This is a genomic window from Aeromonas sp. A04 (assembly GCF_047780465.1).
Taxonomy (GTDB): domain Bacteria; phylum Pseudomonadota; class Gammaproteobacteria; order Enterobacterales; family Aeromonadaceae; genus Aeromonas; species Aeromonas bestiarum.
Genome location: NZ_JBLNHP010000012.1, coordinates 1 through 55,674, shown reverse-complemented (window position 1 = coordinate 55,674; position 55,674 = coordinate 1). Strand labels below are relative to the sequence as shown.

Below are 55,674 nucleotides of genomic sequence, written 5' to 3'. Positions count from 1 at the left end.
CGTGCCGGGCGGCCCGGTCGAACGCATGTTGCTGCAGGCGCAGGTGTCACAAAACGAGACCGGACGCTCCAGTGGCAGCAAGGGCGCCCAGGCGCTCTCCGATGAGCAGATCGAGGAGTTGAAAGCATTTTACGGGCTCGACAAGCCCATGCTGGTCGCCTATTGGGAGTGGCTGCAGAAGCTGGCCGTGCTGGATCTCGGCGAGTCGACCCGCTATTACGAGCCGGTGTGGGGCCTCATCAAGGAGAGGTTGCCGGTCACCGCCTTCTTCGGACTGGCCACCTTTCTGCTGAGCTACGCGGTATCCATACCACTCGGGGTAGCCAAGGCCCTCAGGCACAACAGCCGCTTCGATTCGCTCAGCTCCATGCTCATCTACATGGCCTATGCGCTGCCCGCCTACGTGGTGGGGATCTTCCTCATCACAGTCTTCGCCTTCCATCTGGAGTGGCTGCCCATGGGCGGTTTTCCCGGGGACGATTTCGATTCCATGGAGAGCAGTTGGGACCAGATCCGTACCGTCTTCGCCCACGCCCTGCTGCCGCTCATCGCCTACGCCATCGGGGATTTTGCCATCCTCACCATGACCATGAAGAACAGCCTGATGGAGAACCTGTCGGCGGATTACGTGCGTACCGCCGTGGCCAAGGGGCTGCCGTTTCGCAAGGCGGTGACCGATCACGCCATGCGCAACAGCCTGATCCCCATCGCCAGTCACCTGGGGTCCGTGCTCACCGTCTTCTTCGGCGGCTCTTTCCTCATCGAAACCATCTTCAACATCGATGGCATCGGCCTGCTCGGCTACGAGGCGATCGTCGAGCGGGATTACCCCACCGTCATGGGCATACTGGCCATCACCTCCATGTTGATGCTGGTGGGCAATATCGTCTCCGATATCTGCGTTGCCCTTGTTGATCCGCGCGTACGGTTTGGAGAGTGAGCATGAACCCTATCTCTCTTGTCATGCCGATGCTGATATCACGCCATATCGTCTCCGAGATCTGCGTTGCACCTTCTGTTGACCCCCGCGTACGGTTTGGAGAGTGAGCATGAACCCTATCTCTCTTGTCATGCCGATGCTGATATCACGCCATATCGTCTCCGATATCTGCGTTGCACCTTTCGATCCCCGCGTGCGGTTTGGAGAGTGAACATGAACCCGGTCACCTTAAAAAAACTCAAGCGTTTCAAGTCGATAAAACGCGGCTACTACTCCTTTGTCATCTTTACCACCCTGGTGCTGCTCTCCCTGCTGGCGGAGCTGCTGGTCAACAGCCGGGCGCTGATGGTGAGCTATCAGGGCCAGCTCCACTTCCCCACCTATGGTGACGTGATCCCGGGCCAGCACTTCGGGCTCGATTACGAGTACGAGACCAACTACCGCCAGCTGAAGGCCAAATTCGCAGAGGAAGGCAAGGGCGACTGGGTGCTGCTGCCCCCTGTGCCCTGGAACCCCTATGAGCAGGATTTCAAGCAGGATGCCTATCCGCCCTACGCCCCCAGCGCCGAGGAGCGCCACTTCCTCGGCACCGACACCAGCGGCCGTGACGTGCTGGCGCGGCTGGTGTATGGCTTTCGCATTGCCATCGGCTTTGCCTTTATCGCGTTGGCGGCCAGCTATGCCATCGGGGTCAGCATAGGCTGCATGATGGGTTTTCTCGGCGGGCGGTTTGACCTCATCCTGCAACGCTTTATCGAGATCTGGTCCCAGGTGCCGTTTCTCTACGTCATCATGATCCTGGTGTCGCTGGCCAAGCCGAACTTCGGCCTGTTTGTTGGCATCAACGTGCTGTTCGGCTGGATGGGGATCACCTGGTACATGCGCACCCTCACCTACAAGGAGCGGGCGCGGGACTATGTGATGGCGGCGCGGGCGCAAGGGGCGAGCACCAAACGGATCATCTTCAACCACATACTGCCCAATACCCTGATGATGATAGTCACCCTGGCGCCGTTTGCCGTGGTGGGCAATATCTCGACCCTGACGGCGCTGGACTATCTGGGCTTCGGGCTGGCACCACCGACTCCGAGCTGGGGCGAGCTGCTCTCCCAGGGCATCAACAACCTGGATGCCATCTGGATCGTCAGCTCGGTCGTCGCGGCGGTGAGTCTGGTGCTGATCATGGTCTCCTTCATCGGCGAGGCGATCCGCGAGGCGTTCGACCCGCGCAAATTTACCCGTTATCAGTGACACGCGGCATGCTTCATCGCCGTGTGTATCCAACCCTTAATTGAGAAGCCCCCAGTGCAGGGGCCAGACCTGGAAGTCAAACATGAAAAATAAAATCAAATGGATAGGTGCTCTCTTTGTGCTGGTGAACGGATCCTGGGTGTGGGCGGCCAGCCTGCCTGCGGATCTCAAATGGGAGACCAACGACACGGATCCTGTGTTCGCCTCCCCCAAGGCGCTGCCGGGCGGCAGCCTCAACATGTTTGTCGACAGCTTTCCGCTGACGTTCCGCACCGTGGGGCCCGACTCCAACGGTGCATTCCGCTCCTTTATTCAGGACAACCAGTTGCGGCTCATCAGCTTCCACCCCAATACCGGCAACCCCATACCCTCGCTGGCCACCCACTGGGCCATAGCGCCAGACAATCAGACCGTCTACTTCAAGCTGGATCCGCGGGCCAAATGGTCCGACGGCAAGCCGGTCAATGCCGACGACTACACCTTCGGCTACGAGATGATGCGCTCAAAAGAAATCCGCGCCCCTTGGTACAACAACTACTACACCACCGAAGTGGTGGCGGTAGAGAAGATCGATGACCACACCATTCTGGTCAAAACGGGCAACCGCAAGGCCAAGCTGGATCTGCTCAACACCACAGAGCTGTACCCTCAGCCCAGGCACTACTACAAGCTGACCCCCAACTGGGTGAAGCAGTACAACTGGGCTATAGCACCCACCACTGGCCCCTATGTGATCAGCGACGTCAAGAAGGGCAAGTCGGTCACCTTCAGCAAGCAGCAGGGTTGGTGGGCAAAGGACGATCGCTACAACCAGCACAGATTCAACCTCGACACCATCAAGGTGCAGGTGATCCGCGACCACAACATCGCCTTCCGTCACTTCCTGAAAGGGGAGCTGGATACCTTCGAGATGATACTGCCCAACTGGTGGCATGAAAAAGCGGTCACCCCGGAGTACAAGAAGGGGTACGTGCAGAAGGTGATGGCCATGACAGACACCAAGCAGGGCGGTCAGGGGCTGCACCTCAATGTGGCCAATCCCAAGCTGGCTGACCTCAACGTGCGGCTCGGCATCCAGCAAGCCTTCAACATCGACAAGATGATCGAAACCGTGCTGCGTGGCGACTATGACAGAGCCACCACCTTCGGCTCGGGTTTTGGCGAGTTCACCGACATCCAGCTGCCGGAGCGGGCCTATGACATCGGCAAGGCGCGGGAGTACTTTGCCAAGGGCGGCTACGCCAAGCCGGGGCCGGACGGCATTTTGCAAAATGACAAGGGCGAGCGACTGACGCTGGCGCTCACCTATACCAGTCAGGAGCACTCCAAGCGACTGACAGTGCTAAAAGAAGAGGCCAAGAAAGCGGGTCTGGATCTGGAGCTCAATCTGGTGGATGGCGCCACCGGCTTCAAGGTGATGCTGGAGAAGAAACACGAGGCGGCCTGGATGGGCTGGGCTGGCGGTGGTCTCTACCCACAGTATTGGGAGTCGTTCCACTCCGCCAACGCCAACAAGCCGCAGACCAACAACCTGTTCAACGTGGCGGACAAGGAGCTGGACGCGCTGATCGACGCCTACAACGTCGAATTCGACATGGACACGCGGGCCAAACTCTCACAACAGATCCAGCAGCGGATCTATGATCTCGCCATCTTCGTGCCCGGGGTGCAGCTCAACTATGTGCGGGCCAGCAGCTGGCGCCATGTGATGCTGCCCGAGGTGCCCGCCACCAAGAACACGCCGGATCTGCTCTACTGGCCCATGGATGGCTATCCCCACAGTAGCGGCGGTCTGCTCTGGCTCGATCCCAAGGTGAAGGAAGCGACCTTGAAAGCCAAGGACGCGGACGAGGCGCTGGCGCCCATCACCCTGCTCGACAAGACCTATGCACATCATTGATGCCATTGAGCAGGGAGCAGCAGTCATGTCCAACACACAGGCCCCCATCCTCGACGTACCGGATAACGGGGTGAAGTTCACCGCTGATAATGGCCAGAACCAGGCCCCCATTCTTGAGGTAAGCGATCTCGAGGTGGAGTTTTCCGTCGACGACGGCAAGATCAAGGTGCTCGACGGGGTCAGCTTCAAGGTGGCCCCGGGCCAGACCTTAGGTATCGTCGGTGAGTCCGGCTGTGGCAAGAGCGTCACCTCGCTCGCCATCATGGGGCTGCTGCCCAAGCCCCACGGTCAGGTGGTGGCTGGCTCCATCCGCTTTCAGGGAGAGGATCTGCTCACCCTGGCGCCGGATCAGATGTACAAGGTGCGCGGCAACCGCATCTCCATGATCTTTCAGGAGCCGATGACGGCGCTCAACCCGGTGCAGACGGTGGGCGATCAGCTGATGGAGGTGTTCGGCCTGCACAGACCCGATTACAACCGGGCCCAGCGCAAAGCCGCGGCCATCGCCATGCTGCAGAAGGTGGGGATCCCGGAGCCGGCCCAGCGCTTTGCCGTCTATCCTCACAACCTCTCCGGCGGCATGCGCCAGCGGGTGATGATCGCCATGGCGCTCTCCTGCGAGCCGGATTTGCTCATCTGCGACGAGCCGACCACGGCGCTGGATGTCACCATTCAGGCTCAGATCCTGGAGCTGATGAAGGAGCTGCAGGCCCAGACCGGCATGGCCATCATCTTCATCACCCACGATCTCGGTGTGGTGGCCGAGCTGTGCGACGAGGTGGTGGTGATGTATGCCGGTCGCGCGGTGGAGCAGGCGGATGTCTATGAGCTGTTTGACCACCCGCGCCATCCCTATACTCATGGCTTGATGAGCTCGATCCCGCGACTGGAAGATGTCCCCAAGAGCCTGCTCAAGACCATCAAGGGTCAGGTGCCCGCTCTGCATGAGATGCCAGCGGGTTGCCGCTTCTCCAATCGCTGCCCCCACGCCACCGACCTCTGCATAAGAGTCATTCCGGCGACCGAGCAGCTCGGTGCCCGGCATGGGGTGGCCTGCCATCACTGGAAGGAGTTGACGATATGACGGCGTTGTTGTCCGTGCGGGATTTGAAACAGCACTTCCAGCTTGGCGGTGGTTTCCTGCGCAAGAAGTATCGTGTCTATGCGGTGGATGGCATCACTTTCGACCTCAAACAGGGGGAGACGCTGGGGCTGGTGGGGGAGTCAGGTTGTGGCAAGTCCACCCTGGGCCGTACCCTGCTCAAGCTGTTCGAGCCGACCGCAGGCCAGATAAGCTTCGAGGGGCGGGACATCACCCATCTCTCGCCACGGGAGATGCGCTCTCTGCGCCAGGAGATGCAGATAGTGTTTCAGGATCCTGCAGAATCCCTCAACAGCCGCCACACGGTCGGCCAGATCCTGGAGGAGCCCTTCATCATCCACGGCAAGGGCAACACTGAGCAGCGGCGAGCCTGGGTGCTGGAGCTGCTGGACAAGGTGGGCCTGCCGAAGAGTGCGGTGGATCGCTACCCCCACGAATTTTCCGGCGGTCAGCGTCAGCGCATCGGCATCGCCCGGGCCATCGCCCTCAAGCCCAAGCTGCTGATATGCGACGAGGCTGTGTCGGCCCTCGATGTCTCGGTGCAGTCCCAGATTATCAACCTGCTGCTCAGCCTGCAGCGGGAGATGAACCTGGCCATCATCTTCATCGCCCACGACCTGTCGGTGGTGAAACACATCTCGGATCGCATTGCTGTGATGTATCTGGGACGGATCGTCGAGCTGGCGGAGGCTCAATCGCTCTATCTGGCGCCACGCCACCCCTATACCCAGGCACTCATCTCGGCCATTCCGGTGCCGGATCCGCGCCGTCGCAACCAGCGCATACTGCTGACCGGCGATGTGCCGTCCCCCATCTCGCCGCCGAGCGGCTGCCACTTTCACCAGCGTTGCCCCTATGCTACGGATCTGTGCCGTCATACGGCGCCGAGCCTGCATATCTGTGACGGGGCGGCTCATCAGGTGGCCTGCCACTTCCCCCTGGCGGAGGCGGAGGCTGTGCCCCTGGGAAAGGCGATATGATGCCGGTGCCCGCATCGCAACAGAGTGGCACGGGAGACAAGCAATAAAAAAATGGGGCCTGTGGGCCCCATCTTCATGGTTGGAGTTCAGGTTTGGCCGTGGAACATCTGGCCAGGGCAGGACAGCGGCCCCGAGAGGGGATGGCTGTTGCAATGATTATGATGTGTGTAATTTTACTACGTTAGATCTCTTTCTCCGATGCATCAGGCACCGTAACGGAAGTAATACTCACGGGTTGACGGGGCGTAGGTGTCTTTCTCTACGGCGCCTTTCTTGCTGGTTGCACCCTTAAGGTGGAACAGTACTGCCAGGTTCTCAAACATATATTCACCTCATCGCTCTGTTATCTAGTTGTAGTATGTGACCTGGGTCACAATTTGATCCTATGGCCTTATGTGAGCTGGATCAACTTTTTGTGTGGTAAATTTACATAAATCATGGAAAGGGTTTTCAAACCCAGTTCTGTTCATGGAGACGGTTTCAGAGCCACTCATGGCACAATGGCGGGCCGGAAGTGGCAGATGAAGGGCCAGGGTATTGAAAGGAAGGCGACCCTCAGGAGCCAGGTGTGCCTGGCGGTGGCGGCCACATGCGTGCAAAAAAATACCCCGCACTTGGCGGGGTATGCATCAGGTCGACTGCAAGTACAGAGGAACCGGCGCCTTATTTGGCCGGGATCTGCTCCAGCACATGCACCAGCAGTTGCCAGAAGCGCTCGACCGCCGGGATGTGTACCTTCTCGTCTGGCGAGTGGGCACCGCGTATGGTCGGGCCGAAGGAGACCATGTCCCAGTCCGGATAGGCGCTCTTGAACAGGCCGCACTCCAGGCCTGCGTGGATCACCATGACGTTGGGCATCTCGCCGAACAGGGTCTGGTAGCTGTTGCGTACCAGCGCCATCACGGGGGAGTCCACATCCGGCGCCCAGCCAGGATAGGCCCCGGTAAATTCGCAGCTGGCACCGGCCAGATTGAACAGGGAGCGGGTCATCTGCTCGACGCTCTCGCGACCGGAGTCGATGAGGGAGCGGATCAGGCACTGCACATACACCTCGCCGTCGAGCGTCTTGATGACGCCCAGGTTGGTGGAGGTCTCGGTGACGCCCGGAATGGCATCGCTCATGCGCATCACGCCGTTCGGGCAGGCCATCAGGGAGTCCAGCAGGCGTGTCTGCAGGGTTTCGCTCATCAGCTTGGCCGGTTTCTCCTGAGCAGTGAGCAGCACTGTCAGGTTGGCTTCGGTGGCTGCCAGCTCGCTCTGGTAGATGCCGGCATAGCGGTCGACCAGGGCCTTGAATTCATTGACGTGGGCAGCGGGCACCAGCAGCTTGGCGCGGGCTTCGCGCGGGATGGCGTTGCGCAGGGTGCCGCCGTGGATTTCGGCCAGACGCAGGCCCAGCGGCTCGGCCGCTTTCAGCAGGTGCACCAGCAGCTTGTTGGCGTTGCCACGACCGCGATGGATATCGACCCCGGAGTGACCGCCACGCAGCCCCTTCACCTGCAGCTCGAACCCTTCGCCCTCGGTGGCGGCGACCAGCTCCAGTGGGAAGCGGATATTGGCATCCACCCCGCCGGCGCAGCCCATGTAGACCTCGCCATCCTCTTCGGAGTCGGTGTTGAGCAGGATCTCGCCTTCCAGCCAACCCGCTTCCAGCCCGAACGCGCCCGTCATGCCGGTCTCTTCGTCCGTGGTCAGCAGCACTTCCAGCGGACCGTGCTTGAGGTTTTTGTCGGCCAGCACGGCCAGGCAGCCGGCCATGCCCATGCCGTTGTCGGCGCCCAGGGTGGTGCCGCGGGCGGTGACCCAGTCACCGTCTATATAGGCATCGATGGGATCCTGGGTGAAGTCATGCTGGGTGTCGGCGTTGGCCTGGGGCACCATGTCGATATGGGCCTGCAGTACCACACCCTTGCGGTTTTCCATCCCCGGCGTGGCCGGTTTCTTGATGATGATGTTGCCGACGGCGTCTTGCTTGACCGCCAGGCCTTCCCCCTGGGCCCACTCGACTATCCAGGCGCTTAAACGGGCTTCGTGCTTGGAAGGGTGGGGGATGGAGCAGATCTGTTCGAAGAAATGCCAAATCAGTTGGGGAGAGAGAGAACTAAGCTGTGCCACGTCGGGACTCCTTACCAGCACGGAAATTGACCGGGCCCAGAGGGCCGAGGAAGAGGATAACGATAATACAGTCAATCACACAAAAATGTGAGCGATCAGCGCAAATTGCGCGCGGCTTGTGCTGGTAATCGGGTTGTTCGCAGCGTACAGCCGAGGTTGAGGTGACAATGCCCAGCACAAAAGAAATTGTGTGATGTACGTCACAAAAATATTGTGTTTATGGCGCCGGCTGGTAAATTGGTGGCCGTGGTTCGCCACCCGTCAGGATGACGATGAATGCCTCCAGGGAACCGAAGCAAAGCAAGTGCGCCTCCATGGAACCGAGTGTCTGTTCAAGGATCTGAGCCCGCATAAAGGTACGTAACTTGTTAAGCAATCAGGAGTTTTACTATGTCAGGCAGCAATTCAACCTATTGGTTTGCCCAATCGCTCTACACCCAGGGTTATAGCTACCCGAATCCCTTCGCTTACCGCTAAGCAGGGGCGCCCCGCCGGGGACAAGCAGCAAGATGTGAAGCAGCAGGTGAGTGAGGATGTCATCCTCCCCCTGCTATTTTTTTATCTGCAACGGGTGGGAGCGGGTGTGGTGAAGCGTGGGCGTATGCCAGACGCCGGGCGGGATGTCAGGGGGCCGGGACGCTTTTTCCTGCATTTCGCATACGTTTGCCAGTCAATTTATCCGCAAACGATGGTATCATGCCGGCCCAACAGCCTGTCTGCGGTCTTTCCTCCAAACGACATGGCCGCCAGCTATGCCCATCCTGCTTTCATTGCATCTGTTTTTGCTGCCGAGGTACCAGCCCTGAGGCCGCCAACGTGCAAGCCGAATTCGGGAAGCAGGGGCGCCAGCATTGACTCAGCCGCGCGTGAAAACGCGAGGTGATTATTTTTTAAGTACTTGTTTTATATAACTCTTCGAGATCGATAACATGCCAAAAAAATTCTACGTGTCGTGGGATAACCTGCAACGTGAAGCGCGCCGTCTGGCCCGTCGTCAACTGCCTGTCAGCCAGTGGAAAGGGATCATAGCGGTCAGCCGTGGTGGTCTGGTACCGGCCGCGCTGATGGCCCGCGAACTTGGCATCCGTAATGTCGAAACCCTGTGCATCTCCAGCTACGACCACAACAGCCAGCGCGAGCTGGTGGTTGTCAAAGCGGCGACCACGGCCGGTGATGGCGAAGGTTGGCTGGTGGTGGAAGATCTGGTGGACACAGGTACTACCGCCAAGGCGATCCGTGAGCTCTACCCCAAGGCCAAGTTCATCGCCATCTTCGCCAAGCCCATGGGTGAGCAGCTGCTGGATGACTTCGAAGTCGCCATCCCGCAGGACACCTGGATCGAACAGCCCTGGGACATGGCGCTGGAGTTTGCCCAGCCTATCTGCGACGAAGAGTAAGCACTGAATCAGCTTCACAGGGCTCCTATATGGAGCCCTGTTTTTTTGTGGTGCAACTGGCTGCCGGGCGGGAAAAGTGGTTAAGATGGAGCCATTGCCTGACCGTATGAGTAATTACTTTGGACTTGAACGACGACCTTAACCTGACCGAGAAGCTGTTTACCCGGGTCAAGAAGGTGCTGGAGACCTCCGAGATCTCCAACAGCAGCCCGGTGGAAGAGCAAGATGCCAATCTGGACGAGACCTTTATCGATGGCTCCATGTCGTCGCGCTGGTATCGTCTGCTGCGCCGGCCAACCTGGGCCTGGCAGGGGGCGGATCCGGTCGAGGTGGAACAGACGCTGGCCTGCATCGCCATGGGAAAAGGGGAACGCACCCACGAGCGTTACCTGGATACCATCAAGGGCTATGTGTCCGGCAACTGGGTCTATGAGTGGAGCCAGCTGGCCGGCCGTTACTTCAATCAGGGCCGCGCCCTGGTGGAGCAGGGTGACTCGGCGGCAGCCCTGAAGGATCTGCTCAGGGCGGTGCGTTACTACTCCATCGCCAGTTATCCCCATCTGAAGAATGACGAGTTGGCGGATCAGGCCCAGTTGCTCGGCAACATGGCCTACCGCGAGGCGGGTCGCCTGTTCAAGGTGCCCCTCAAAGAGATACAGGTGCCATTTCGTGGCAAGAGCATTCAGGGCTACCTGCATCTGCCGACCACGGACAAACCCGTGCCCCTGGTCATCGTCAGCGGCGGCATCGACTCGTTGCAGGTCGATTTCCTCAACCTCTATCTCAAATGCCTGGAACCCAACGGCATCGGCATGTTGTCGCTGGATATGCCGGGCATCGGCTATGCCGAGCACTGGCCACTGGTGCAAGACACCAGCCGGCTGCATCAGGCCGTGCTGAACCACCTGTCAGAAGTGGCCTGGGTCGATCATCAGCGCATCGCCATGGTGGGTTTTCGTCTGGCGGGCAATGTGGCGGCGCGTCTCGCCTTCATCGAGCCGTTCAAGCTCAGGACTGTGGTCTGCATAGGGGCGGGCGTCAATCAGGTGTTCACCAATCAGGAGATGTTCGCCCGCTGCCCGCGCATGATGCGCGACGGGCTGGCGAATCGTCTGGGGGCCGACGCGGCCCAGTGGGAGTCGCTGCGTACCAAGTGCCAGGTATTTTCCCTCAAGACGCAAGGATTGCTGGGGACTCGCACTCCCGTGCCGATACTAAGTATCGGACACAAGAAAGATTTTATTTGTCCCGAGCAGGATGTACGGGCATTGGCGTCCGCCAGCCGCAATGGCAAGGCGGTGGTGTTCGACAAGCAACCCTTGCTGGAGGTGTATGACGAGGCGTTGAAAGAGATGGTCGACTGGCTTAAAAAGCACCTATGTACATGATATAGCGCTAAAAAAATAACGTCATCCCAGGATGATGTGGCTTGTTCAACAGGGAGGTTAACATGTCAGAAAGAGTGACCTACAAGCGACTGCTGAGGCAGTTTGCCGCGATTGGCCCCTATTTACGTGAAGATCTGTGTGAAGAGGGGCGCTATCGTTTCGACTGTCTCTCCGTCTGCGTCAGCGCCAAGCCGGCGCCGGACAAGCGGGAGTTCTGGGGCTGGTGGCTGGTGCTGGAGCAGCAGGATCACAGCTTCAGCTATCACTATCAGGTCGGTTTCTACAATGCGGAAGGGGCCTGGATCAACAAGCCAATCCCGAAGAAGCATCAGGTGGAAGTCGATCGTACCCTCAACCGCTTCTACAAGCTCATCAGTGACAAGCTCACCTCGCTTGAGTGTCGGCTCTCCCCTGCCGAGCAGGTGACCAACGAGCTGACCGTCACCGCCGCCTGATGTACTGATGCCCTGCGAGCCGTCCACTCACTCGCAGGGCCATCTTGTCTCGCTGCCCGCCGTTATCCATTCCTCTCTTCAAGCCTGCCGCCTCTTGCCACAAGGCAAGCTTCCCTGGTCCTCGCAGCGCTTGCGGGCTTAATTGCCTTGCAGGGCAACAGGGCCGTGGGTATAAAGGGATTCCTTACTTTTCAGCCTTCTTGCTCCCATGGAAAACAGAACCATAGTCGTCAAACTGGGCACCAGCGTGCTCACCGGGGGATCTTCCCAGCTTAACCGTGCCCACATGGTGGAGCTGGTCAGACAGTGTGCGGCCCTGCACCGTCACGGCCACAGAGTCGTGGTGGTCACCTCGGGGGCCATCGCCGCCGGGCGTGAACATCTGGGTCATCCCCCGCTGGCGCCGACCCTGCCCAACAAGCAGATGCTGGCGGCGGTTGGCCAGACCCAGCTCATCCGGGTATGGCAGGATCTGTTCAACCTCTATGGGCTGCACATCGGCCAGATGTTGCTGACCCGCGCCGATCTGGAGGATCGCGAGCGTTACCTCAATGCCCGCGATACCCTGCGCACCCTGCTCGATCACCGCATCATTCCCGTCATCAACGAGAACGACGCCGTGGCGACCGCCGAGATCAAGGTGGGTGACAACGACAACCTCTCCGCCCGCGCCGCCATTCTGGCCGATGCCGACTTGCTGATCCTGCTGACCGATCAGACCGGCCTGTTCACCGCCGATCCGCGCAGCAACCCGGATGCCCAGCTGATCGAAGAGGTGCAGACCATAGACGACACCCTGCGCAAGTTGGCGGGTGGCAGCGTCGGTGGTCTTGGTACCGGTGGCATGGCGACCAAGCTGCAGGCGGCCGACGTGGCGCGCCGGGCCGGGGTCAAGGTGGTGATCGCCACCGGCCAGATGCCGGAGGTGATAGGCCGTCTCGCCAAGGGCGAGCGCATCGGCACCCTGTTCCCGGCGCTGGCCTCGCCGCTGGAAGGGCGCAAGAGCTGGATCCTGGCCGGCCCGCCCCCGCACGGTGAAGTCCAGGTGGATCAGGGCGCCGTGGCCGCCATGCAGGATAAGGGCTCCAGCCTGCTGCCCAAGGGCATAGTCTCAGTGAAGGGGGATTTCGTGCGCGGCGACGTGGTGCGCATTCTCGATCCCAAGGGCGTCGAGCTGGCCCGCGGCATCTGCCGTTACGACCATCTGGAGCTGGAGAAGCTGCGGGGTGTTCACTCGGATCAGATAGAACAGATATTGGGCTATGGCTATGGCGCCGTGGCCATTCACAGAGATGACATGGTGCTGCTGTAAGGCCGCCGGTTCAATAGCGTCTGTGGCTACTGCTACGGGATCATGGGCCATTTACCGAGATAACATGGTGCTGCTGTAAGGCGGCACCCAGAAAGGGACAAAATCATGAGTCTGGAGAAAATGGGGCAGGCGGCCCGCGAAGCCGCCTATCAGCTGGCGACCATCAGCACGGCGCAGAAAAACCGGGCACTGGCCGCCATCGCCGATGAGCTGGAGGCGCGTAGCTGCCAGATCCTGGCCGCCAACGACAAGGACATAGCGGCCGGCCGCGAGGCCGGACTGTCGGACGCCATGCTGGATCGCTTGCTGCTCAACCCGGCCCGGCTGGCGGGGATAGTGGCGGACGTGCGCAAGGTGATCACCCTGGATGATCCGGTCGGGGCCGAAATCGACAGCCGGGTGCTGGAGAACGGTCTGCGCCTCTCTCGCCGTCGGGTGCCCATCGGTGTCATAGGCGTCATCTACGAGGCGCGCCCCAACGTCACCATCGACATCGCCAGCCTCTGCCTCAAGACGGGCAACGCCAGCATCTTGCGCGGTGGACGCGAGACCTTCCACTCCAACCTGGAGCTGGTGCAGGTGATCCAGAGCGCGCTGGCCGCCTCCGGCCTGCCACGCGATGCGGTACAGTACATAGACAATCCGGATCGGGCGCTGGTGGGCGAGCTGCTGCGTCTCGATCGCTACGTGGACATGATCATCCCCCGCGGTGGTGCCGGGCTGCACAAGATGTGCAAGGAGAACAGCTCCATCCCCGTTATCATTGGCGGCTTTGGCATCAGCCATGTCTTCGTGGACGAGAGCGCAGATCTGGCGCGCTCGCTGGCGGTCATCGACAATGCCAAGGTGCAGCGCCCCTCCGCCTGCAACGCCCTCGATACCCTGCTGGTGCATGAAAAGGTGGCCGCCGCCCTGCTGCCGCAGCTGGTCAGCCTGATGAACGAGCGCAAGGTGGCCCTGGTGGCCGCCCCCAACGCCATGGCGTTGCTAGCTGGCGCCGACACGCTGCGCGAGGCGGGCCCGGAAGACTTCGATACCGAGTGGCTCTCGCTGACTCTGGGAGTCCGGCTGGTGGCGGACGTGAACGAGGCGCTGGCCCACATGCGCGAGCATAACGCCGGCCACTCGGATGCCATCCTCACCAACGATCTGAGCAATGCCGAGCGGTTCGTCAATGGCGCCGGTTCGGCCGCCGTCTACGTCAACGCCTCCACCCGCTTCACCGACGGTGGCCAGTTCGGGCTGGGTGCCGAGGTGGCGGTCTCGACCCAGATGCTGCACGCCCGCGGCCCCATGGGACTGACCGAGCTCACCAGCTACAAGTGGGTGGGATTGGCGGATTATCTGATCCGTGCCTGAGGACGTTGCCAACGCCTGCTGGAACCATGCCGACTCAGGTCGGCATTTTTATGCTCTTTTCTTGCGCCCCATCAGGGGCTTGCATATAACTATCCAGCAGGGTGTGGCGATATTTTGCACACTGCACTACCAACAAAAACGGGAGCAGATTCAAGGATGAAGCAAACAGATTGGATTGCGCGGCCAGGATGGCTCTGGTTGAGCTTGCCGCTGCTACTGGGGGCGCTCTGTTTCAGCACCAGCAGCCACGCCAGTTGGGATCAGGATCTCTATCGCCAGCTGGGGTTGGCAGGCAAGCTCGACAAACAGGTGTTTCGCCAGGCCATCAACAGTTATCAGAGCGTGCGCCACAAGCGCAAACCCATACTCACCATCATCGACTACAGCAAACCCTCGACCCAGCGCCGGCTGTTCGTGATCGACGTGAAACGCCACAAGCTGCTCTACCACACCTGGGTCAGCCACGGCCGCAACTCGGGCGAGCTGGCGGCCCGCCAGTTTTCCAATCAGCTCAACTCCATGCAGAGTTCCCTCGGCGTCTATCGTACCGCCGAGACCTATCAGGGCAAGCATGGCTACTCGCTGCGCCTCGATGGCTTGAGCCCGGGCAAGAACAGCAATGCCCGCAGGCGTGCCATAGTGGTGCACGGCGCCGACTATGCCAGCCCGCGGCACCTGCGCAAATATGACAAGCTGGGCCGCAGCTGGGGTTGCCCCGCGCTACCCAAGGAGCAGTCCAGGGCCATCATAGACATCATCAAGGGGGGAAGCGTCATCTATGCCCACGGCTGAGGTGCACGCATCCATGCATAAGGCCAGCACGAGTGCTGGCCTTATTGTTATCTGTTACGCGGTGAACGAGCCGGGCGTTAACGCACGACCAGCACGGGGCAGGGGGCGTGACGCACCACGGATTCGGCGACGCTGCCCACCAGCAGGTGGCTGAGGCCGGAGCGGCCGTGGCTGCCCATGACCACCAGGTCGACCTTCTCCTCTTTCGCCTGAATGACGATCTCGTCGGCGGCGCGGCCGAAGCGTACCTCGAAGGTAGCGGGAATGGGCAGGCTGGCGACCAGCTCTTTCAGCTGGGTCTTGGCCTGGCGTTCCATCTCGTGGGTGATCTCGATGGCGGTCATGTGCAGGATCTTGTAGCTGTCGAAACCGTGCAGTTGGTCCACCACATGGACCAGCTTGAGTTCAGCCTGATGGCTCCGGGCCATGAACACCGCATAGTCGAGCACAGACTGGGACATCTGGGAAAAATCGACGGGGCAGAGCAGGGTTTTGATGGATGACATATGAAGGCTCCCCTATGGTTGGGCTACTAATGAATCTTATTGTCAATAATACCCATTCAGAGGGTAATAACCCTCGACTCGCTCTCAAAACTGGGAAAAAGAGGTGATTCAGCGCCATATCTTCTTATGATGTGGTATGGCTTGGGTGCATTCATCGCGCTGGCTGATCCGTCGGATGAAAATATCGCCACCGAGGAAATTGTGAAACATGGTTCGTCTGCTGCTGTCGTTGCTGCTTCTTCTGTTTTCCCTGCCCGGTCGGGCCGATCCCCTGCATGTCTATTGCGATGACTGGCCTGGCTTCTGCCAGCCGGATGGGCGGGGCGTCTATCTGGATATCGTCAGGGCCATCTATCAGCCCCATGGTTATGAGGTGATCCCGCACCTAGTGCCCTACAAGCGGGCGCTGGCTGTGGTGGCGCAGAGAGGGGGAGACATGGCGATGGGGGTCTATCGGGATGAAGTCATCGGTGTGCGCCAGCCGAATTATCCCGCCTCGGCCGACGATCTGACCGTGCTGATGCTCAAGAAGTGGCAGCCTCAATGGCTCGGCGAAACCAGTTTGAAGGGAGAGGGAGTACTGTGGCTGCGAGGCTGGGCTTTTGACAAGTACATCCCGGTCACCATGCGCTGGCACGAGATCGACAGCCACGACATGGCGCTGCAGCTGCTGGCCAAGGAGCGTTACCGCTATTACCTGACCGCAGGTGTGCTCTACTCGGCCGATACCATCCCCACCAACATGAAGCGCACTTTCCTGCGCTGGATCCCGACCTACCCCATCTTTGCCGATACCGAGCGAGGGGGGCGTCTGCAACAGCTCTGGGATCAGGGCATGGTGCGGCTGATCCGGGGCGGCACCCTGGCCGAGATCTATCGCCGTTACCAACTCCATGATTACTACCGTGGTTTTATCAAGGAGCTGGAACAAAGGGTGCAGAAGTAAGGGGAGCAGTGACGCCGTTATGACAACCCGGCCCGCAGGCGTTTCGCCAGCCGGTCGTAGAGGATCACCTTGACCGAGGCGGCCAGGCTTATGCAGCCTTGCCGTGTGGTCACATAGACCAGATGTTTTTTCCCTTATCCCTTATCCCTTGGCCCTTATCCCCCGGCTCGCAGGCGCTTGGCCAAGCGGTCATACAGGATCACGTTGACCGAGGCGGCCAGGTTCATGCAGCCTTGCGTCGGTACATAGACTACGTCCTTCACGGCGCCATAACGGGCGGGATCCAGGGTGCCATCCTCGGGGCCGAAGATATAGAAGGCCCGCTCCGGGTGGACATAATCCGGCAGCGATGTGGCGCCCTCGATCAGATCCACCACCACGGGGACGCACCCGGCCGGGACTATCTCCATGAGGTTATCGACCCCGAGCAGGGGGATCTTGTCCACCATCTGCTTGGTATCCGTGGCAAAACGGCGCGCCAGCTCGAAGCGGTTGCCCGTGTAGTAGACCTCGTCAGCCCCGTAGCAACCGGCGGCGCGCATCACGGCCCCCACGTTCTCCGGTGACTTGGGATTGACCAGTCCGATGCAGCAATAGCCCGGTGCCGCCTGCGTTGGCGACTGTGGATCGGCCTGCTCTGGGCAGCCATAACCTGACTCTTTCATCTTGTTCTCCTCTGTGGCGGCCGCATTATACCCCCGGTTCGCGCTTTGCCCATGACATGCATGTCGAGGCTTGCCTGGGGGCGCCGCCGCTTGCAGGCTCCGTCTTGACCCGGCGGTGGCCTCTTTTTGCTCGGCGGGGCCCCGGAAGGGGGCAATTGCACCGTCCCGGCGCAACCACTGCCTGCCTGGTCGCAGTGGTGCAGGGGCTGACATCTTGGCGCAGGGTTTGCAGTCATCCCTGGAGAGAGTGAATGCGGCTCATCTGGACAAAGGCGTCCGTCCCCATCAGGGGCGGACGCCTTTTTTATGGGCCGTGGCAATCAGGCAACCCGTAACCGGGTCGCCGGACGACAAGGAGCGAGGGAATGAACACCACCTGTGCCTATTGTGGAGTAGGGTGCGGCATCCGGCTGAGCCGGGAGGGCGCAAGCTGGCAGCTGAAGGGGGATGAACAGCATCCGGCCAACGCGGGCGCCCTCTGCGTCAAGGGGGCCAGCCTGCTGGAGAGTCTCGACTTTCCCGACCGTCTGCTCTATCCGCGCTGGCAGGGGCAGCGCATCGGCTGGGATCAGGCGCTCGATACCCTGGCCAGCCGGTTTGCCACCATATTGGCCGAATCCGGGCCATCGGCCATCGGCATCTACCTGTCGGGTCAGCTCACCACCGAGGATTACTACGTTGCCAACAAGCTGATGAAGGGGTATCTGGGCAGCGCCAACGTGGATACCAACTCCCGGCTCTGCATGTCGTCGGCGGTGGCGGCCCATCAGCGCGCCTTCGGCGAGGATCTGGTGCCCGCCTGCTACGAGGATCTGGAACTGGCGGATCTGGTGGTGATCACCGGGGCCAACACGGCCTGGACCCACCCTGTGCTGTTTCGCCGCCTGCAGCAGGCGCGGGCGCGGCGGCCCGAGCTCAAGCTGGTGGTGCTGGACCCCCGTCGCACCATGACGGCGGAGCAGGGGGATCTGCACCTGGCCCTCAAACCCGGCAGCGACGTGGCGCTGTGGAACGGTCTGTGCCGTTATCTGCTCGATAACGACGGTTGGGACAAGGATTACGTGGCGCGCCATGTGAGCGGTTTCGAGGCGCTGGCGGCGGCGCTGGACGATCCGGCCTGGCAGCTGGAGGCGGTGGCCCAGAGCTGCGACCTGGCGCCAGGGGATCTGCTCGGCTTCTACCGGCTGTTTGCCCGCACCCCCAAAACCGTCACCCTGTTCTGCCAGGGGATCAACCAGTCCAATCAGGGGGTGGACAAGGCCAACGCCATCATCAACGCCCACCTGCTGTGCGGGCGTATCGGCAAGCCGGGGGCGGCCCCCTTCTCCATGACGGGGCAACCGAACGCCATGGGCGGGCGCGAGGTGGGCGGGCTGGCGACCCAGCTGGCGGCTCACATGGGCTTTGGCGAGGTCGAGTGCGACCGGGTGCAGCGCTTCTGGCAGAGCCCGACCATGGTGCGCGGGCCGGGCCACAAGGCGGTGGCGCTGTTCGAGGCGGTGGCGCGCGGGGAGATACGCGCGCTCTGGGTGCTCGGCACCAACCCGGCCGTCTCCCTGCCAGACGGCAACCGGGTGCGCGACGCGCTGGCCCGCTGCGAGCTGCTGGTGGTCTCCGAGGTGACGGCGGACACGGACACGGCGCGCCTCGCCCACCTGCTGCTGCCCGCCGCCGCCTGGGGCGAGAAGAGCGGCACGGTCACCAACTCGGAGCGCACCATCAGCCGCCAGCGTGCCTTTTTGCCCCTGCCGGGGGAGGCCAGGCCCGACTGGTGGGCGCTGACCCAGCTGGCCCGCCGGCTCGGCTTCGGCGAAGGCTTTGCCTATGAGCACGAGCACGACATCTTCAGCGAACACGCGGCCCTGTCGGGATTCGAGAACGAGGGGCAACGCCAGTTCGACATCTCGGGGCTGGCCCGCCTCAGTCGGGCCGAATTCGAGGCGCTGGCACCCCTGAGCTGGCCGGTCAACGCAGCCTGGCCCAGCGGCCGCGCCCGCCTGTTCGAGGATGGGGTCTTCTCCACGCCGGATGGGCGGGCCCGGCTGTTGCCGCTGGCCCAGCACTTTCCCCCCGAACCTGTCGCCGTCGCCGAGCCAAAAGCTGTGCTGCAGCCGGCGGGCCTCTCCTTGTTGCTTAACAGCGGTCGGTTGCGGGATCAGTGGCACACCATGACCCGCACCGGCCACGTGCCCCGCCTGCAGGAGGCCGAACCCTGGCCCAAGCTGCGGGTGGGCGCCGCCAGCCTGCTGGCGCTCGGGCTGGCCGAGGGGGATCTGGTGCGGTTGAGCAACGGGCTCGGTGAGGCACGGCTGCTGATCGGGGTGGACGAGGGGCTGAGGGAGGGGGAGGCCTTCCTGCCCATGCACTGGACCGACAGCCAGTGCAGCCAGGGGGCGGTCAACCGCCTCATCGCCGCCGTGGTGGATCCCCTCTCGGGCCAGCCCATGTTCAAGCAGGGGCGGGTGATGGCCGAGCCGCAGCAAACCCGCTGGCAGGGGCTCTGGCTCGGTCAGCAACCCTGGGGGGAGGCGGTGGACTGGTGGGCCAGGCGTCCCCTGCCCGAAGGCAACTGCACCCTGCTGGCCTCCTGGTCGGAGGGGCCCCAGGCGCTGTGGCAGCGGCTGGGGGGGGCGGGCCGCTGGCTGCGGCTGCCGCTCAAGCAGGGCTGGCTCGCGGTGGCGCTGGTGCAGGATCGCATCGAGGGCCTGCTGCTGGTGGGAGATCGGCGCCCAGACATCAAGGTCGACCTGCTGGCCAGCCTGCTCGGCACGCCCTTGCAGGCGGGAGCCCTGAGCCAGACCCTGAGCGCGGCCCTGGCCGGGGATAGCCGACTGGTCTGCTCCTGCCTGCGGGTCTCAGAGCTGCGCATCGTCGACGCCATCACCCGGCAGGGGGTGAGCGAGCTGGCGGGGCTGCAGGCCCTGCTCGGCTGTGGCAGCAACTGCGGCACCTGCCTGCCAGAGATAGACAAGCTATTGATTAAGCATGTTTTTATCGCCTCAGCTTAAGAACCTGTACACGATCTTACTGTGAGGCCGTGATCAAGGCTCATGTGCTGCTCGGAATCCTCACGTATATCTATACGCTCCGGTTCCTGCGCTGCGCTTCACCTTGCTGACAGCCTCTCGTGACAGGCCGTGAACAGGTTCTAGGGGGCAGAAATACAAGGAGTGTGAGATGAGCCATGTCAGTCTGGTAGGGGCCGGTCCCGGCCCGCTCGAATTGTTGACCCTGCGCGCCCTGCAACGGCTGGAGGCGGCGGAGGTGGTGATCTATGACCGCCTGGTGGGAAGCGAGATCCTGGCCCGGATTCCCCATGGCGCGGCCCGTTTCGACGTGGGCAAGCGCTGCGGCGAGCCGAGCCCGAGCCAGGATCAGATCAACGCCCTGCTGCTGGCGCTGGCCCGCACTGGCAAGCGGGTGGTGCGGCTCAAGGGGGGCGATCCCCTGGTATTTGGCCGTGGTGGGGAGGAGGCGCTGCACCTGGCCCGTCACGGCATAGCCGCCGAGCTGGTGCCCGGCATCACGGCGGCGCTGGGCTGCGCCGCCAGCAGCCTGATCCCCCTGACCCACAGGGGGCTGGCCCGCTCTCTGACCCTGGTGACGGGCCATCTGATGGAGGAGGGCGACTATCAGGGCTGGCAGGGGCTGGCCCGGGCCGGCCACACCCTGGTGTTTTACATGGGGCTGGAGCGGGCGGCGCAGATCCGGCAGGGACTGCTGGCGGCCGGTGCCTCGCCGGATCTGCCGGTGGCGCTGGTGGTGGCCGGTTGCAGCCCCCAGCAGCAGGTGCATGAGACCCGGCTGGCCATGCTGGCAGAGGCCGCCGTGGCCCTGCTCGGGCAGAGTCCCGTGCTGATGATCATGGGGGAGGTGGTGGGCCTGCGCAGCGAGCTGAACGCCCTGCTGACCCAGGCGCTGGATCGGGTGGCCTGAGCCCCTCTACAGCCTCTACCTCCACTACCTCCAGATAGATAAAAAGGGGGTAGATTCAAATAGTTGGCCTTCATGTTGCCTCATCTGTGGTGAACAAGCAGCGACAGACAAGCTGCGCTAGCCGTTGGCAAGGAGCGCCATGACCACTCTTCCCCCCGGGGGCCGTGCCGGCCCCCCTTCCCGCCTGCTGATCCACGCCGACGAGCCGGGTCAGGCCAACCGGCTGGCCCTGCTGGTCAGCCACTACGGCCATCAGCCGCAGATCCTGGACAGTCGCCAACTGCTGACTCCGCACGGACAGGGGGATGCCCTGCTCATCAGCAGTCGCCAGTTCGGTGCCGAGGTGCGGCTCGGCCTCTCTCTCTGGCCCGGGGTGCCGCGCCTGCTGTTTTGCGAGCGGATCGGCACCGAGCCCCAGATCGCCCTGTTGCAGCAGGGGGTGCTGCTGGTGCCGCATCCGTGTGGCGAGCGGGAGCCGGTCGAGCAGTGGCTGCGGCTGGCCCGCAGCCAGCTGGCCATGGTGCAGGCGCTGGCGCAGACCGAGAGTGAACTGCGCCAGCAGCTGGTGGAGCGACGGCTGGTCGAGCAGGCCAAGGGGCGGCTGATGCGTCATCAGGGGCTGGACGAGGAGCAGGCCTACCGCCTGATGCGCAGCACCGCCATGAGTCGGCACCTGAGTCTGGGGGAGCTGGCACGGCAGCTGCTGCTGGCACTGCCGGCGTGAGAGCTGGGCTGGCAAACCGTTTTGGTGCAACTGCGCCTAATTGAGGCAAACGAGAAGGCAAAGCGGGAGGAAAAAGGCGGAATAGGGCCCGTTTCGGCGGCTTGGCCAATGTGGCACGGAAAGTGGATTACCCAGAAGACAAGGAGTGATGGCGCCCACGGGCCCGTCACTCGCAACAGGGCAAAGAGGCCTCACCGATCCCGGATCGGTGAGGTTTTTTTTTGGTCGCGACCCTGCAACGGCGCAGGGAAACGGCCGCCCATGACTGTGAGCTGAGCGAGGAAGGCGAATGAACAAGAGACAAGGATGTGCGGGTCTGCTGCTGGCGCTGCTGTCACTGCCGACGCTGGCGGCTGTGGGGGCCCCGGAGCAGGAGGAGCTCAAGCTGGGCTTCATCAAGCTGACCGACATGGCACCGCTGGCGGTGGCCTATGAGCGCGGTTATTTCGAGGATGAGGGGCTCTACGTCACCCTGGAGGCCCAGGCGAACTGGAAGGTGCTGCTGGATCGGGTGATCGACGGCGAGCTGGACGGCGCCCAGATGCTGGCGGGTCAGCCGCTGGCCGCCCATGTCGGCATAGGCACCCAGGCCGAGCTGGTGACGGCATTCGCCATGGATCTCAACGGCAACGCCATCACGGTCGCCAACCCTGTGTGGGCCGCCATGCAACCCCATCTGCCCAAGGCGGTGGCGGGTCAGGTGCCGGCCCCGGTGAGCGCCGCCGCGCTCAAACCCGTGGTGGCTCAATACCGGCAGGCGGGCAAGCCGTTCAACATGGGGATGGTGTTCCCCGTCTCCCCCCACAACTACGAGCTCAGATACTGGCTGGCGGCCGGCGGGCTGAACCCCGGCTTCTATGCTCCCGCCCTCGGCGACAGCTCGGGTCAGCGCCAGGCGGACGTGCTGCTGTCGGTCACGCCGCCGCCGCAGATGCCCGCCACCCTGGAGGCGGGCACCATAGCCGGCTACAGCGTGGGAGAACCCTGGAACCAGCAGGCGGTCGCCAGGGGCATAGGGGTGCCCGTCATCACCGATTACGAGATCTGGCGCAACAACCCGGAGAAGGTGTTCGGCGTCACCCGCCAGTGGGCCGAGCGTCATCCCAATACCCACATACGGCTGGTGAAGGCGCTGCTGCGGGCGGCCTGGTGGCTGGATGCCGAGCAAAACGGCAACCGGCGCGAGGCGGCCAAGCTGCTGGCGCGGCCGGAGTACGTGGGGGCCGACGAGGGGGTGATCGCCAATTCCATGGTGGGCACCTTCGAGTACGCCAAGGGGGACAGGCGCAACCTGCCGGACTTCAACGTCTTCTTCCGCCATCAGGCCACCTATCCCTACTACTCGGATGCCATCTGGTATCTGACCCAGATGCGGCGCTGGGGCCAGATCCCGACGGCCAAACCGGACGCCTGGTTCGAGCAGGTCGCCAGGGCCGTCTATCAACCCGAGGTCTACCGCCAGGCGGCCGAGGAGTTGATCGCCGAGGGCAAGTTCAAGGCGCAGGATTTCCCCGATTTTGCCAGTGAGCAGGGCTATCGCGGCCCGCAGGATGGTTTCATCGATGGCCTCATCTACGACGGCCGCCACCCCAACGCCTATCTGCAACAGTTTGCCATCGGCCTCAAGGGCGATGAGCGGGTGCAATAAGCGAGGAGAGCGCAATGAAACGACACAAGTGGAAGACCATGGTGCAGCCCCTGCTCGGCGTGCTGCTGTTCCTCGGCCTCTGGCAGTGGGGGGCGAGTCAGGTGCAGACCAGCCTGGGCACCTTGCCGGGGCCGCTGGCGACCGCCAGCCAGCTCTGGTCGCTGGGGCAGGAGCATCTGGCCGAGCGGGAGAAGGCGAGCGCCTTCCTCGAGCGTCAGCAGGTGCGCAATGCCGAGCGGCTGGCGCGGGATCCGGCGGCCGAGGTGAGGTTGCGCCCCTACACAGGGCGCCCCACCTTCTTCGATCAGATCGCCACCAGCCTGCTCACTGTGCTGTGCGGCTTCGCTCTGGCCAGCCTGATCGCCATCCCGTGCGGCGTGCTGCTCGGCATGAATCAGGGGCTCTACCGCGCCGCCAACCCGGTGATCCAGCTGCTCAAGCCGGTGTCGCCCCTGGCCTGGCTGCCGCTTATCACGCTGGTGGTGAGCGCGCTCTACACCAGCTCTGCGCCCTGGCTTGCGAAGTCTTTCGTCACCTCGGCGCTGACGGTGACCCTCTGCTCCCTCTGGCCGACCCTGATCAACACGGCGGTCGGGGTGGCGGGGCTGGACAGCGACCTGCACAACGTCAGCCGGGTGCTGCGGCTCTCTTTCCTTACCCATGTGCGCCGCATAGTGCTGCCCGCCGCCCTGCCCATGATCTTCACCGGGCTGCGGTTGTCGCTCGGGGTGGCCTGGATGGTGCTGATCGCGGCCGAGATGCTGGCCCAGAACCCCGGGCTCGGCAAATTCGTGTGGGACGAGTTCCAGAGCGGCGGCTCGGCCTCCCTGGCCCGCATCATGGTGGCCGTGGTCACCATTGGCCTCATCGGCTGCGGCCTGGACAGGGGCATGCTGGCCCTGCAGCAGTGGCTCTCCTGGGACAAGCGCCAGGTATTGCGCTAGGGCCGCCGGCAGGCAACCAGGCCCTGCAGCAGTGGTTTTGCTTCAGGCCAAGCGTCAGGTATTGCGCTAGGGACGCCGGCGGGCAACCAGGCCCTGCAGCAGTGGTCTTGCTTCAGGACAAGCGCCAGGTTTTGCGCTAGGAACGCCTGCAGGCAACCAGGCCCTGCAGCAGTGGTTTTGCTTCAGGCCAAGCGCCAGGTATTGCGCTAGGGACCGGATTCAGTGACGAAACACATATTCAGGCAGGAGAAGAGCCAATGAAGAGTTATCTGGAGATAAGCGACGTCGGCATCTCGTTCGAGACGGAGCAGGGGCGCTTCGAGGCCCTCAGCCGGGTCAACCTGCGCATCGAACGGGGGGAGTTCGTCTCCCTCATAGGCCACTCAGGTTGCGGCAAGAGCACTGTGCTCAACCTGGTGGCCGGGCTGCTGGAGCCCACCACGGGGGGCATCATTCTGGACGGGCGCGAGGTGGCTGGGCCCGGCCCGGAGCGGGCCATGGTGTTCCAGAACCATGCGCTGCTGCCCTGGCTCAACGTCCGGCAGAACGTGGCGCTGGCGGTGGGGCAGGTTGAGCCTAACCGGCGGGCGGCTTCGGAGCGGGTGGACTATTACCTCTCCCTGGTGCAGATGGATCACGCCAGCCAGAAGATGCCCCACGAGCTGTCGGGGGGGATGAAGCAGCGGGTCGGCATTGCCCGGGCGCTGTCGCTCTCCCCCAAGGTGCTGCTGATGGACGAGCCGTTCGGCGCCCTGGATGCCCTGACCCGGGCCCACCTGCAGGACGCGCTGATGGCCATTCAGGCCGAGCTTGGCAACACCGTCATCATGATCACCCACGACGTGGACGAGGCTGTGCTGCTCTCCGATCGCATCGTCATGATGACCAATGGCCCCGCCGCCACGGTCGGGGAGATCCTGACCGTGGACTTGCCAAGGCCCAGAGACAGGGTCGCCCTGGCGGACGATGGTCACTATCACAAGCTGCGCCAGCAGGTGCTGCGCTTCCTCTACGAGAAGCAGCGCAAGGTGACCCCGCTCAAGGCGGCCGACCCGGTGCGCAGCAAGCTGCGCGCCTGAGCCCCCAGAATTCAAGGAAGAGAAATATGGCTAACAAAGAGAAACTGCTGGTGGTGGGCAAGGGCATGGATGGTGAGATGGACCACCACTTGGTCGAATCGCCCGAGAGGGGTGAGAAACAACGTCTGCTGGTGATCGGCAACGGCATGGTGGGCCACCACTTCGTCGAGCAGCTGGTGGCGGCCGGCGGCCTGAACCGGTTCGAGGTGACGGTATTTGGTGCCGAGCCGGACTCCGCCTATGACAGGGTGCATCTGTCCGAGGTATTTGGCGGCAAGGCGCCCGAGGCGCTGCAACTGGCGGATCCCGCCTGGTATGAGGCGCAGGGCATCAGGCTGCGGCTGGGGGCCGAAGTGGAGGTGCTGGACAGAGATACCCGCACCCTGACCCTGGCCGATGGCGAGCAGTTCGGTTACGACCGGCTGGTGCTGGCGACCGGCTCTGCGCCCTTCGTGCCGTCCATCCCCGGTCATCAGCGGGCGGGCTGCTTCGTCTACCGTACCCTGGGGGATCTCGCCGCCATCCGCGATGCCTGCGCCCAGGCGCGCAGCGGCGTGGTGATCGGCGGCGGCCTGCTAGGGCTGGAGGCCGCCAACGCCTTGCGCCTGCTCGGCCTCAAGACCCAGGTAGTGGAGTTTGCCCCGCGGCTGATGCCGGTGCAGCTCGATGACAACGGCGGCGCCGTGCTGCGGGACAAGATCCGGGCGCTCGGGGTCGAGGTGCTGGTGGAGAAGGCCACCGAGTGCATCGAGGATGGGGAGCAGGCCCGTCACCGGCTGAGGTTCAAGGATGGCTCTCATCTTGAGACCGACGTGATCCTGTTCTCGGCCGGCATCCGACCCGCCGACGGCCTGGCCCGTCAATCCGGGCTGAGTGTCGGCGAGCGCGGCGGCATCTGCATCGACGAGGGTTGCCACAGCTCGGATCCCGCCATCCTCGCCATCGGCGAATGCGCGCTCTGGCAGGGGCGCATCTTCGGGCTGGTGGCCCCCGGCTACCAGATGGCCCGTGCCGCCGTGGCCAGCCTGTGCGGCGGCGAGAGCCGCTTCGCGGGGGCCGACATGTCCACCAAGCTCAAGCTGATGGGGGTGGATGTGGGTTCCATCGGCGACGCCCACGCCAGCACCGCCGGCGCCCAGGAGCTGCTGTTGCTGGACAGGGTCAACGGCATCTACAAGAAGCTGGTGACCGACGGCGAGGGGGGCCGGCTGCTCGGTGCCATCCTGGTGGGGGACGGAGCCGATTATGAGCGGCTGCTGCAGTACTACCAGAACGGGGTGGCGCTGCCCCAGCCACCGCTCTCCCTGCTGGTGGGGGAAGCGGGCGGCGCGGCGGCGCCCCTGGTGCTGCCGGACAGCGCCATCCTCTGCTCCTGCCACAACGTCAGCAAGGGTGCCGTGGTGGCCGCCGTCAAGGCAGGCAACCACGAGCTGGCGGCGGTCAAGAGCTGCACCAAGGCGGGCACCGGCTGCGGCGGCTGCAGCAACCTGCTCAAGCAGGTGGTGGAGCAGACGCTGGCGGATCTCGGGGTCGAGGCGGACAAGGGGCTGTGCGAGCACTTCGCCCACAGCCGCCAGGAACTCTATCACCTGGCCAGGGTCGGCGAGCTGAAGAGCTTCGAGGCGCTGCGCGACAAACACGGCCATGGCCTTGGCTGCGACATCTGCAAGCCGACGGTCGCCTCCATACTGGCGTCGCTGTGGAACGAGCATGTGCTGGAGAAGCCCCACCGCAGCCTGCAGGATACCAACGACGCCTTCCTCGCCAACCTGCAAAAGGACGGCACCTATTCTGTGGTGCCGCGCATCCCCGGCGGGGAGATCACCCCGGATGGCCTGATCACCATAGGGGAGGTGGCGCGCAAGTACGGCCTCTACACCAAGATCACCGGCGGCCAGCGCATCGACTTGTTCGGCGCCCGGCGCGATCAGCTGCCCGCCATCTGGGGCGAACTGGTGGCGGCGGGGTTCGAGACAGGCCAGGCCTATGGCAAGTCGGTGCGTACAGTGAAGTCCTGCGTCGGCTCGACCTGGTGCCGCTACGGGGTGCAGGACTCCATGACCCTGACCCAGACTCTGGAGAACCGCTACAAGGGGCTGCGGGCGCCCCACAAGCTGAAGTTTGCGGTCTCCGGCTGCACCCGGGAGTGCGCCGAGGCCCAGAGCAAGGACATAGGCGTCATCGCCACCGAGCGCGGCTGGAACCTCTATGTGTGCGGCAACGGCGGCATGCGGCCGCGCCACGCCGACCTGTTTGCCACCGACCTCGATGAGCAGACCCTGATCCGATACATAGACAGGCTGCTGATGTTCTACGTGCGCACCGGCGATCGGTTGCAGCGTACCTCGGTCTGGATGGAGAGCATGGAGGGGGGGCTCGACTACCTCAAGTCGGTGATCATAGAGGACAGGCTCGGCATAGGGGCCGAGCTGGAGGCCATGATGGACGGCATAGTGGGCAGCTGGCAGTGCGAGTGGAAGAGTACCCTGGCGGATCCGGACAAGCTCAAGCTGTTCGAGGCCTTCGTCAACCAGCCGGAGGGGAGCACGCCCCCCAGACGGGAGGAGCGGGGCCAGTGGGTGCCGGATATCAGTATCAAGGAGGTGATATGAACGGGGCCAACCAGAGTGCATGGCAAGAGATGCCGGATGAGCAGCGACAAGGAGCAGAGATGGAGCCGAGCAGAGAGAACGTGTTGCAGAGCGAGCATGGCGAATGGTTGCGGGTATGCGAGCTGGCCGCCCTGCCGGAGCAGGCGGGGCGCAGCGCCTGGCTGGGGGGGCGGGCGCTGGCGCTGTTTCGGCTCGGCGAGCGGGTCTATGCGCTGGATGACCTGGATCCCCTGGCCGGGGTGGCCGTGTTGAGCCGGGGCCTGGTGGGGGATTGTGGTGGCGAGCCCGTGGTTGCCTCGCCGCTCTACAAGCAGCGTTATGCCCTGGCCGATGGCCGCTGTCTGGACGACCCGGCGCTGAAGGTGGCCTGCTGGCCCGTGATGCAGAGTGCCGGCGAAGTCTGGGTGTTGTTGGGCTGAGTGGCATCATCTGAAAACCGTTTTTTCATCGCCGGGCTTTGCCCGGTGATTTTTTGTGCGCAAACCGACAATTTTTGCACGGGGGGGTAGCGGGAAAACGTTTTTCGGAAATAATAGACAAACGTTTGTAACTGGATGTTTGTCTATGACGGAACGTGAGCAAGAGATCCTCGCCCTGCTGCGCCAGGACCCCATGATTGCCCAGCAGGAGCTGGCGGACAGGCTCGGCATCAGCCGCTCGGCGCTGGCGAGCCACATCTCCAGCCTGATGCGCCAGGGCTATGTGCAGGGGCGCGGTTATGTGCTGCGGGAAGGGCCCTACGCCGTGGTGATCGGCGGCGCCAACATGGATATCTGCGGCTGCAGCCACGACAACCTGCGCATCGGCGACTCCAATCCCGGCAAGGTTCGCACCTCCGCCGGCGGGGTGGGGCGCAACATAGCCGAGAACCTGGCGCGGCTCGGTACCGATACCCGGTTGCTGAGCGCGGTGGGCAACGATCAATACGGTCATCACCTGCTGGACGTGACCCAGCGCGCCGGCGTCGACGTGCGTCAGGTGCTGATGCTGGACGGCCAGGCGACCTCCTGTTACCTCAGCCTGCACGATGGCAGCGGCGAGATGAGCTGCGCCGTCAACGACATGGCGATCATCGATCAACTGACACCGGCCCGGCTCACCCCCTTGAGCGGTTTTCTCGGCGCGGCGCGGCTCTGGGTGCTCGACACCAACCTCGCCACCCACACCCTGGACTGGCTGTTCGAGCGCCAGGGCGAGCACATCATCTTCGTCGACACCGTCTCGGTGGCCAAGGTGGAGAAGATCCGCCCCTGGCTGCACCGGATCCACACCCTCAAACCCAATCGCAGCGAGGCCGAGCAGCTGTGCGGCTTCACCATAGCCGGGCCCGATACCTGGCCCATGGCGGCGGCCTGGTTCCACCGCGCCGGGGTGCAGCGGCTGTTCCTGAGTCTCGGTGATCAGGGGATTTTCTATAGCGACGGGGAGTGCCAGGGCCATCTGCCCGTGCTCGGCAGCCCCGTTATCAATGTGACCGGCGGTGGCGATGCCTTCATGGCAGGGCTGGCCCACGCCTGGTTGCAGGAGAGCGACATGACCGACACCACCCGGTTTGCCCTCGGCTGCGCCGCCCTCACCGTCAATTGTTCCGATACCGTCTTTTCCGGCCTATCCAAGGCCGCCGTTGAACGCATGCTGGAGGAGTACCCATGTTGAACGCTTACCTCGATATCCAACCTGAAGTCGCTGCGGCCCTGGCCGCCGGCAAACCCGTCGTTGCCCTGGAGTCCACCATCATCTCCCACGGCATGCCCTATCCGCAGAACGTGGAGACGGCGCGTCAGGTAGAGCAAGTGGTGCGCGACAACGGCGCCGTGCCGGCCACCATCGCCATCCTGGATGGCCGCCTCAAGGTGGGTCTGGATGCGGGGGCGCTGGAGGCGCTGGGTCGGGCCGGTCATGCCGCCACCAAGTGCAGCCGCCGCGACATTCCCTTCGTGCTGGCGAACAAGGGGTTGGGGGCGACCACGGTCGCCTCCACCATGATCATCGCCGCCATGGCCGGGGTCCGGGTGTTTGCCACCGGCGGCATTGGCGGCGTGCATCGCGGCGCCCAGGAGACCTTCGACATCTCGGCGGATCTGCAGGAGTTTGCCCAGACCCCGGTGGCCGTGGTCTGTGCCGGCGCCAAGTCGATCCTCGACATAGGCCTGACCCTGGAGTATCTGGAGACCCAGGGCGTGCCCGTCATCGGCTATCAGACCGATGAGCTGCCTGCCTTCTACACCCGCGAGAGCGGCTTCAAGGTGGATTACCGGCTGGAGAGCCCGGCGGCAATCGCCGAGGCGCTGCGCCTCAAGTGGGAGCTGGGACTGGCCGGCGGCGCCGTGGTCACCAACCCGATCCCGACCCAGTTTGCCATGCCCAAGGCCGACATAGATGCCGCGATCAAGCAGGCGCTGCAGGAAGCGGACGAGCAGGGGGTGAAGGGCAAGGAGTCCACCCCCTTCCTGCTGGCCCGGGTGTGCGAGCTGACCGGCGGCAACTCGCTGGCGGCCAACATCCAGCTGGTGCTGAACAACGCCGCCCTGGGGGCCCGCATCGCCGCCAGTCTGTAATCAGTTTCTGCAAACGAAAAAGAGGGCCTCTTGGCCCTCTTTTCTATCTCTGCTCTGTGATCGCCAGGGTGGGTTATTGCAACACCAGCCGACCGTGCAGCGGCTGCACGGGTCTGTTGTTGGGGTGGTGCATCACCGCCTTGAAGGCGTCGATCTGGGCCTGGCTCACCTGTACCGGTTGTTTCATCACCAGCCAGCGCACCCCTTCCGAGCAGGGCGGTGTGGTCAGCGAACCGCTGAAACGGTAGTAGTCGCGGTTAGTGGGCAGCAGTTGCTCCGCCGACAGTGGCGTTGCCAGCGACCGGCTTTCGCCCGCCTTGGCCGGCAGTTGCTGCCAGGCCTGGCTCAGCGTCGGGTTGGCGTGGCCCGGCTCGAACATCACGGCCACCACCGCCAGCTCCCCCTTGGCGTTGGCGTGCACCAGGTGCCCCTCCAGCGGGTAGGATTTGCCCTTGATGAGGTTTTCACTGGGGGCGTGGAAGTGGAACTGCTTGAGCTCAAAGCGCATGCCGTCGAGCTCAAGCGAGCTGCCCGGGGCATAGCTGACCTGTACCGTGTGGCCGTTGTTGGTGACGCTCTGGCCACCCCCCAGGTAGTGAAACTGCAGCGGGGCCAGCTTGGCCTCCACCAGACCATCGAGGTTGACCGGCGACTGGTTGCTGCCCGCGCACTGGCCAAATTCGGGGGTCAGTTTGGCCCATTGCGCCGGGCCGGCCTCGCCGCTGTATTCCCAATGCGGGGCGGCAGCGAAGGCGGTGGGACAGAGCAACAGGGCACAGGCCAACAGGGACTTTCTCATCATACATCCTTATCTTGATTGAAAAGCACAGCCATCCGCTTCCTTAATAAGTGAAGGAACAGGGGATGGCATTATCTGAAATGCGGGATACAGAATGTCAGACCGGATTGTTTATTATTAACAGCCGCATTACCGATCATATTTATGATGCATTTAATATGAATCTAATTAACAGTCGGCAGCGACTGCATATTGAATAATCGCTTTATTCAATGACAGCAATCTAATTAATTGGCTGTCATCTCAGATGAATTTGCTCATAATTCATTCATCAGAATTCAGCTCTTTTTTGGCTCGCAAGTCCCCGCCACCGATCCGTCCGCGATATATTAATTCATTGTTTTTAATGTGGTTTTTGTTGGTCTCATTTGATCTTGAACAAATAATAAGCAGGCTTTCCCGGCCAGGCTGATGCTGCTGTTATGCACAGTCACAAGGGAGAGAAAAAATGAATAAATATTGTCTGTTGCTGGCGCTGGGTCTGCCCGGGGCGGGGTGGGCGGCTGAACCGGTCCAACCGGTAGAGGTACCCAAGGTGGCATCGCCGGAAAAAGTCGAGCTGGGCAAGATGCTGTTCTTCGAGCCGCGGCTCTCCAAATCCAATGCCATCTCCTGCAACTCCTGCCACAACCTGGCGACCGGCGGGGTGGACAACCAGGTCAGCTCCCTCGGTCACAAGTGGAAGGAGGGGCCGATCAACTCGCCCACAGTGCTCAACTCCAGCCTCAACTTCGTGCAGTTCTGGGACGGTCGCGCCAAGGATCTGCAGGCGCAGGCGGCGGGCCCCATCGAGAATCCGCTGGAGATGGCCTTCACCCACAAGCTGGCGGTGGAGACGCTGCACACCCTGCCCGAATATCGCACCCGTTTCGGCGCCGTCTACGGCAAGGCGGACTTCGGCATCGATGAGGTCACGGACGCCATCGCCGCCTTCGAGGAGACCCTGGTCACCCCCAACGCGCCGTTCGATCTCTGGTTGAAGGGCAACGGCAAGGCGCTGACGGCGCAGCAGTTGAAAGGCTATCAGCTGTTCAAGGAGAAGGGCTGCACCGCCTGCCACAACGGGGTGGCCATCGGCGGCAACTCCTATCAGAAGATGGGGCTGGTCAAGCCGTTCAAGACCGACAACCCGGCCCTTGGTCGTGGCGGCGTGACCGGCGAGAAGCAGTTCATCGGTTGGTTCAAGGTGCCGACCCTGCGCAACATAGAGCTGACCTACCCCTACTTCCACGACGGTTCAGTCTGGGATCTGAAGGAGGCGGTGCAGATAATGGCGGACATCCAGCTGGGCCAGGCGCTGAGCGAGCAGGAGGCCGACGACATGACGGCCTACCTCAAGAGCCTGACCGGCGAGCAGCCGCAGATAGTGCTGCCGATCCTGCCACCCTCCCAACCCGACACCCCCAGGCCTCAGGTCAAGAGCTGAGCGGGTCGTGGTTCTGAAATCGAGCGGGGCTGATGCTCCGCTTTTCATGGCCCTATCTCTCTGATAACACTGCCAAAGTGCAGTATTCAGCATAATGACAAGGGGATGACAATCCCCCAGCTGGCGACGGGGATTTCACCGATTTGCAGCCCTCTTCACAATTTCAACACGCTCACAATCTGTTCGATTGCCTAACTCATCCGACCTGGTGTCAAATCACTCCGCCTAATACAAGGAGTGGCATAATAATGAATAATATCAATAAATTAGTTCTGGCTATCGGATTCACTCTCACCACATTCCCGACCCTGGCGGCGGGCTTCCAGTGCAAGGACCACGTCAAGCTCGGGGTCCCCAGCCAATCCAGTCAACTGCTGTGCCGGGACGGTTACGCCGCCGGTTACAACTATGACACCAAGGTCTCTGACTGGGTCTCTTACCGGATGACGGCCGCCAGTGCCCAGGGCCAGGTGCCGCGCAAGGATGCCTTTGCCGAAGACAGGGAGGTACCGGTGCAGTTCCGCGCCACCCTGGCGGACTACAAGGGCTCGGGTTATGACCGCGGCCACCAGGCGCCTGCGGCGGACATGCGCTCCACCGCCACCACCATGAAGCAGAGCTTCCTGCTGACCAACATGACCCCGCAGTTGCCGGCGCTCAATCAGGGAGCCTGGCGCATTCTGGAGGAGAAGACCCGCCAGTGGGCCATTGCCTATCAGGATGTGCAGGTGATCACGGGCCCCATCTTCACCAACTCCGATGGCGCCATCGGCAACGGAGTGACAGTGCCCCACGCCTACTATCGGGTGGTGATGGACGTGGCCAACCAGGAGGCGATCGCCTTCGTCCTGCCGCAGCAGAATGTGTCGGCCAGCAAGCTTGCGGATTACATAGTGACTGTGGATGCAGTGGAGGAGCAGACAGGGCTCGATTTCTTCACCGAGCTGCCGGATGAGCAGGAAGAGGCCATGGAATCCCGGCTGATGGCCATGTGGGGCAACTGACTCGCGGTAATGACAACAGGGGCCTTGGCCCCTGTTGTCAGTCGTTCAGATCGTCACCGATTTTCTTGACGGTATCCCGGGTGCCGTGACCGATTTCACGGGTCACATCCCGGGTGGTGTGGCCAATCTCGCGGGTCACGTTGCGGGTGGTGTGCCCCACTGTCCTGCCCGCCTCCTTGATGTCGGCACAGCCGCCGGTCACTGCGCCCAGGGTCAGGCCGAGTGCCAGCAGTGCCAGGTAGTTAGGCGTCATGTGTGCTCCTCCTCGTTTCATCATCATCTTGATGCCGATGACGGCATTATGGCCTCGTGTGCAGCGGGCGGGCAACCAGCAGGGTATGGCCCGGGCCCGGGATCTCGTGCTCCTCCTCCACGTGGAAATGCGCCTCGCGCAGGCACTGGTACATCTGTTTGGAGTGATAGAAGCGGCTGTTGCCGTTGGCCAGACAGGTGAAGTAGAGGGAGGTGGCGTTGAGACTGAAACTGGCGGCTTCGAAGGTCTGCCTGTCCCAGAACAGCTCCAGGATGCAGACCCTGGCGTCCGGTTGCATGGCCAGCCGGACTCGGTTCAGGATGGCGACTATCTGTTCGTGACTGAAGCAGTCGAGGAACTGGCTCATCCACCAGATATCGGCCTCGCCGGGCAGGAGGCCCGCTTGCAGCAGATCCACCGGATGGCCCTGCACTCGATCGCTGAGACCCGCCTCTTCAATATTCAGCCTGGCCAGCGCCAGCTGCTCGGGCAAGTCCAGTATGGTGACCCGCAGGGCGGGATCCCGGTTGGCGCAGGCGATGGCCCACTTGCCGGTGTTGCCGCCCAGATCGTAGAGGTGGCGCGGCTCATAGCCAAGCACCTTCGCCTGTGCCTGCTGGAATGCCCAGTCGGAGTAGAAGTGATCAAACGCAAACCAGCTGCTGCGGGCGGGCTCGGGCAGCTCGCTCAGGTGCGGGTAGAGGGTCTGCCAGGGGCCGAACTCCTGCAGACCGGCCGGCGTGCCGTCGCGGATGGCGTCGAGCAGATGGGCAAGGGGTTGATAGCAGACGTGCTGGGTGAAGTCGAGATTGACCCGGCTCATGGCATCGTGCTGCAGATACTTGCCGACCCGGCCCAGCACATAGCGATCGTCGGCCAGGTAGCAGAGTCCGCCACCGAGCCCCATGTCCAGCAGCACGCTGACCGCATATTCACTCAGCTCGCACGCCTGGGCTATGTCCGCCAGCGGCGCGCCCTGCTGGCCACGGGTCTCGAGAAAGGCGAGCACCCCGGTTTCACGCAGACACCAGCTGGCCTGGAACAGCATGGGCCCGAAGGCGATCTTCTGGGCCGCGCCTATGGCCTCCAGCGCGTTGTAGGGGTCTGCCTGATAATGGTTCACGGGGTGGCTCCTGCCGGATTAACGGCTCTGTGCGCGGGCGAGTTCGGTCTGGATGGCCTGATTCAGGCCCAGTACCCAGCGGTTATAACTGCGATGTATGCTGCCCTTGCCCTTGTCATCAAGGTTGATGCTGCTCACATAATTAATGGAATAGTCGTGACTGCTATATGGAATATCGATCACAGCCTGATGCTGGCGTACATTGACCTGGCCACGAATAAGTCCCGGCTTCTCTTTTTTCATCACCCAGCTCTTGCCGATCCCCGCCGTGATAATGGCGCTGGCGACCTGATCTTCGGTCAGGTTGAAGGCAACCGGGTTGGCGGCCATATTGCGAATGGGCTGGCTGGTGGAGCAGGCGGCCAGCAGGGCGCAGGCCAGCAACAGGGATATTTTATTAATGAGTTTCATAATATTTCCTTGCGAGGACATTCAATAAATGGAGCCCGGCAATGAGACAACACAAATCATTTATTTTCAATCACAATGCCAACGGATAATCCGCGCCAGCTATTATTTTTGATGAATAATGGTATTATTCGCGCGGTATTAATGTGATGACTCCGGTGGATAATCCCCAGGGAGCAGGCACTGCCCGCCGGGTGAGTGCCTTTTATCGTCCAAGCGCTCACACCAAGGTCAAGGACAGGTTGCCTGAAATATGCTCTCTTTTTCGCTGCAGGATAGTCAGGCACTGTCACCCGGTCTTGTCGACGAACTCGACTGGCAGGCGTGGGCACGGCAGGGACAATGGCCCGCCGACCCCCCGTTCCCCGCGACCCCCTTGCTGCCCATGATGATGGCGCGCCGCCTGAGCCAGGGTTCCCGGCTGGCGGTGCAGGTGGGGCTGAGCCTGCTGGCTCGCCATTCCGTCGATTACGCCATCTTCGTCAGCCGCCACGGCGAGCTGGCCCGTTCTGTGACCCTGTTGCAGGCGCTGGCGGACGGCCAGGCGCTGTCCCCTACCGATTTCTCCATGTCGGTGCACAACACGGCCGCCGGCCTTAGCTCCATTCAGGGCAAGGCCGCCATTCCCATGACCTCGCTGGCGGCGGGAGAGGGCGGATTGATGGCGGGGTTCACCGAGGCGGTGGCGGCGCTGCACGCCGGTGCCAGCCGGGTGTTGCTGGTGGCGTTCGAGGGGCCTGTGCCCGAGTTTCATCGCCCCTGGTTGCCGGACGAGGCGCCGCCCCATGCGCTGGGGCTGGTGCTGCAGGCTGGCGACGAGTGGCGCTGCGAGGGGGCACGTCGCACAGTCGAGTCTGCCGTCCGCCCGCTGCCCCAGAGTTTGGCCTGCTGGCGGGCCCTGCTGCGGCATGAGTCGATCCTGACCCTTTGTGATGGCCGCCAGGAGTGGACATGGCGGCGGCGCTGAACCGGGGCTGGCGGCTGATCGGCACGGCCCTTGGCTTCACCCTGTTCGGGGTGGGCGGCCTGCTGCTCTCCCTGTGCTGGTTTCCGCTGCTGGCGCTCTGCCTGCGCGGGGAGCGGCGGCGGACCCTGGCCCAGCTGACCATACGCCACAGCTTTCGGCTGTTTCTCTGCGTGTTGCGCGGCTGGGGCGTGCTGGATTATCGGGTGAGCGGCATGCCCGCCGACTTGCGCGGCGCCCTGGTGGTGGCCAATCACCCCAGCCTGCTCGACTACGTCATGCTGGCGGCCGAGATGCCGGTGTGCGACTGCATCGTCAAGCAGTCCCTCTGGCGCAACCCCTTCGTGGGCGGCGTGGTGCGGGCGGCCGATTACCTGCCCAATGTGGAGGCGGAGCGCCTCCTGCCCCTGTGCATGGCGCGGATCCAGGCTGGCGGCCTGCTGCTGATCTTCCCGGAGGGAACCCGCACCACGCCGGGGGAACCCATCAAGCTGCAGCGCGGCGCGGCCCAGTTGGCGGTGCGCAGCCGGGTGCCCCTGCAGCCGGTGCGGATCCACTGCAGCACCCGATTTCTCACCAAACAGGACAAATGGTTCAAGATCCCGGAAAATAAGCCGACTTTCACCATAGAATTCCTGCCGCAAGTGGCGGCAGACGAGGTGGTCGCCACCGACCAGAGCAGTGCGCTGGCCGCGCGCCAGCTGACCCGGTTTCTCACCCGGGCCCTGCAAACGGGGCCCCAATGACAGCGTATGGAACAGTTATGCACGACCTGCACCTAGAGATAAAACAACTCATCATCGACAGTCTCAACCTCGAGGGGCTGACCCCTGAGGATATAGACAGCCAGGCGCCGCTGTTCGGGGATGGCCTGGGACTGGACTCCATCGATGCGCTGGAGCTGGGCCTTGCCATCAAGGGCCGCTACGGCATAGTGCTCTCCGCCGAGGATGAAAATACCCGTCGTCACTTTGCCTCAGTCGCGGCCCTGGTCGCCCTGGTGCAGGCCCAGTCGAAAGGGGAGGCCTGAGCCATGACCCGTGACGACATCTTTGCCCAGATAAAGGCTGCCCTCGTCGAGTTGTTCGAGGTGGATGAAGAGGCCATTACCCCCGAGGCTCGCCTCTATCAGGATCTCGAGCTCGACAGCATAGACGCCATCGATCTGGTGGTGCACCTGCAGAAGCTGACCGGCAAGAAGATCAAGCCGGAGGAGTTCAAGTCGGTGCGCAGCGTCAATGACGTGGTGGATGCGGTCGAGCGTCTGCTCGCCGGCGCCTGATGCCGGCGCGCCCCCGCCCATGACGCGCTGGCTCTCCTGGCTTGCCGGTGGCGCCCTGCTGCTCTACCCGCTGGCGGTTTACTGGGGGCTAACCCGTGCCGGTCAGACCCCGCTGCTGCTTGGCCTGCTGGTCATCTTCTCGCTGCGGCTGCTGCCGGGTCTGCTCAAGGGCAGGGCCCGTCTCGGCCCCTTGCCCGAGTGGCTCTGGCTGGGCCGCCTGCTGGCCTGCATCGGGCTGGGGCTGACCCTGCTGTCGGCCCTGTTCAACGCCCGTCACTGGCTGCTCTACTACCCGCTGGCGGTGAGTCTGGCGCTGCTCTGCCTGTTTGGCTGGAGCCTGACCCGTCCCATGAGTCTGGTGGAGCGGCTGGCCCGCTTGCAGGATCCCCGCCTGCCGGATGTCGCCATCGGCTACACCCGGCGGGTGACCCAGATCTGGTGCGGTTTCTTCGTGGTCAACGGCGCCCTGGCGGCCTTCACCATCTGGTACGGCGATCTGGCGCTCTGGAGCCTCTACAACGGCCTCATCAGCTACGGGTTGATGGGCTCTTTGATGGCGGGGGAGTATCTGGTACGCCGGCGACTGATGAAGAGGCTGGCCCCATGACCCTGCTGCAGGCTCTCTGGCTGCGGGACGACGACCAGCTGGTGGCGTTCGGCCAAGGCGGCGAGGTGACCCTGGCCGAGCTGCGCCTTGGCAGCCTGCAACTGGCCAGGGCCATGGCCCGCCATGCTCGCCCCGGGCAGCCGCGCGCGCGCTGGGCGCTCTGTTTCGATGACAGCCTGCTGTTTGCCCAGGCCCTGCTGGCCTGCGCCCTCGGTGGTCATCAGGCCATCCTGCCGGGCCATCAACGGCTGGCCGGGCTGCTGGCGCTGCGGGATCAGTTTGATGGCCTGCTCACAGATGGCGAGCTGCCAGGCGACGAGCTTGATGTGCCCCAGCTGCGGCTGCCGCTGGCCGATTGCCATGGCGAGCTGGATGCGGAGCACGCCAGCCGGGTTCCCGAACGTCTTGACCTGACCCTGTTCAGCTCGGGCTCCACCGGCGAGCCCAAGGCCATCCCCAAAGCCTGGCCCCAGCTGGAGGCCGAGCTGCGGGTGCAGATGGCGCTCTGGGGCCAGGCTCTGGCCGATACCCGGGTGCTGGCCAGCGTCAGTCACCAGCACATCTACGGCCTGCTGTTTCGCATCCTGCTGCCGCTGGCTCTGGGTCGTCCGTTCGATCGCCGCAGCATCGATTATCCGGAGCAGCTGGCGGTGCAAACCGCTCCCTGGGCGCTGATCGCTTCCCCCGCTTTTCTCAGCCGGCTCGATCCGGCCATTCCCGCCGCGGGCTGCCGCCTTATTGTCTCCTCCGGCGGGCCCCTGCAACCCGAGGATGCCCAGCAGGCCCGGGCCCTGCTCGGCCAGCTGCCGGTGGAGATCTTCGGCAGCAGCGAGACTGGCGGTATCGGCTGGCGCCAGCGCCAGCAGGCGCAGACCCTCTGGACCCCCTTGCCCGGGGTCGAGGTGCGGGTCGGTCCGGATCAGGGCCTGCTGCTGCGCTCTCCCTTTCTGGCAGAGGAGGACTGGCTGGCCTGCGCCGATCGCATCCTGGTGACGGGGGCCGGGTTCGAGCTGCTGGGGCGCCAGGACAGGGTGATCAAGCTGGAGGAGAAGCGCATCTCCCTCGACGAGGTGGAGGCGCGCCTGCAAGCCCTGCCTGAGGTGGAGCAGGCCGCCGTGCTGCCTCTGCAGCAGGGCCAGCGTCAGATCCTCGGCGCCGTGCTGGTGCTGAGCGAGGTTGGGGTCGTCCGCTGGGCCGAACTGGGTCAGGGCCGCTTCCTGCTGGCCCTGCGCCAGCAGCTGCGCCCCTGGCTCGAACCGGTCGCCCTGCCGCGCAGCCTGCGCCGGGTCGAGAGCATGCCCGTCAACGCCCAGGGCAAGCGCCCCTGGCCACAACTCAAGGAGCTGTTCGATGAGCCTCTCTGCTGACACGCCGCCGATGAACTCGCTGCCGACAGTGCTGGGCTGTGAGACGCTGGCCGATGGCGTGCGCCTGCACCTGCGGCTCGATCCGGAGCTGCCCTGGTTTGCGGGCCACTTTCCCGGGGCGCCCCTGCTGCCAGGAGTCACCCAGATCCACTGGGTCATGCACTATGCCGCCAGCCGACTCAACCTGGAGTTGCCGTTTCACGGGCTGGATCAGCTCAAGTTTCAGCGCCCGCTGCGGCCGGGGGCCGAGTGCAGCCTGAGCCTGCAGTGGCAGCCACAAAAGGATCAGCTCGTTTTCAGCTATACGCTGGGGGATGAGCCGGCGAGCAGCGGACGGGTGCGCTTCATCCCATGACGCCCTGCATCCTGATCCCCTGTTACAACCACGCAGGTCCGCTGGCCGCCGTGCTGGATCGGCTGGCCGAATATGAGCTGCCCTGCCTGCTGATCGACGATGGCAGCGAACCCGTCGCCGCCGCGGCGCTGGATGCGCTGGCCGCCCGCCACCCCTGGGTCACCCTGCTGCGCCATTCGCACAACCAGGGCAAGGGCGGCGCCGTGATGACGGGGCTGCGCCACGCCCATGGCCTCGGTTTCAGCCACGTCCTGCAGGTGGATGCCGATGGTCAGCACGATCTGGCAGACATTCCGGCCCTGCTGGCCGAGGCGGGCAAGCACCCGGAGGCGCTTATCTCGGGGCGGCCTGTCTACGACGATTCCGTGCCCAAGGGGCGCCTCTATGGCCGCTACATCACCCATGTCTGGGTCTGGATCGAGACGCTGTCGTTTGCCATCAAGGACAGCATGTGCGGCTTTCGGGTCTATCCGTTGGCGGCCAGCTGCGCGCTGCTCGAACGGGTGGCACTCGGCAGGCGGATGGATTTTGACACCGAGGTGATGGTGCGCCTGCACTGGGCCGGGGTAGCGGTGCGTTTCGTGCCGACCCGTGTCATCTATCCCGCCGATGGCAGCTCCCATTTCCAGCTCTGGCGCGACAACCGCGATATTTCATGGATGCACACCCGGTTGGTGTGCCGCCTGTTGTGGGATCTGCTGTTGCGCCTGGCGAGCGGGCCCCGCCGCCTCGGCGCATGGGCGGCCCGGCTATGGCGCGAGCGCCGTACCCACTGGTCGCGCACGCCTGAGCGCGGCTCCCTGCTCGGCATGCAGATCATGCTGGCCAGCTACCGCCTGCTGGGGCGACGGGGCTTCTCCCTGCTGCTCTACCCCGTCATCGGCTACTTCTGGCTGACCGGCCGCACCCAGCGTCAGGCATCCCAAGCCTATTTGGCCCGGATCGAGGCCTTTTCCCACGCTCAGGGCATACGGCTCCCCCCTGAGCCGAGATCGAGCTTTCGCCACTTCCTGCGCTTTGGCGAGGCGGCGCTCGACAAGCTGGCCGGCTGGCGCGGCGACATAGCCGAGGATCAGGTCGAGCTGGTGGGAAGGGATCACTACGAGGCAGCCATCAACAGTGGCAAGGGCTTGCTGCTGCTGGGCTCTCACCTCGGCGATCTCGAGCTGTGCCGGGCCCTTGGCAGTCGCCGGGGGGAGGTGCGCATCAATGCACTGGTCTTCACCCGCCACGCGGCCCGCTTCAACGCCCTGCTCAAGCAGATCAACCCGGATTCGCGGCTCAACCTCATCCAGGTGCAGGAGATGGGGGCCGATACCGCCATCTTGCTCAAGGAGAAGCTGGATCAGGGGGAGTGGGTGGTGATCGTCGGCGATCGCACCTCTGTGACCCGGGAGAAGCGGGTGGTCTGGGCCGATTTCCTCGGCGCGCCGGCCCCCTTTCCCCTCGGTCCCTTTGCCCTGGCCAGCGTGCTGGGTTGCCCGGTTTACCTGATGTTCGGCCTCAAGGAGCAGGGGCGCTTTCGGGTGCATTTCGAGCCCTTTGCCGACAGCCTAAGCCTGCCGCGCCAGGGGCGACAACAGATACTCGCGTCCCGGGTGCAGGCTTATGCCGATCGCCTGCAGCATCACTGCCTGCGCGCCCCGCTGGACTGGTTCAACTTTTTTGATTTCTGGCAGCTGACCGATGAACAAGAGTGAGATGAAGTGCGTCACCTTCGGCGCCGAACCGTTGACCATCGAAGATGTGGTGGCGCTGGCAGAGCGTCGTGCCCGCCCGGCATTGAACCGGGATCCTGCCTTCATGGCCCGTATCCAGCGGGGGGCCGACTTCCTCGACCGGCTGCTGGCCGAGGAGGGGGTCATCTACGGGGTGACCACAGGCTACGGGGATTCGGTGACCCGGCCGGTGCCCGCCGAACTGGTGCCCGAGCTGCCGCTGCACCTGACCCGCTTCCACGGCTGCGGGCTGGGGGCGGATCTCGAGCTGGATGCCGGTCGCGCCGTGCTGGCGACCCGGCTCTGCTCCCTGGCGCAGGGGGTCTCCGGCGTCAGCCCGGGTTTGCTTGAGCGGCTCTGCTGGTTGCTGGAGCAGGATCTCATACCGCGCATACCACAAGAGGGTTCCGTCGGCGCCAGCGGCGATCTGACGCCGCTCTCCTACGTTGCCGCCGTGCTGGTGGGGGAGCGCGAGCTTCATCAACAGGGTCGGCTGCGCCCCGCCGCCGAGGTCTATCGGGAGCTGGGAGTGACCCCCCTGACCCTGAGACCCAAGGAGGGGCTGGCGCTGATGAACGGCACTTCCGTGATGACGGCGCTGGCCTGTCTCGCCTACGCCCGTGCCGACTACCTGATGCAACTGGCGACCCGGATCACGGCGCTGGTGAGCGTCGCCATGGGGGGCAACGCCTTCCACTTCGACGAGCGGTTGTTTGCCGCCAAGCCTCACCCCGGCATGCAGGGCATAGCGGCCTGGCTGAGGGAAGATCTGGTGGCCGGCGAGCTGCCGCGCCACAGCGACCGGCTGCAGGACAGATACTCATTGCGCTGCGCCCCCCACGTCATAGGCGTGGTGGCCGACAGCCTGCCCTGGTGGCGCCAGCTCATCGAAAACGAGCTCAACAGCGCCAACGACAATCCGCTGATCGACGGGGAGGGGGAGCACGTGATGCACGGTGGCCACTTCTACGGCGGCCACATCGCCATGGCGATGGACAGCATGAAGACGGCCATCGCCAATCTGGCCGACCTGCTGGATCGCCAGCTGGCCCAGCTGGTGGACACCAAGTTCAACGGCGGCCTGCCGAGCAACCTCTCGGGGGCGCCGGCCGGGCGGCAGATGATCAACCACGGCTTCAAGGCGGTGCAGATCGGCGTCTCGGCCTGGACCGCGGAGGCGCTCAAGCAGACCATGCCCGCCAGCGTCTTCTCCCGCTCCACCGAGTGCCACAACCAGGACAAGGTGAGCATGGGCACCATAGCGGCGCGCGATGCCCTGCGGGTGCTGACCCTGACCGAACAGGTCGGGGCCGCCTGCCTGCTGGCGGCGGTACAGGGGGTCGAGCTGCGCCTGGCCCAGCCCACGCCCTTCACCCGGCCGCTCAGCTCGGCCCTGGCCCATATGGTGCAGCAGGTGCGGGCCGAGTTTGCGCCTCTGCTGGAAGACAGGGCGCTGGAGCAGGAGCTCAGGGCGCTGATCGCCCGTCTCCGTCAGCGTCACTACCCGCTTTATGGGCCGAGCCAGGACTGAAACAAGGTCACTATTGATGAGACAACCCATGCAGAATGAACCCTGGCAAGTCAGCGCCGAAGTCGAGGTGACCATCCCCTTCCACGATGTGGACATGGTGGTTGTGTCGCTCTGGCGGGGGCACTACTTGTGAGAAAAACCATGCAGCAAGAACCCTGGCAGATCAGCGCCGAAGTCGAGGTGACCATCCCCTTCCACGATGTGGACATGATGGCGGTCGCCTGGCACGGCCACTACTTTCGCTACATAGAGCTGGCCCGCTGCGCCCTGCTCGACCTCATCGATTACAACTACCCGCAGATGGAGGCCTCCGGTTACCTCTGGCCCATCATAGACACCCGGATGAAGTACCTGGCACCGCTGCGCTTCGGCCAGCGGGTGCGGGTGCGCGCCACCCTGACCGAATACCAGAACCGCTTGAAGATCGACTACCTGCTGAGCGATGCCGCGAGCGGCACCCGCACCAGCAAGGGCTACAGCATCCAGGTGGCGGTGAGCAAGGCGAGCGGCGAGATGTGCCTGGCCTCGCCCCAGGTGCTGCTGGACAAGCTGGGGGTGAGCCAATGAGCCGGCTGACAAGGCCGCTGCTGACCGGTCTGCTCCTGCTGCTGACATGGCCGCTGCAGGCGGCCCCCCTGAGCCGTGACCAGGTGCAGCAGTTGCTGACCCTGAGTCCGGTCAGACACGCCCATTTCGAGCAGGAGAAGCAGGTGGCGGGGTTGAGCCAGCCGCTCAAGGCCTCCGGCGAGCTGCTGCTGGTGCGCGATCTGGGTCTCTGGTGGCAGCAGCAGAAGCCCTTTGACCTGACCCTGACCCTGACGCCGCAACGCATGGTGCAGCAGGTGGCGGGTCAGCCCGCCACCGTCATCGACAGTCCGCAACTGCTCGAATTCAGCCAGATGCTGCTGGCGCTGTTCGGCTCGGACGAGGCGACCCTGAGCCGCTACTTCAAGATCGATTTTCAGAGCACGGAGGCGGGTTGGCAGTTGCTGCTGGTGCCAACCCTGACGCCGCTGGACAAGGTGTTCGCCAGCCTCACCCTGAGCGGGCAAGGGCAGCTGGATCAGCTCATCATCGCCGACAAGCAGGGTGACAGCACCCGCATCCGTTTCAGTGCCTGGCAGGAACGAAGCCTGCCACTGACCCCTGAGGAGCAGGCCCGCTTTGCTGCCCACTAGACCCGTATCGCGCCCTGCCACTGCCCGTGGTCTGGCCGGGAGAACCGACTTTGCTGCAATCTGAAACCGCCTGGCGCAGCTTCTCATACCTCTGGCTGCTGCTCAGCCTGCTGGCGGTGGCGCTGCTTGGCTGGCAGCTCTCCCAGAGCCGCATCAACACCAGCCTGATGGATCTGCTGCCCCACGAGGAGCGATCCACGCTGGATCCGGCCCTGCGGGGTGGCCTGCTGCGCCAGATCGACAAGCAGCTGGTCTGGATGCTGAGCCTGCCGGCGGGACAGGATGGTCGCCCCGCGGCGCAGGCGTGGGCAAAGACCCTGAAGGCCCTGCCCGAACTCGGCGCTGTGCGCGGTGCCCAGCCGGAGCTGGCTCCCGCCTGGCAAGGCTTCATCCACGACTATGCCTGGCAGCGCCTCGACGAGGGCAGCCGGGCCAGGTTGGCCGCCGGCACCGAGGCCTGGAGCCAGTGGGTGCTCGGCCAGATCTACAGCCCTTTCGGCGGTGTCTCCCGCGCCGAATGGCAGGCCGATCCCCTGCTGCTGACCCGCGCCGGTGTGCAGGGCCAGATGACGAGTACACTGCGCCTCGATCATGACTGGTTGATGAGCCAGGACGAGACGGGGCGGCAGTGGTTTCTGCTGCGAGCCGAGCTGGATCTCTCGGCTTTCGATCTCGCTCGCAACAGCGAGCTGCTGAACCGGCTCAACGAGGCGGAGCAGAGCCTCAAGGCCGAGTTTCCGGGCGTGGAGCTGCTGCGCCGTGGCACCCTCTTCTACAGCCAGCATGCCAGTGATCTGGCTCAGGCGGACATCTCCACCATAGGGCTGGGCTCCACGGTCGGGGTCTTGCTGCTGATGTGGCTGGCGTTTCGCTCGTTTCGGGCGCTCTGGATCTCCCTGCTGCCCATCGCCATCGGCCTCGTCTGGGGGGTGCTGGCCGTGTTGCTCTGGTTTGGCGAGGTGCACATGTTCACCCTGGTGATCAGCTCCAGTCTGGTCGGCATCATAGATTACGGGATCCACTTCCTGACCGAGCGGCGCCTGCATGGGTTGCAGGAGAGCCCTCACCAGACCCGCGCCCGTTTGCTGCCAAGCCTCTCGATGGCGCTGTTCGCCACCCTGGTCGGCTATGGCCTGCTCTGGCTTGCCCCCTTCCCCGGCCTGCAGCAGATGGCGCTGTGCGCCCTAGTGGGTCTGACGGCCTCGTTTATTACCGTGCTCTGCCTGTTCCCGCTCTGGCTCGGTGCCTTGCCCCAGCGTGAGGCGCGCATCCTGGTGCCGATGGCGCTCTGGCTCACGTGGTGGCGGGAACGGCGTGTCTTGCGCTGGGGCGTGCCGCTGCTCTGCCTGGCGCTGATAGTGGCGGGATTGAGCCGGCTGGCCGTCGATGACGACATAGCTCACCTGCAACCCTTGCCCACCGAGCTGCAGGCGCAGGAGCGGCAGATCCAGCGCCTCACCGGCCAGCAGGGCGGCATGACGGGTTTTCTGGTGACGGCGGCAGATGGCGAGACGGCGTTGCAGCGTCTCGAGGCCCTTGGCCACAAGCTGGCACAGGCCAAGGCGCAGGGTCAGTTGGCGGACTTTGTGCCACTGACGCAATGGCTGCCGTCGCTGGCACGGCAGCGGGCGGATCATGCCGCCCTCACTCGCTTGCTGCCCGACGTGGTGGTGCGGCTCAATCAGGCTGGTGTGCCGGTCAAGGCCGAGCCCAGACCCTGGCAGCCATTGCTGCCGGCGCAGTGGCTGGCCAGCCCGGTCAGCGAGGGCAGTCGGCTGCTCTGGCATCAGCTGCCAGATGGTCGGGTCGCGCTCTGGCTGCCGGTCAACGGGGTGACGGATGTTGCGGCCGTGGCAGAACTGGCAGAGGGGCAGGAGGGGGTCTTCTGGCAGGATCCGCGCAACCAGTGGAGCCAGCTGTTTGCCCACTACCGCATCAAGCTGACCGAACTGCTGCTGCTGGCGATCGCCCTGGTGGGGGTGCTGCTGTGGGTCCGGTTCGGCTGGCGCAAGAGCGCGCGGATCCTGCTGGTCAGCGGCTTTTCGTTGGGGGCCGGTCTGGCCCTGCTGGCCGCCTGCGGGCAGCCGCTCACCCTGTTCGGGGTGCTGGCCATGAGCCTCATCTTCGGCATCGGCATCGACTACAGCCTCTTCTTTGCCTACTGCGGCCGGGATCTCCTGCGTCAACGCTCGACCCAGTTTGCCATCCTGCTCGCCAACCTGACCACCCAGTTGTCATTCGGTTTATTGGCGCTGAGCCACACCTCTGCCATCGCGGGCTTCGGTCTGGTGCTGAGTGGCGGTATCTTTACTGCCTTCCTGTTGTCGCCTCTGGTGCTGGATAAACAGGGATTGGACAAGCCGGTATTCAGCCCGCCAGTGCGGGATGACCGGGAGCCGGAGCCACTATGAGATCAGTGTTCGCATTATTCATCCTCCTGCTGGGGGGCTGCAGCAGCCAGCCGGCCTCCACCGCCTATCTCGACAAGAGCAGCGTCATGACGCTGCCTGCCCCCGTGCTTGCCACCCCCTTCTATCGCCAGCAGTTGCTGACGGCCACGGTGGGTGAGAGTTCCCATCAGCTGATGACTGTGCTGGAGGCTGATGGCAGTCAGTTGACCCTGGTCGGCCTGACCCCGAGCGGGGTGCGGCTGTTTCGGGTGCGTTACGATCAGCAGGGCATAGCGACTCAGCAGCTGAGTCCGCTGCTCGCCACCGGCATGCCGCCCGTGACCCAGGTGCTGGCGGACGTCATGCTCTGCTACTGGCCGCTGGCCAGCTGGCAGCCGCAGCTGCCGCCGGGCTGGACGCTGAGGGACGAAGGACTGACGCGCCGGCTGCGTGCCCCCGATGGCGCCCTGGTCACCGAGATCGGGTACCAGGACAAGGGCGGCGTGCGGGAGCCGGTCAGCCTGCAACAGCATGTGTTTCACTACCGTCTGCAGCTGGAGACTCTGAGCCAATGAGTTGTTATATCGCGGCCTACGGGCTCATTTCGGCATTGGGGGAGGGCAGGGATGCCAGCGCCGGGGCCCTGCTGGCCTGGCAGGCAGAGGGGATTACGCCGCTCACCCGCCACAACCAGACCTTGCTGGATGGTCGGTTGACCCCGGTGGGGCGGGTAGAAGGTGCGCTGCCGGAGATACCGGCGGCGCTGGCCCCCTACGCCTCGCGCAACAACCGCCTGCTGCTGGCGGCGCTGGCCCAGATACGCCCAGCACTGGACAAGGCGCTGGCGGAGTTTGGCCCTGCGCGGGTAGGCCTGGTGCTCGGCACCAGCACAGCCGGGATCGGCGAGGCCGAGCTGGCGATCGCCGCCGCCCGGCGGGGGGAGGCGATTCCCCCGGCCTTTGACTATCGCCAGCAGGAGCTGGGCTCCCCGTCCGAATTCCTGGCCCGTTATCTCGGCCTGGAAGGGCCCGCCTACACCCTCTCCACCGCCTGCTCCTCCAGCGCCCGCGCCTTCATCAGCGGTCAGCGGATGCTGGCGGCCGGACTGGTGGACGCCGTGCTGGTTGGCGGTGCCGACAGCCTGTGCGGGCTGACCCTCAACGGTTTCGACAGCCTGGAATCCCTGAGCGGCACCCTCAGCCAGCCATTCGACAACGACCGGCAGGGGATCAACATAGGCGAGGGGGCTGCGCTGTTTCTGCTGAGCCGCCAGCCTGCGCCGCTGGCCTTGCTGGGGGCGGGCGAGTCGTCCGATGCCTGGCATATCTCGGCGCCTCATCCGGACGGGGTGGGTGCCGAGGCGGCCATGCAGATGGCGCTGGCCCAGGCGGGCCTGACGCCGGAGCAGGTGGGTTACATCAACCTGCACGGCACGGCCACCCGCCTCAATGACGCCATGGAGAGCCAGGCCGTGCATCGCCTGTTCGGCGACAAGGTGCCCTGCAGCTCCACCAAGCCGCTCACCGGCCATACCCTGGGCGCCGCCGGTGCCATCGAGGCCGCGCTCGCCTGCCTGCTGCTGGAGCGGGCCCTGCCGTTGCCGCCCCAGCGGGTGACGACACAGGACCCGGCGCTGGCTCCCATCCGGCTGGTGAGTGGCGCCACTCGGCTGGCGGCACCCCGGGTCCTCTCCAACTCCTTTGCCTTCGGTGGCAACAATGTCAGCCTGCTGTTTGGACTATTACCCTCATGAATGAGCTCGTACCGCTGCCCGCCATCGATACTCTCTTGCCCCATCAGGCCCCCATGCTGTTGCTGGACAGGCTCTGCGCCGTGGATGCGAGCCGGGTGTGCTGCGAGACCCGGGTCGGCGCCCGGCACGCCTTGCTGCTCGATGGCGAGGGCTCGTTGCCCGCCTGGGTCGGCATAGAGCTGATGGCCCAGACCATAGCCGCCTGGGCCGGCATGCAGGGGCGATTGCGCGGCGAGCCGGTGCGCATCGGCATGCTGCTCGGCACCCGCAAGTACCGCTGCCAGCCCACCCGCTTTGCGGCGGGGGCCCTGCTCACCATAGAGGCCAGCTGCCTGTTGCAAGACGGCGGCATGGCCAGTTTCGATTGCCGGATCCTGCAAGATGGGCAGGAGTGCGCCACCGCGCGCCTCTCGACCTATCAGCCCGCACCCGGCGAATTATCCGATTTGTTAGCGAAGGACGTTTCATGATCTCTAGCGTATTGGTCACGGGCGCCAGCAAGGGGATAGGCCGCGCCATCGCCCTCAAGCTGGCCGCCGACGGTTTTCTCGTCGTGGTGCACTACCACGGCGACCGCGCCGGTGGCGAGGCTACCCTGGCGAGCCTGCAAGCCGCAGGGGGACAGGGGCGCCTGATCCAGTTCGACATCGCCGATCGCCAGGGCTGCCGCGAGCGGCTGGAAGCCGACATGGCCGAACACGGCGCCTATTACGGTGTGGTCTGCAACGCCGGCATCATACGTGACGGCGCCTTCCCCGCCCTCACCGACGAGGATTGGGACGGGGTGCTGCACACCAATCTGGACGGCTTCTACAACCTGCTCAAGCCCTGCATCATGCCGATGATAGGCTTGCGCCGGGGCGGGCGCATAGTGACCATCTCCTCGGTTTCCGGCCTGATGGGCAACCGTGGTCAGGTCAATTACAGCGCTGCCAAGGCGGGCATCATGGGGGCCACCAAGGCGCTGGCGCTGGAGCTGGCCAAGCGCAAGATCACGGTGAACTGCGTGGCGCCCGGCCTCATCGACACCGGCATGGTGGATGAAGAGGTGCAGGCGGAGGCGATGAAGCTGATCCCGCTCAAGCGCATGGGACAGGCGGACGAGGTGGCCGGCCTGGTCTCCTACCTGATGTCGGACATCGCCGGCTATGTCACGCGCCAGGTCATCTCCATCAACGGGGGCATGGTATGACGCGAATGCTTATGAGCACTTGCCTGATGTCGGTTCAACATGGCGCTGTCTCTGTGGCACGCCAGCTTATCTCTGTGAATGGCGGTATGGTATGAAGCGGGTAGTAGTAACCGGCATGGCCGGGGTGACGGCGTTCGGTCAGGACTGGCCGAGCGTGCGGGCAAAGTTGCAGGCGGGGCGCAATGCGGTGGTGACCATGCCTGAGTGGGCCATCTACGAGGGACTCAACACCCGGTTGGCGGCGCCCATTGCCGATTTTGTGCTGCCTGCCCGCTATCCGCGCAAGAAGACGCGGGCCATGGGGCGGGTCTCCCAGTTGGCGACCGTGGCCAGCGAGCTGGCGCTGGCGCGGGCTGGGCTTATCGACCACCCGGTGCTGACCGACGGTCGCACCGGCATCGCCTATGGCTCCTCCACCGGCAGCACGGATCCCATCCGCGCCTTCGGGGTCATGCTCAACGACAAGAGTACCGCCAGCATCACGGCCACCACCTATGTGCAGATGATGCCGCACACGGCGGCGGTCAACACCGGCCTCTTCTTCGGCCTGCGCGGGCGGGTGATCCCCACCTCCAGCGCCTGCACCTCCGGCAGCCAGGGGATTGGCTACGCCTACGAGTCCATCAAGCACGGCTACCAGACCCTGATGGTGGCCGGCGGGGCGGAGGAGCTCTGCCCGTCTGAGGCCGTGGTGTTCGATACCCTGTTTGCCACCAGCCAGATGAACGACAACCCAGAGCTGGCGCCGCGGCCGTTCGATCGGCAGCGGGACGGGCTGGTGATAGGCGAGGGGGCAGGCACTTTGGTGCTGGAGGAGCTGGAACATGCGCAGGCGCGCGGGGCCACCATCATCGCCGAGCTGGTGGGGTTTGCCACCAACTGCGACGCCGCTCACGTGACCCAGCCCCAGCAGGAGACCATGCAGCTGTGCATGGAGATGGCGCTGGCCCAGGCGGGGCTCAAGGCCGCCGACATCGGCTACATCAGTGCCCACGGCACGGCCACCGAGCGCGGCGACATAGCCGAGAGCCACGCCACCGCCGCCATCTTTGGCGACAAGACCCCCATATCGTCGCTCAAGAGCTTCTTCGGCCATACCCTGGGCGCCTGCGGTGCCATCGAGGCCTGGTTGTCGCTGGAGATGATGCAGGAGGGCTGGTTTGCCCCCACCATCAACCTGACCGAGCCGGATCCGGCCTGTGCCCCGCTGGATCATGTGGTGGGTGATGGCCGCGCGCTGACGGTGGACTATCTGATGTCCAACAACTTCGCCTTCGGCGGCATCAACACCTCCCTCATCTTCAAGCGCTGGTCCTGAGGCCGTGCGCCTTGCCTGCGGGCAGGGCGCCGGTACAGCCTGGGTTTAGCCTTGATGAATTAATATGCCTCCCATTTTTCGGGAGGCATAATGTCCGCTCCATCTGCTGTTTTTTCTGCTCGACCCAAGCTGCGTCGCGGCTTCAATGCGCTCTTGCTGTCCACCCTTTTATTGGCGCTGCCCGCACCTGTTATGGCCGATGATGAATTTCGGCTGGGCAGCACAATGCTGCTCGGCGTCGGCGATCATGCCGCCATTATTCCCATCATCGTCTGCCGACCGGCCAAGTCCATCATGGTCAAGGCGGGACGGGAATTGACCCTGGACAGGGTCAAGGTGTTTTACGGCAATGATCGCAGCAAGACCCTCAATTTTGACAAGGATCTGAAAGAGGATCAGGAGTCCGGCTGGAAATCCCTCGGTAGCCGGCTCTGCATCAAGCGGATCGAGGTCTATGGCAATTCGGAGGGGAGCAAGGCAGGGGTCAAGGTATACGGCCGCAAATAAGAAATGGACGGGGATCACCCCGCCCACTCAGGGCCTATTTCTTGGGGCGAAACGGCTTGATGACGGCTTCGTCGCATTCGAGATAGGGCCCTTCCATAAGATCGATGCAGTAGGGGATGGCGGGGAAGACGGCATCCAGGCACTCGCGGATGGACTTGGGCTTGCCCGGCAGGTTGACGATGAGGGAGCTGCCGCGCAGGCCTGCGGTCTGGCGCGACAAGATGGCGGTCGGCACGAACTTGAGAGATTCGGCCCGCATCAGCTCGCCAAAGCCCGGCATCATGCGATCGCACACCGCCTCCGTGGCCTCGGGGGTCACATCCCGCTTGGCCGGGCCTGTGCCGCCCGTGGTGACTATGAAGCTGCACTGCTCCTGGTCCGCCAGCCGGATCAGGGTTGCCTCGATCTGATCCTGTTCATCCGGGATCACCTGATAGACGGGTTCCCACTCTGAGGTCAAATATGCGTTCAGCGTGTCTATGATGGCCTTGCCGGAGAGGTCTTCGTAGATGCCTGCACTGGCGCGATCGCTGACGGTGACGATGCCGATTCTTGCCTTGCTCATGGTCTGCTCTTGGTTGCCTGGAATAAGTGGCAAATAAAATAACATAATCAGTGAGATATGTTAAACGAGGTCAGGGGGTGGCGAGGCTGGGGCACAAGATGGAGTGTCGAATGAAAAGCAATCTTGCAGACTCTCTTTCAATAAGACATAAGGCTCCGGCATTGCCGTCCTAAAAATGTATAAACGAAGACAGCCGCCATATTGATGATTAATTGGTTGATCCATAACGAATAAGAAAATGATTCCCCGAACGGCGGTCATTTTTTGGCGCAGTCAGCCTCGAAAGGCCGTGGTATGGATTGAACCTGGAGGGCAATCGTCTTATATAACTCATTATACGGTTGGTTGAATATTGTACTGATCGTTGTTGTTTGAGTATCACCATGCAGCGGCTGGCCGCAGGAGGGCATATGGAGTTGCCTGATTTTGATACCTTGAGGCGACTGGCGGTGGCGGAGCCGGAGCGGCTCGACGAGTTGCTGCGCCAGCAGATAGAGGGGTTGATCGACCGGGTCAGTCCGGAGCAGCAGCAGCGATTGCGCGGCCTGCAGTTTCGTATCGACTGTCAGCGTCAATTGGCCAAGAACAACATGGATAGCTGTATTCGTATTGCGGCCATGATGCACGACTCCTTTTATTCCATGCGCAGCGAGATGATCCAGCTCAATGCCAATCTCTATGCCGACCAGGCCCCCGTCTACAGAGAAAATAATGTGGTTTCTTTCTTCGATTACTATCGCAAGAAGAAATAAATATCCTCTTGATGGAATGGCTGAATAATATCCCGCATTATATATTTGTCATCGGGTGAGGTCCGCTTGTCGACGTTAATTTATCTGGGGTGATTTGTAATCTATTTGATGTATTTTCGTGGCGTTCGCTGTTTTATTAAAAATTGATTATTGCCGTGATCGGTGTGGATGTATGGCGCCGACAGTTAGGCTAATATGGCGATACTTTAATTTTGCTACGACTCGAAGGGATTATGAGAAGTATCACACCAAGACGGGTGCTGTCGCGGGAGCAGCAGACAGAGATCACCCGTATCATCGTCAAGGTGGGCCAGATGCTGGCCCAGTTCGGGGCCGAGAGTCGCATCATAGAGCAGACCACGGTCCGGCTCGGCATGGCGCTGGGGCTGGAGAGCGTCGAGATGGCCATCTCCTCCAGCGCCATAGTGCTCACCAGCCTCTATCAGGGCAGTTGTGTCACCACCACCCGCCGGGTGCGGGAGCACGGCATCAACATGCAGGTGGTGTGCGAGATCCAGCGTATCTGCATCATGGCGGAGAAGGAGCTGATCGGTGCGCGCGAGGTGCGTCAGCGGCTCGACGGCATAGTGCCGTTTCATTACCACCCCTGGCTGGTGGTGCCCATGGTGGGGCTCTCCTGCGGCGCCTTCAGCCTGCTGTTTGGCGGCGACTGGCCCATCTTCCTGGTGACCTGCCTCTCTTCTGCCGTGGCGATGCGAGTGCGCCAGTTGATCGCCCGCCATCACCACAGCCCGCTCATCAACTTTGCCGCGACCGGCTTCATCGCCACCCTGCTCTCCTCCAGTGCCACCTTCTTCAACTGGGGCGCCCAGCCCTATCTCGCCATGGCCGCCAGCGTGCTCTTGCTGGTGCCGGGCTTCCCGCTCATCAATGCAGTTTCCGACATGGTGAAGGGTTACTTCAACATGGGGCTGGCGCGCTGGGGCACCGCAACTCTGCTCACCATCAGCGCGGCGATAGGGATTATTCTCGCCATGTCGGTCACCGGGATCTGGGGGTGGAAGGTATGATGGATCTTGTCTGGTTGCTGGCCAAGGATGCCTTCTGGTCCTCCATTCCGGCGGTAGGGTTTGCCATGCTGTTCAACGTGCCGCCGCGCATGTTGAAGTACTGCGCCATGGGCGGTGCCCTGGCCCACAGCCTGCGTACCTTGCTCATTCATTACGGCATGCCCATCGAGTGGGCCACCCTGGCGGCGGCGACCACGGTCGGCTTTGTCTGCGTCTACTGGTCGCGCCGATTGCTGGCGCCGCGCCCCGTGTTCAGCGTCGCCTCCATCATCCCCATGATCCCGGGCAGCTATGCGTTCAAGGCGATGATCGCGGTGGTGGAGCTCAACATCTCCGGGGTGACCATGGATCTTATCCAGAGTGCGGTGGAGAACGGCCTCAAGGCACTGTTTATCGTGGGGGCCCTCAGTTTCGGTTTGGCGATCCCCTCCCTGGTCGTGTACCGTAACCGGCCCATTATTTGACAGACGGTGTGAGAGGCTGACCCCATGAAGATTTCCATGATTGCCGCCATGGCGCACGATCGCGTGATAGGCCTGGATAACCAGATGCCCTGGCACCTGCCGGCGGATCTGGCCCACTTCAAGCGGGTGACCCTGGGCAAGCCGGTGTTGATGGGGCGCAAGACCTTCGAATCCATAGGTCGGCCGCTGCCAGGGCGGCGCAATCTGGTGATCAGCCGCAACCCAGATTACCAGGCCGACGGGGTGGAGGTGGTCGATTCGGTCGAGGCTGCGCTGGCGCTGCTGGCCGACGGTCAGGCGGTAGACGAGCTGATGGTGATAGGTGGCGGTCATCTCTATGGCCAGCTGCTGCCACGGGCCGACAGCCTCTATCTGACCCGAATCGATCTGGCGGTGGCAGGGGATACCCGCTTCCCCGCCTTCGAGGAGGACGAGTGGCATTGCGTTGAGCGCGAACCCCATGAGCCCGACGAGAAGAATCCTCATCCCTACTGCTTCGAAACCTGGCAGCGGCGCTGAGTCTGTTGTTGGCTGCGCTGCCTCTATTTGTAATGGAATTACGTTTTTTGAGTGAATAACATGGATAGCAATTCAATTTATCCCATTGTACCCCCGCTCGCTTCCTTGCTCGCCCAATTTGATTACGCTTCCTGGCCCCGCTTTCCCAAGCGAGAACCCTATTGTCGTAAGAAGCTGCTAACAAGGGTTTCAAGTGAAAATCAATTTTACGATCATGCTCGACAATGGATTGACAAGACGCTCGCCAATATCCCCGTTCCTGAAGGGGATGCATACGCGTTGCTGCCAAGGGTTGAGAGTGTTTGCCTGGCGGAGCTGGATCACTTGGTGGGAACAAGCTTGCTGGCAGGCCGTTGGCCACAAACAGAATATCGCCGCTATCCGCTGCTCTATTGGCAACTGGTGTGTTACTACCAGATAGAGTTGCATCGCAGCAGACAGTTGAACCAGTTGCAGCCTCATGCAGGATTTGACTTTAGGCGCATGGGGTATGTGGCGATGCTGCTGGCCTTGCTCGGTGATCGCCGTCGTTTGATGGATTGTGTGGCATTGGCTCATA

Annotated in this window: 55 protein-coding genes (1 of these 55 only partly in view); 47 read left to right on the top strand and 8 right to left on the bottom strand. The window is 63.3% G+C overall.

Going from position 1 to position 55,674, the window contains the following annotated elements:
- From ACM3N8_RS21145 to ACM3N8_RS21125, 5 genes are all read left to right on the top strand, one after another.
- Positions 1–940 carry the 3' portion of an ABC transporter permease subunit gene (locus ACM3N8_RS21145; protein ID WP_337999332.1) on the top strand. Its footprint begins 86 nt before the window's first position, so 940 of the gene's 1,026 nt are visible here — the last part of the coding sequence; the start codon falls outside the window, past its left edge; its stop codon occupies positions 938–940.
- Between the two features lie 207 nt (positions 941–1,147).
- Complete coding sequence (locus ACM3N8_RS21140; protein WP_172955286.1) at positions 1,148–2,191, top strand: ABC transporter permease; 1,044 nt, start codon at positions 1,148–1,150, stop codon at positions 2,189–2,191.
- 82 nt (positions 2,192–2,273) lie between these two features.
- The gene (locus ACM3N8_RS21135) at positions 2,274–4,091 is read left to right on the top strand and encodes an extracellular solute-binding protein (RefSeq protein ID WP_098982600.1); all 1,818 of its coding nucleotides are present in this window, start codon (positions 2,274–2,276) and stop codon (positions 4,089–4,091) included.
- A 25-nt stretch (positions 4,092–4,116) separates the two neighbouring features.
- The gene (locus tag ACM3N8_RS21130; protein WP_098982603.1) at positions 4,117–5,175 is read left to right on the top strand and encodes an ABC transporter ATP-binding protein; all 1,059 of its coding nucleotides are present in this window, start codon (positions 4,117–4,119) and stop codon (positions 5,173–5,175) included.
- Positions 5,172–6,173, top strand: coding sequence for an ABC transporter ATP-binding protein (locus ACM3N8_RS21125; RefSeq protein ID WP_290019636.1), 1,002 nt, complete (start codon positions 5,172–5,174; stop codon positions 6,171–6,173). The genes ACM3N8_RS21130 and ACM3N8_RS21125 overlap by 4 nt, the downstream gene beginning before the upstream one ends.
- Before the next feature lie 663 nt (positions 6,174–6,836).
- Here the strand turns inward: ACM3N8_RS21125 and ACM3N8_RS21120 are convergent.
- Positions 6,837–8,288 carry an aminoacyl-histidine dipeptidase gene (locus tag ACM3N8_RS21120; protein ID WP_416016565.1) on the bottom strand — a complete coding sequence of 484 codons (1,452 nt, stop codon included), beginning with the start codon at positions 8,286–8,288 and terminating at the stop codon, positions 6,837–6,839.
- Between the two features lie 929 nt (positions 8,289–9,217).
- Between ACM3N8_RS21120 and gpt the strand changes: the two genes are divergently transcribed.
- The 6 genes from gpt to ACM3N8_RS21090 all read left to right on the top strand — a co-directional run bounded on the left by gpt (position 9,218) and on the right by ACM3N8_RS21090 (position 14,991).
- On the top strand, positions 9,218–9,685 hold the full coding sequence (gene gpt / locus ACM3N8_RS21115; protein WP_042866764.1) for a xanthine phosphoribosyltransferase: 468 nt from the start codon (positions 9,218–9,220) through the stop codon (positions 9,683–9,685).
- A gap of 119 nt (positions 9,686–9,804) precedes the next feature.
- Complete coding sequence (gene frsA / locus ACM3N8_RS21110) at positions 9,805–11,073, top strand: esterase FrsA (RefSeq protein WP_043138123.1); 1,269 nt, start codon at positions 9,805–9,807, stop codon at positions 11,071–11,073.
- A gap of 62 nt (positions 11,074–11,135) precedes the next feature.
- Entirely contained in the window at positions 11,136–11,528 is a 393-nt protein-coding gene (gene crl, locus ACM3N8_RS21105; protein WP_043138124.1) for a sigma factor-binding protein Crl, read from the top strand.
- A 208-nt stretch (positions 11,529–11,736) separates the two neighbouring features.
- Positions 11,737–12,840: a glutamate 5-kinase gene (gene proB / locus ACM3N8_RS21100; RefSeq protein WP_103472602.1), complete on the top strand. Its 1,104-nt coding sequence runs from the start codon at positions 11,737–11,739 to the stop codon at positions 12,838–12,840.
- A gap of 105 nt (positions 12,841–12,945) precedes the next feature.
- Positions 12,946–14,199 carry a glutamate-5-semialdehyde dehydrogenase gene (locus ACM3N8_RS21095; RefSeq protein ID WP_290019635.1) on the top strand — a complete coding sequence of 418 codons (1,254 nt, stop codon included), beginning with the start codon at positions 12,946–12,948 and terminating at the stop codon, positions 14,197–14,199.
- Between the two features lie 156 nt (positions 14,200–14,355).
- Positions 14,356–14,991, top strand: coding sequence for a murein L,D-transpeptidase catalytic domain family protein (locus tag ACM3N8_RS21090; RefSeq protein WP_043138133.1), 636 nt, complete (start codon positions 14,356–14,358; stop codon positions 14,989–14,991).
- A gap of 77 nt (positions 14,992–15,068) precedes the next feature.
- Here the strand turns inward: ACM3N8_RS21090 and ACM3N8_RS21085 are convergent, their stop codons facing one another.
- Positions 15,069–15,497, bottom strand: coding sequence for a universal stress protein (locus ACM3N8_RS21085; RefSeq protein ID WP_043138135.1), 429 nt, complete (start codon positions 15,495–15,497; stop codon positions 15,069–15,071).
- 208 nt (positions 15,498–15,705) lie between these two features.
- Between ACM3N8_RS21085 and ACM3N8_RS21080 the strand changes: the two genes are divergently transcribed.
- Positions 15,706–16,443 (top strand): hypothetical protein, encoded by a 738-nt coding sequence (locus ACM3N8_RS21080; RefSeq protein ID WP_290019634.1) that lies wholly within the window; start codon positions 15,706–15,708, stop codon positions 16,441–16,443.
- A gap of 155 nt (positions 16,444–16,598) precedes the next feature.
- On the opposite strand, the gene ACM3N8_RS21075 is transcribed toward ACM3N8_RS21080, so the two are convergent.
- Positions 16,599–17,108, bottom strand: a complete 510-nt coding sequence (locus tag ACM3N8_RS21075; RefSeq protein ID WP_043138141.1) for an RNA methyltransferase — start codon at positions 17,106–17,108, stop codon at positions 16,599–16,601.
- A gap of 365 nt (positions 17,109–17,473) precedes the next feature.
- Between ACM3N8_RS21075 and ACM3N8_RS21070 the strand changes: the two genes are divergently transcribed.
- From ACM3N8_RS21070 to ACM3N8_RS21025, 10 genes are all read left to right on the top strand, one after another.
- Positions 17,474–20,116, top strand: a complete 2,643-nt coding sequence (locus ACM3N8_RS21070) for a molybdopterin-dependent oxidoreductase (protein WP_290019633.1) — start codon at positions 17,474–17,476, stop codon at positions 20,114–20,116.
- 169 nt (positions 20,117–20,285) lie between these two features.
- Positions 20,286–21,044, top strand: coding sequence for a uroporphyrinogen-III C-methyltransferase (gene cobA / locus ACM3N8_RS21065; protein WP_098982629.1), 759 nt, complete (start codon positions 20,286–20,288; stop codon positions 21,042–21,044).
- Between the two features lie 139 nt (positions 21,045–21,183).
- Entirely contained in the window at positions 21,184–21,768 is a 585-nt protein-coding gene (locus ACM3N8_RS21060; RefSeq protein ID WP_103472607.1) for an ANTAR domain-containing response regulator, read from the top strand.
- A gap of 289 nt (positions 21,769–22,057) precedes the next feature.
- Positions 22,058–23,416 (top strand): CmpA/NrtA family ABC transporter substrate-binding protein, encoded by a 1,359-nt coding sequence (locus ACM3N8_RS21055; RefSeq protein WP_290019632.1) that lies wholly within the window; start codon positions 22,058–22,060, stop codon positions 23,414–23,416.
- Between the two features lie 14 nt (positions 23,417–23,430).
- The gene (locus ACM3N8_RS21050; protein ID WP_290019631.1) at positions 23,431–24,360 is read left to right on the top strand and encodes an ABC transporter permease; all 930 of its coding nucleotides are present in this window, start codon (positions 23,431–23,433) and stop codon (positions 24,358–24,360) included.
- A gap of 257 nt (positions 24,361–24,617) precedes the next feature.
- A complete protein-coding gene (locus ACM3N8_RS21045; protein ID WP_290019630.1) occupies positions 24,618–25,439 on the top strand; it encodes an ABC transporter ATP-binding protein in 822 nt (273 codons plus the stop codon).
- A gap of 26 nt (positions 25,440–25,465) precedes the next feature.
- Positions 25,466–28,051 carry a nitrite reductase large subunit NirB gene (nirB, locus tag ACM3N8_RS21040; RefSeq protein WP_416016564.1) on the top strand — a complete coding sequence of 862 codons (2,586 nt, stop codon included), beginning with the start codon at positions 25,466–25,468 and terminating at the stop codon, positions 28,049–28,051.
- On the top strand, positions 28,048–28,470 hold the full coding sequence (gene nirD, locus ACM3N8_RS21035; RefSeq protein WP_241325282.1) for a nitrite reductase small subunit NirD: 423 nt from the start codon (positions 28,048–28,050) through the stop codon (positions 28,468–28,470). The genes nirB and nirD overlap by 4 nt, the downstream gene beginning before the upstream one ends.
- A 145-nt stretch (positions 28,471–28,615) precedes the next feature.
- Positions 28,616–29,707 (top strand): PfkB family carbohydrate kinase, encoded by a 1,092-nt coding sequence (locus ACM3N8_RS21030; RefSeq protein WP_416016563.1) that lies wholly within the window; start codon positions 28,616–28,618, stop codon positions 29,705–29,707.
- Positions 29,701–30,609: a pseudouridine-5'-phosphate glycosidase gene (locus ACM3N8_RS21025; protein WP_416016562.1), complete on the top strand. Its 909-nt coding sequence runs from the start codon at positions 29,701–29,703 to the stop codon at positions 30,607–30,609. The genes ACM3N8_RS21030 and ACM3N8_RS21025 overlap by 7 nt, the downstream gene beginning before the upstream one ends.
- A 73-nt stretch (positions 30,610–30,682) precedes the next feature.
- On the opposite strand, the gene ACM3N8_RS21020 is transcribed toward ACM3N8_RS21025, so the two are convergent.
- A complete protein-coding gene (locus ACM3N8_RS21020; protein ID WP_290019627.1) occupies positions 30,683–31,408 on the bottom strand; it encodes a carbonic anhydrase in 726 nt (241 codons plus the stop codon).
- 448 nt (positions 31,409–31,856) lie between these two features.
- On the opposite strand from ACM3N8_RS21020, the gene ACM3N8_RS21015 reads away from it, so the two are divergent.
- Together ACM3N8_RS21015 and ACM3N8_RS21010 are read left to right on the top strand one after the other, a co-directional pair.
- On the top strand, positions 31,857–32,834 hold the full coding sequence (locus ACM3N8_RS21015) for a cytochrome-c peroxidase (protein ID WP_416016561.1): 978 nt from the start codon (positions 31,857–31,859) through the stop codon (positions 32,832–32,834).
- Between the two features lie 248 nt (positions 32,835–33,082).
- On the top strand, positions 33,083–33,838 hold the full coding sequence (locus ACM3N8_RS21010; protein ID WP_290017950.1) for a DNA/RNA non-specific endonuclease: 756 nt from the start codon (positions 33,083–33,085) through the stop codon (positions 33,836–33,838).
- 37 nt (positions 33,839–33,875) lie between these two features.
- Here the strand turns inward: ACM3N8_RS21010 and ACM3N8_RS21005 are convergent, their stop codons facing one another.
- The 3 genes from ACM3N8_RS21005 to ACM3N8_RS20995 are packed head-to-tail and all read right to left on the bottom strand — an operon-like array spanning position 33,876 to position 35,625.
- Positions 33,876–34,091, bottom strand: coding sequence for a hypothetical protein (locus ACM3N8_RS21005; RefSeq protein ID WP_043138177.1), 216 nt, complete (start codon positions 34,089–34,091; stop codon positions 33,876–33,878).
- 46 nt (positions 34,092–34,137) lie between these two features.
- Positions 34,138–35,214 (bottom strand): methyltransferase, encoded by a 1,077-nt coding sequence (locus ACM3N8_RS21000; protein ID WP_290017949.1) that lies wholly within the window; start codon positions 35,212–35,214, stop codon positions 34,138–34,140.
- An 18-nt stretch (positions 35,215–35,232) separates the two neighbouring features.
- The gene (locus ACM3N8_RS20995; RefSeq protein WP_241278612.1) at positions 35,233–35,625 is read right to left on the bottom strand and encodes a hypothetical protein; all 393 of its coding nucleotides are present in this window, start codon (positions 35,623–35,625) and stop codon (positions 35,233–35,235) included.
- A gap of 250 nt (positions 35,626–35,875) precedes the next feature.
- On the opposite strand from ACM3N8_RS20995, the gene ACM3N8_RS20990 reads away from it, so the two are divergent.
- The 18 genes from ACM3N8_RS20990 to ACM3N8_RS20905 all read left to right on the top strand — a co-directional run bounded on the left by ACM3N8_RS20990 (position 35,876) and on the right by ACM3N8_RS20905 (position 51,784).
- Positions 35,876–36,589, top strand: coding sequence for a beta-ketoacyl synthase chain length factor (locus tag ACM3N8_RS20990; RefSeq protein ID WP_290017948.1), 714 nt, complete (start codon positions 35,876–35,878; stop codon positions 36,587–36,589).
- On the top strand, positions 36,574–37,332 hold the full coding sequence (locus tag ACM3N8_RS20985) for a lysophospholipid acyltransferase family protein (protein ID WP_290017947.1): 759 nt from the start codon (positions 36,574–36,576) through the stop codon (positions 37,330–37,332). The genes ACM3N8_RS20990 and ACM3N8_RS20985 overlap by 16 nt, the downstream gene beginning before the upstream one ends.
- A gap of 17 nt (positions 37,333–37,349) precedes the next feature.
- Entirely contained in the window at positions 37,350–37,616 is a 267-nt protein-coding gene (locus ACM3N8_RS20980; RefSeq protein ID WP_043138189.1) for a phosphopantetheine-binding protein, read from the top strand.
- 3 nt (positions 37,617–37,619) lie between these two features.
- Entirely contained in the window at positions 37,620–37,868 is a 249-nt protein-coding gene (locus ACM3N8_RS20975) for an acyl carrier protein (protein WP_043138192.1), read from the top strand.
- A gap of 19 nt (positions 37,869–37,887) precedes the next feature.
- Positions 37,888–38,475 carry a hypothetical protein gene (locus tag ACM3N8_RS20970; RefSeq protein ID WP_181003699.1) on the top strand — a complete coding sequence of 196 codons (588 nt, stop codon included), beginning with the start codon at positions 37,888–37,890 and terminating at the stop codon, positions 38,473–38,475.
- Positions 38,472–39,842 (top strand): AMP-binding protein, encoded by a 1,371-nt coding sequence (locus ACM3N8_RS20965; RefSeq protein WP_290017946.1) that lies wholly within the window; start codon positions 38,472–38,474, stop codon positions 39,840–39,842. Before ACM3N8_RS20970 ends, ACM3N8_RS20965 begins: the two co-directional genes overlap by 4 nt.
- The gene (locus tag ACM3N8_RS20960) at positions 39,826–40,197 is read left to right on the top strand and encodes a hydroxymyristoyl-ACP dehydratase (protein WP_098982670.1); all 372 of its coding nucleotides are present in this window, start codon (positions 39,826–39,828) and stop codon (positions 40,195–40,197) included. Before ACM3N8_RS20965 ends, ACM3N8_RS20960 begins: the two co-directional genes overlap by 17 nt.
- Positions 40,194–41,897, top strand: coding sequence for a glycosyltransferase family 2 protein (locus tag ACM3N8_RS20955; protein WP_416016560.1), 1,704 nt, complete (start codon positions 40,194–40,196; stop codon positions 41,895–41,897). Before ACM3N8_RS20960 ends, ACM3N8_RS20955 begins: the two co-directional genes overlap by 4 nt.
- On the top strand, positions 41,884–43,446 hold the full coding sequence (locus ACM3N8_RS20950) for an HAL/PAL/TAL family ammonia-lyase (protein ID WP_098982675.1): 1,563 nt from the start codon (positions 41,884–41,886) through the stop codon (positions 43,444–43,446). Before ACM3N8_RS20955 ends, ACM3N8_RS20950 begins: the two co-directional genes overlap by 14 nt.
- Positions 43,447–43,587: 141 nt before the next feature.
- A complete protein-coding gene (locus ACM3N8_RS20945; protein WP_010633047.1) occupies positions 43,588–44,013 on the top strand; it encodes an acyl-CoA thioesterase in 426 nt (141 codons plus the stop codon).
- Complete coding sequence (locus ACM3N8_RS20940; protein ID WP_098982677.1) at positions 44,010–44,624, top strand: outer membrane lipoprotein carrier protein LolA; 615 nt, start codon at positions 44,010–44,012, stop codon at positions 44,622–44,624. The genes ACM3N8_RS20945 and ACM3N8_RS20940 overlap by 4 nt, the downstream gene beginning before the upstream one ends.
- A gap of 50 nt (positions 44,625–44,674) precedes the next feature.
- Entirely contained in the window at positions 44,675–47,035 is a 2,361-nt protein-coding gene (locus tag ACM3N8_RS20935; protein WP_416016559.1) for an MMPL family transporter, read from the top strand.
- Entirely contained in the window at positions 47,032–47,589 is a 558-nt protein-coding gene (locus ACM3N8_RS20930) for a DUF3261 domain-containing protein (protein WP_416016558.1), read from the top strand. The genes ACM3N8_RS20935 and ACM3N8_RS20930 overlap by 4 nt, the downstream gene beginning before the upstream one ends.
- Positions 47,586–48,767: a beta-ketoacyl-[acyl-carrier-protein] synthase family protein gene (locus tag ACM3N8_RS20925; RefSeq protein WP_416016557.1), complete on the top strand. Its 1,182-nt coding sequence runs from the start codon at positions 47,586–47,588 to the stop codon at positions 48,765–48,767. The genes ACM3N8_RS20930 and ACM3N8_RS20925 overlap by 4 nt, the downstream gene beginning before the upstream one ends.
- Positions 48,764–49,237 carry a hotdog family protein gene (locus ACM3N8_RS20920; protein ID WP_043140047.1) on the top strand — a complete coding sequence of 158 codons (474 nt, stop codon included), beginning with the start codon at positions 48,764–48,766 and terminating at the stop codon, positions 49,235–49,237. The genes ACM3N8_RS20925 and ACM3N8_RS20920 overlap by 4 nt, the downstream gene beginning before the upstream one ends.
- Positions 49,234–49,959 carry a 3-ketoacyl-ACP reductase FabG2 gene (locus tag ACM3N8_RS20915; protein WP_043140049.1) on the top strand — a complete coding sequence of 242 codons (726 nt, stop codon included), beginning with the start codon at positions 49,234–49,236 and terminating at the stop codon, positions 49,957–49,959. The genes ACM3N8_RS20920 and ACM3N8_RS20915 overlap by 4 nt, the downstream gene beginning before the upstream one ends.
- A gap of 91 nt (positions 49,960–50,050) precedes the next feature.
- Positions 50,051–51,277, top strand: a complete 1,227-nt coding sequence (locus ACM3N8_RS20910; protein ID WP_043140051.1) for a beta-ketoacyl-ACP synthase — start codon at positions 50,051–50,053, stop codon at positions 51,275–51,277.
- A 90-nt stretch (positions 51,278–51,367) separates the two neighbouring features.
- Positions 51,368–51,784 carry a DUF2541 family protein gene (locus ACM3N8_RS20905; RefSeq protein WP_290065218.1) on the top strand — a complete coding sequence of 139 codons (417 nt, stop codon included), beginning with the start codon at positions 51,368–51,370 and terminating at the stop codon, positions 51,782–51,784.
- A gap of 34 nt (positions 51,785–51,818) precedes the next feature.
- On the opposite strand, the gene mog is transcribed toward ACM3N8_RS20905, so the two are convergent.
- Positions 51,819–52,349, bottom strand: coding sequence for a molybdopterin adenylyltransferase (gene mog, locus ACM3N8_RS20900; protein WP_290065216.1), 531 nt, complete (start codon positions 52,347–52,349; stop codon positions 51,819–51,821).
- A 410-nt stretch (positions 52,350–52,759) separates the two neighbouring features.
- Here mog and ACM3N8_RS20895 point away from each other — a divergent pair, with 410 nt between their 5' ends.
- From ACM3N8_RS20895 to ACM3N8_RS20875, 5 genes are all read left to right on the top strand, one after another.
- Positions 52,760–53,101 carry a DUF3135 domain-containing protein gene (locus tag ACM3N8_RS20895; protein WP_043140058.1) on the top strand — a complete coding sequence of 114 codons (342 nt, stop codon included), beginning with the start codon at positions 52,760–52,762 and terminating at the stop codon, positions 53,099–53,101.
- A gap of 233 nt (positions 53,102–53,334) precedes the next feature.
- Positions 53,335–54,132: a threonine/serine exporter family protein gene (locus ACM3N8_RS20890; protein ID WP_052159096.1), complete on the top strand. Its 798-nt coding sequence runs from the start codon at positions 53,335–53,337 to the stop codon at positions 54,130–54,132.
- Complete coding sequence (locus tag ACM3N8_RS20885) at positions 54,129–54,596, top strand: threonine/serine exporter family protein (RefSeq protein WP_042866694.1); 468 nt, start codon at positions 54,129–54,131, stop codon at positions 54,594–54,596. Before ACM3N8_RS20890 ends, ACM3N8_RS20885 begins: the two co-directional genes overlap by 4 nt.
- A gap of 24 nt (positions 54,597–54,620) precedes the next feature.
- Positions 54,621–55,115, top strand: coding sequence for a type 3 dihydrofolate reductase (gene folA, locus ACM3N8_RS20880; RefSeq protein ID WP_043556198.1), 495 nt, complete (start codon positions 54,621–54,623; stop codon positions 55,113–55,115).
- 60 nt (positions 55,116–55,175) lie between these two features.
- Positions 55,176–55,674 (top strand): hypothetical protein (locus ACM3N8_RS20875; RefSeq protein ID WP_416016556.1); only part of this gene is annotated, 499 nt, incomplete at its 3' end.

Excerpts from the sequence above, each read along its gene's own strand:
- ACM3N8_RS21135 (WP_098982600.1), top strand. The coding sequence starts at position 2,274 with ATGAAAAATAAAATCAAATGGATAGGTGCTCTCTTTGTGCTGGTGAAC.
- ACM3N8_RS21130 (WP_098982603.1), top strand. The coding sequence starts at position 4,117 with ATGTCCAACACACAGGCCCCCATCCTCGACGTACCGGATAACGGGGTG.
- ACM3N8_RS21125 (WP_290019636.1), top strand. The coding sequence starts at position 5,172 with ATGACGGCGTTGTTGTCCGTGCGGGATTTGAAACAGCACTTCCAGCTT.
- gpt (WP_042866764.1), top strand. The coding sequence starts at position 9,218 with ATGCCAAAAAAATTCTACGTGTCGTGGGATAACCTGCAACGTGAAGCG.
- crl (WP_043138124.1), top strand. The coding sequence starts at position 11,136 with ATGTCAGAAAGAGTGACCTACAAGCGACTGCTGAGGCAGTTTGCCGCG.
- proB (WP_103472602.1), top strand. The coding sequence starts at position 11,737 with ATGGAAAACAGAACCATAGTCGTCAAACTGGGCACCAGCGTGCTCACC.
- ACM3N8_RS21095 (WP_290019635.1), top strand. The coding sequence starts at position 12,946 with ATGAGTCTGGAGAAAATGGGGCAGGCGGCCCGCGAAGCCGCCTATCAG.
- ACM3N8_RS21090 (WP_043138133.1), top strand. The coding sequence starts at position 14,356 with ATGAAGCAAACAGATTGGATTGCGCGGCCAGGATGGCTCTGGTTGAGC.
- ACM3N8_RS21085 (WP_043138135.1), bottom strand. The coding sequence starts at position 15,497 with ATGTCATCCATCAAAACCCTGCTCTGCCCCGTCGATTTTTCCCAGATG.
- ACM3N8_RS21080 (WP_290019634.1), top strand. The coding sequence starts at position 15,706 with ATGGTTCGTCTGCTGCTGTCGTTGCTGCTTCTTCTGTTTTCCCTGCCC.
- ACM3N8_RS21075 (WP_043138141.1), bottom strand. The coding sequence starts at position 17,108 with ATGAAAGAGTCAGGTTATGGCTGCCCAGAGCAGGCCGATCCACAGTCG.
- ACM3N8_RS21070 (WP_290019633.1), top strand. The coding sequence starts at position 17,474 with ATGAACACCACCTGTGCCTATTGTGGAGTAGGGTGCGGCATCCGGCTG.
- cobA (WP_098982629.1), top strand. The coding sequence starts at position 20,286 with ATGAGCCATGTCAGTCTGGTAGGGGCCGGTCCCGGCCCGCTCGAATTG.
- ACM3N8_RS21060 (WP_103472607.1), top strand. The coding sequence starts at position 21,184 with ATGACCACTCTTCCCCCCGGGGGCCGTGCCGGCCCCCCTTCCCGCCTG.
- ACM3N8_RS21055 (WP_290019632.1), top strand. The coding sequence starts at position 22,058 with ATGAACAAGAGACAAGGATGTGCGGGTCTGCTGCTGGCGCTGCTGTCA.
- ACM3N8_RS21050 (WP_290019631.1), top strand. The coding sequence starts at position 23,431 with ATGAAACGACACAAGTGGAAGACCATGGTGCAGCCCCTGCTCGGCGTG.
- ACM3N8_RS21045 (WP_290019630.1), top strand. The coding sequence starts at position 24,618 with ATGAAGAGTTATCTGGAGATAAGCGACGTCGGCATCTCGTTCGAGACG.
- nirB (WP_416016564.1), top strand. The coding sequence starts at position 25,466 with ATGGCTAACAAAGAGAAACTGCTGGTGGTGGGCAAGGGCATGGATGGT.
- nirD (WP_241325282.1), top strand. The coding sequence starts at position 28,048 with ATGAACGGGGCCAACCAGAGTGCATGGCAAGAGATGCCGGATGAGCAG.
- ACM3N8_RS21030 (WP_416016563.1), top strand. The coding sequence starts at position 28,616 with ATGACGGAACGTGAGCAAGAGATCCTCGCCCTGCTGCGCCAGGACCCC.
- ACM3N8_RS21025 (WP_416016562.1), top strand. The coding sequence starts at position 29,701 with ATGTTGAACGCTTACCTCGATATCCAACCTGAAGTCGCTGCGGCCCTG.
- ACM3N8_RS21020 (WP_290019627.1), bottom strand. The coding sequence starts at position 31,408 with ATGAGAAAGTCCCTGTTGGCCTGTGCCCTGTTGCTCTGTCCCACCGCC.
- ACM3N8_RS21015 (WP_416016561.1), top strand. The coding sequence starts at position 31,857 with ATGAATAAATATTGTCTGTTGCTGGCGCTGGGTCTGCCCGGGGCGGGG.
- ACM3N8_RS21010 (WP_290017950.1), top strand. The coding sequence starts at position 33,083 with ATGAATAATATCAATAAATTAGTTCTGGCTATCGGATTCACTCTCACC.
- ACM3N8_RS21005 (WP_043138177.1), bottom strand. The coding sequence starts at position 34,091 with ATGACGCCTAACTACCTGGCACTGCTGGCACTCGGCCTGACCCTGGGC.
- ACM3N8_RS20995 (WP_241278612.1), bottom strand. The coding sequence starts at position 35,625 with ATGAAACTCATTAATAAAATATCCCTGTTGCTGGCCTGCGCCCTGCTG.
- ACM3N8_RS20990 (WP_290017948.1), top strand. The coding sequence starts at position 35,876 with ATGCTCTCTTTTTCGCTGCAGGATAGTCAGGCACTGTCACCCGGTCTT.
- ACM3N8_RS20985 (WP_290017947.1), top strand. The coding sequence starts at position 36,574 with ATGGCGGCGGCGCTGAACCGGGGCTGGCGGCTGATCGGCACGGCCCTT.
- ACM3N8_RS20980 (WP_043138189.1), top strand. The coding sequence starts at position 37,350 with ATGCACGACCTGCACCTAGAGATAAAACAACTCATCATCGACAGTCTC.
- ACM3N8_RS20975 (WP_043138192.1), top strand. The coding sequence starts at position 37,620 with ATGACCCGTGACGACATCTTTGCCCAGATAAAGGCTGCCCTCGTCGAG.
- ACM3N8_RS20970 (WP_181003699.1), top strand. The coding sequence starts at position 37,888 with ATGACGCGCTGGCTCTCCTGGCTTGCCGGTGGCGCCCTGCTGCTCTAC.
- ACM3N8_RS20965 (WP_290017946.1), top strand. The coding sequence starts at position 38,472 with ATGACCCTGCTGCAGGCTCTCTGGCTGCGGGACGACGACCAGCTGGTG.
- ACM3N8_RS20960 (WP_098982670.1), top strand. The coding sequence starts at position 39,826 with ATGAGCCTCTCTGCTGACACGCCGCCGATGAACTCGCTGCCGACAGTG.
- ACM3N8_RS20955 (WP_416016560.1), top strand. The coding sequence starts at position 40,194 with ATGACGCCCTGCATCCTGATCCCCTGTTACAACCACGCAGGTCCGCTG.
- ACM3N8_RS20950 (WP_098982675.1), top strand. The coding sequence starts at position 41,884 with ATGAACAAGAGTGAGATGAAGTGCGTCACCTTCGGCGCCGAACCGTTG.
- ACM3N8_RS20945 (WP_010633047.1), top strand. The coding sequence starts at position 43,588 with ATGCAGCAAGAACCCTGGCAGATCAGCGCCGAAGTCGAGGTGACCATC.
- ACM3N8_RS20940 (WP_098982677.1), top strand. The coding sequence starts at position 44,010 with ATGAGCCGGCTGACAAGGCCGCTGCTGACCGGTCTGCTCCTGCTGCTG.
- ACM3N8_RS20930 (WP_416016558.1), top strand. The coding sequence starts at position 47,032 with ATGAGATCAGTGTTCGCATTATTCATCCTCCTGCTGGGGGGCTGCAGC.
- ACM3N8_RS20925 (WP_416016557.1), top strand. The coding sequence starts at position 47,586 with ATGAGTTGTTATATCGCGGCCTACGGGCTCATTTCGGCATTGGGGGAG.
- ACM3N8_RS20920 (WP_043140047.1), top strand. The coding sequence starts at position 48,764 with ATGAATGAGCTCGTACCGCTGCCCGCCATCGATACTCTCTTGCCCCAT.
- ACM3N8_RS20915 (WP_043140049.1), top strand. The coding sequence starts at position 49,234 with ATGATCTCTAGCGTATTGGTCACGGGCGCCAGCAAGGGGATAGGCCGC.
- ACM3N8_RS20910 (WP_043140051.1), top strand. The coding sequence starts at position 50,051 with ATGAAGCGGGTAGTAGTAACCGGCATGGCCGGGGTGACGGCGTTCGGT.
- ACM3N8_RS20905 (WP_290065218.1), top strand. The coding sequence starts at position 51,368 with ATGTCCGCTCCATCTGCTGTTTTTTCTGCTCGACCCAAGCTGCGTCGC.
- mog (WP_290065216.1), bottom strand. The coding sequence starts at position 52,349 with ATGAGCAAGGCAAGAATCGGCATCGTCACCGTCAGCGATCGCGCCAGT.
- ACM3N8_RS20895 (WP_043140058.1), top strand. The coding sequence starts at position 52,760 with ATGGAGTTGCCTGATTTTGATACCTTGAGGCGACTGGCGGTGGCGGAG.
- ACM3N8_RS20890 (WP_052159096.1), top strand. The coding sequence starts at position 53,335 with ATGAGAAGTATCACACCAAGACGGGTGCTGTCGCGGGAGCAGCAGACA.
- ACM3N8_RS20885 (WP_042866694.1), top strand. The coding sequence starts at position 54,129 with ATGATGGATCTTGTCTGGTTGCTGGCCAAGGATGCCTTCTGGTCCTCC.
- folA (WP_043556198.1), top strand. The coding sequence starts at position 54,621 with ATGAAGATTTCCATGATTGCCGCCATGGCGCACGATCGCGTGATAGGC.